Below are 54,130 nucleotides of genomic sequence, written 5' to 3' on the forward strand. Positions count from 1 at the left end.
GATGGGCTCCACGCTCCCGGCCGCCGCAAGTGACTGAGCTCACGCCTCCCGTGCGACCGGAACGGGGGGATTATGCGCCAGGTTTGGGGGGCGGGGATAACATCACCAAAATAACGTCATCCCGACGCCAGTCAGGACCTCGATAGACCGGGCTCCGCGCTTGTCATGTCGAGGTCCTGACTTGCGTCAGGATGACGTGGGATAATTGGTAGAGGGCGGGGATAGTTGGGCGAAATACTGCACCCGACATCCACAGCACGAACTTCCCCCGAAGGCGCCGGAATTGGTGACGGCCTCGCGAACGCTCTCGCCGGGAAGGTGACGCGAAGCTGTCCGGTCGAAAGGCAGGCTTCCCCCCGACCGCCGATCCGCGATAGCCTCGTCGTCAAACCGATGACGGAGCGAAATCCCATGACCGAACTGGCGCAGGCGAGAATTCAGGTGGTGCGCGATCATATGCGCCTGGAGTGTGAGCACGACTGGGACGGCGTCATCGCGACCTTCGAGCACCCGCGCTATGAAATGCAGGGCATGGAGACTGTGTTCGACGGCGAGGGGGCCGTGCGTGGCTATTTCGCGACCTCGCGGGCCGCTTTCCCGGACCAGGGCAATGAAATCATAGCCATCGCCGCCGATGGCGACAGCGTGCTGGTTGAGTTCTGGCTGACGGGCACGCATCTCGGGCCGCTCAAACTGCCCACTGGTGAATTGCCACCGACCGGCAAGGCTTTCCGGCTCAAGATGATGGCCAGTTTCGAATTCGCCCCCGGCTCCGACAAGATCGTCTGCGAGCGTCCCTATTTCGACCGGCTTGCCCTGCTGGCGGCGCTTGGTTTCAATCCGGCGTCCTAGAGCGCCTGGGCATTGAGCAGGGCACGGTATTCGCGCACTTTCTGGACATAGCGCACCGGTTCCTGGCCGCGGGCATAGCCATAGCGCAGGCCGCGATAATGCGCCGGGTCTGACAATAGCGGCAGGACCTGGGCGAGGTCCTCCCAGCTGTTCTTGTCGAGCCCCTGGCGTTCGGCCAGGGTGCGGGCGTCATACATGTGACCCATGCCGATATTGTAGGCGGCGAGGGCGAACCAGATGCGGTCTTCGCCGGTCACGCCGGCCGGGACGCGCTGGTACAGGTCTTCCAGATAGGCTGCGCCGCCCCGGATGCTCTGGCGCGGATCGGTGCGGTCCTCGATCCCGACCCTTTCGGCGGTCGAGAGGGTCAGCATCATCAGGCCGCGCACGCCGGTATCGCTGACGGCATCGGGGTCCCAGTGCGATTCCTGATAGGCCTGGGCAGCGAGCAGGTCCCAGTCGAAGGAGGTCTGCTCGGCGGCGGCTTCGAACCAGTGTTCGTAGCGCGGTAGCCGCGTCTCGACCCGGTCGACGAAGCTGGAAACATCGACATAGTTGAAATCGCCAAACTGGCCGAACCAGGTCTCGTCCAGCCGCTCCAGAAGATCGCCTTCATGGATCTGGCTGAACCAGGCCGTCAGTGCATCGCCGAGCCCTTCGATCTGGCCCGAATAGGCCCAGGCGAGTTGCTCCTCGCCGCTCAGATCCATCGCGACCACCAGGTCCGGGTGGCGGCGGCGGGCGAAATCCGCGAGATGCGAATCGGCGATGGTGCAGTCGAACTCACCGGCATCGACGGCCTCGAGCAGCGGCATGGCCGATCCGGCTTCGCGTTCGGTCCAGTGCAGCGGTTCGCGGCGGGCAGGCAGGGCTTGCAATGTCTCCAGATAGCTCGACCCGGCGAGCACAACCAGGCTTGCCCGGCCCAGCTGCGCCAGGGAGGTCGGGGCGGGGCCGCCATTATGGCAGACGAGTTGCTCGGTCACGGTCTTGTAGGCCGGGCCGAACGAGATGTGCGCCTCACGCGCCGCGGTCACGGTCAGCCCTGCGGCCGCGATATCGCCCTCGCCATTGGCCAGAGCGTCGGTGAGGGCGGTGATCGAGGGGCGCGTCTCGAATCGTGGCTCGACCCCGAGATGGGCGGCGAAGGCGCGTACAAGATCGACCTCATAGCCGCCGGGGCCGTCCTCGCCAGGCAGATAGCTGGTCGGACCTTCCAGGGTCAGCACGGTGAGGGTGCCGCGCGCCTGGATCGCCTCCACCGACCCGGGCCCGCCCGGGGCCGTTTGCGGGCTGCAGGCGGCCAGGACAAGGGCAATCGCGATGGCGCTCAGTCCGGCAACTGTTTTCATGGCCTCAAAGATAGGCACTCCCCCGGCACCCGCCAAGCCGCTTCCCCGCGGATCGCTTTTCGTTCCGTTTTGTTAACCATAAATGTTCCACTTGTGTTCCGGAACAAAACTGGTACGTTGTGTCTCGGTTGCCCGTGACCGAGGGGCGTGAAATAAGGGAATATCGATATGAGCAAGGGCGCGATTCGACTCGTGAACGATTCAGGCATGGACAAGAAAAAAGCGATCGAGGCTGCACTCAGCCAGATCGACAAGGCCTTCGGCAAGGGCTCGGTCATGAAGCTCGGCGCCAAGCCGGCGATGGAGATCGAGGCAATCTCATCCGGCTCGCTCGGGCTGGATATTGCACTTGGCATTGGCGGTCTGCCCAAGGGCCGGATCATCGAGATCTACGGTCCGGAAAGCTCGGGCAAGACGACGCTGGCGCTGCACACGATCGCCGAGGGGCAAAAGCTCGGCGGTGTCTGCGCCTTCATCGATGCCGAGCACGCGCTTGACCCGGTCTATGCCGGCAAGCTCGGCGTTGATGTCGCCGAACTCCTGGTCTCGCAGCCCGATACCGGTGAGCAGGCGCTCGAGATTGCCGATACGCTGGTGCGGTCCGGTGCCGTCGATGTGCTGGTGATCGATTCGGTCGCCGCCCTGACGCCGCGCGCCGAGCTTGAAGGCGAGATGGGCGACAGCCTGCCCGGTCTCCAGGCCCGACTGATGAGCCAGGCGCTGCGCAAGCTGACCGGTTCGATCTCGAAGTCGAAATGCATGGTGATCTTCATCAACCAGATCCGCATGAAGATCGGCGTCATGTTCGGCAGCCCGGAAACCACCACCGGCGGCAATGCGCTGAAATTCTATTCCTCGGTCCGTCTCGACATCCGCCGCATCGGCGCGATCAAGGATCGCGACGAGGTGATCGGCAACCAGACCCGCGTCAAGGTCGTCAAGAACAAGGTGGCGCCGCCCTTCCGCGAGGTCGAGTTCGACATTCTTTATGGCGAAGGCATCTCGAAAATGGGTGAGCTGATCGATCTTGGCGTCAAGGGCGACATTATCGAGAAGTCCGGCTCCTGGTATTCCTATAATTCGGAACGCATCGGCCAGGGCCGCGAGAATGCCCGCAAATTCATGCTCGACAATCCGGCCATGGCCAAGGAAATCGAGACCCGCGTCCGCGCCAATGCCGGCCTGATCGCCGATGTCCTGCTCGTGGGCAAGGATCTGGAAGACGAGAAGGCCGCTGCCAGCTAGGCAGGTCTGCCCGGCCGGTGCCTTGACGCAGCGGCCGGGTGCCTCCCAATAATCCTTAATCCTTTGATGGCAGGGTGTTTGTATCGGCGCCTGAATGGCTGGGTCCCTGAAGAGGGGCCGGGCCATTTTCGCGTCAGGGCATCTGTTTTGAGGGGATAGTCATGGCTGTTGGAATGTCGGTCGATCTGGATCGCGAAATCCGGATATTCGTCTTCAGCGATGTCGTGACTCCGACCGACTTCGACTTTGTCGCCCGGCTCTACTCTGACCGCGACCATTACCGTTTCAGCGACCGCGAGATCGTCTTCTTCACGCCCGATGTGTCGATGGCAAAGATAGACACCGAGGATATCGGGGGGCTGGCGGACAGCTATTTCGAGGCCCTGCGGGCGCGCAATGACACCAAGCCCGACCGCTCGATCTGGGTGCTGCCCGACCATGTGCGCAATGATGCGCGGCTCTGGAGGGAATTCACCCGCGAGCCGGAAAACCACCACAAGTCACGCGAATATGTGCAAACGCTTGAAGACGCCATGCAGGCCTATGGCCTGCCGGAGGCCTGGCTTGAGGATCTCAAACAGGGCCGCGGCTGCCGCAATTTCGGCCAGCTCGCCGTGCTTCGCAATCCAGGCCCGGCGGCCTGATCGAGGGCGTCGAAACGGCGCCATCTGAAGCGCGCGCCTTGCACAGGCTGGCGCGTTTCCATATCTCCTGAAAACTGGTAACGCAGCGGCTCCGGCCAGGCGCCGCAAATCGATACGATACAGGATGATATAATGGCCAGCTTGCGCGATATCCGGGCGACTTTTCTCGACTACTTCGGTCGCAATGGCCATGAGGTCGTCCCCTCCAGCCCGCTGGTGCCGCAGGACGACCCGACCCTGCTCTTCGTGAATGCGGGCATGGTGCCGTTCAAGAACGTCTTCACCGGCAAGGAAAAGCGCCCCTATACGCGCGCGACCTCATCGCAGAAATGCGTGCGGGCCGGTGGCAAGCACAATGATCTCGACAATGTCGGCTATACGGCGCGTCACCACACTTTCTTTGAAATGCTTGGGAATTTCTCCTTCGGCGACTATTTCAAGGAACAGGCCATCCATCACGCCTGGCAGCTGGTCACCCGGGAATACGGCCTGAGCGCCGACCGGCTTCTGGTCACGGTCTATTCGGAAGATGACGAGGCGCGTGCGCTGTGGCGCAAGATCGCCGGTCTTTCCGACGACCGCATCATCTCGATTTCCACCTCGGACAATTTCTGGTCGATGGGCGATACCGGCCCGTGCGGTCCGTGCTCGGAAATCTTCTTTGATCATGGTGCCGACATCCCCGGCGGCCCTCCCGGTTCGCCGGACGAGGACGGCGACCGGTTCATCGAGATCTGGAATCTCGTCTTCATGCAGTATGAGCAGCTCTCCCCGGAAGATCGCGTCAACCTGCCCAAGCCCTCGATCGATACCGGCATGGGCCTGGAACGCATCGCGGCGATCCTGCAGGGCAAGCACAATAATTACGAGATCGACCTGTTCGCCAATCTGATACGCGCCGGCGAGAGCGTGCTCGGCGTCAAGGCCGAGGGCACGGCGCTGGCCAGCCACCGGGTGATTGCCGACCATCTGCGCTCGACCTGTTTCCTGATGGCCGATGGCGTTACCCCGTCCAATGAGGGCCGCGGCTATGTGCTGCGCCGCATCATGCGCCGCGCCATGCGTCATGCGCACCTGCTCGGCGCGACCGAGCCGGTGATGTGGAAACTGGTGGAGGCGCTGAAGATCGAGATGGGCGAGGCCTATCCCGAGCTGGTGCGGGCCCAGCCCATGCTCGAGGACACGCTGCGCATCGAGGAGGAGCGTTTCCAGACCACGCTCGGCCGCGGTCTCGGCCTGCTCGAGGACGCCACGGCCGGTCTGCCGGCCGGTGCCGTTCTGCCGGGCGATACCGCTTTCAAGCTCTACGACACCTATGGCTTTCCGCTGGACCTGACCCAGGATGCCCTGCGCGCCAAGGGCATGACGGTCGACGAGGCCGGGTTCGAGACGGCGATGGACAAGCAGCGCAGCGATGCGCGCGCCAGCAAATTTTCCTCCGGCCAGGCGGCGCCCGCCGAGGTCTGGTTTGCCGTGCGCGACAAGGCCGGTGCCACGAACTTCCTCGGCTATGACGGGCTTGAGGCCCGCGGCAAGCTGGTCGCCATCATCGCCGATGCGCGCGAAGCCAAGGCCCTGGGCACCGGGCAGGGCGGCGAGCTGGTGTTTGACGCGACTTCCTTTTACGGCGAGTCCGGCGGTCAGGCGGGCGATAGCGGTCTGGTCGAGTTCGAGAATGGCGCCATCTTCCGCGTCACTGACACGCAAAAACGTGGCGGCGACATGCATGCGCATATCGGCGTGCTGGAGCGCGGCGAGATCACGCTCGGCGACCTGGGCGTGCTCCGGGTCGATGCCGCCCGCCGCAATACAACGCGGGCCAATCACTCCGCGACCCACCTCTTGCATGCCGCCCTGCGCGATGTGCTCGGGCCGCAGGTCTCCCAGAAGGGCTCCTATGTCGGCCCCGACCGGCTGCGTTTCGATTTCAGCCAGAACAAGCCGATCAGTGCCGCCGACCTTGCTGCGGTCGAGGCGCAGGTGAATGCGGTGATCCGCCAGAACCTCGCCGTGTCGACACGCGAGATGACGCCCGATACCGCCATCGAGGCCGGGGCTCTGGCCCTGTTCGGCGAGAAGTATGGCGACACGGTGCGTGTGCTGACGATGGGTCAGGCGCTGGACGGTGGCGACAAGCCCTATTCGGTCGAGCTGTGCGGCGGCACCCATGTGTCGCGCACCGGTGATATCGCCCTGTTCAAGATCGTGGCGGAAAGCTCGGTCGCGTCGGGCGTGCGCCGGATCGAGGCGTTGACGGGTGAGGCGGCACGTCTGTTCATGGAAGAGCAGATCGGTTTCGGCCGCGCCGCTGCCGATGCGCTCAAGACGCCGCCGGCGGAATTGCCGGCACGCGTTGCCAGCCTGATCGACGAGCGCAAGAAGCTCGAGCGCCAGCTCGCGGAAGCCAAGAAGCAGCTGGCGATGGGCGGCGGGGCTGCCGGTGCGCCGGCCGGACCGGAAGAGATCGCGGGCATCAAGTTTATTGGCCGCGTCGTCGAAGGCGTCGGTGGCAAGGACCTGCGCGGTCTGATCGATGAAGCCAAGACCCAGATGGGTTCCGGCATTGCTGCCTTTATCTCCAACAATGAGGGCAAGGCGGCCCTCGCTGTCGGCGTTACCGAAGACCTGGCCGATCGCTTCTCGGCGGTCGAACTGGTGCGCGCCGGTGCCGGCCCGGTGGGCGGCAAGGGCGGCGGTGGCCGCGCTGACTTCGCCCAAGCGGGCGGCCCCGATGGCGCCGCAGCCCAGGCCGGGCTGGACGCGATCCGCGCCGCGCTGGGCGCCTGATGGCCCGGGCTGCGCGTACGGCACCCGGTACCGAGGTGCAATTGCTCGGCGACAAGGCCGCAGCCCGTGCCGTCGCCACTGCACGGGCGCGGTTCAATACTGCCCTGGCCGACCGCGACATGGCGGTGATCGCGGAAACCCTGTCCGATGCCGTCACTCTGGTGCCCGGCGATGATGCGGTCTTGATCACCGGACGCGAGGCGCAGCTGGAGGCCTGGCAGTCCATCTTCACCAATATGCCCGATGTCAGCTATGTGCGCTCACCGGCGCGCATCGAGATCGGCGAGGACGGCGAGCTGGCCGGGGAGACCGGCCGCTGGCGCGGAGCCTGGTCGAGTGAAGGGTTTTCGATCCGCTATAGCGGCCGCTATTTCGCCAAATGGCGCTTTGACGGCGTGCGCTGGCTCATCGAGGCGGAAATTTTCGTGACGCTGAAACGCCAGGGCTGAGACGGCGCACTAGGCGCCGCGCGGGCTCGCCAGCCAGGCGCGCGCTTCACGTTCGGTGGGGAAATAGCGCTCGATGCTCGCGCGTTCGCTGTCCGATTTCATCTCGTAATAGGTCAGCAGGCCGGCAGCCATTTCATCGGTGCAGACGATCCCCGCACGCTTGCGCAGGCCGTCGGCACGGGGTGTGTCGAGCGTGGCGAAGCTCTCGATCAGGGCACTGGCGTCGTCGGGCGTGACGTCCGACAGGCTGGCGTCGACGAAAATGGTCAGGAAGTCATACTCGTTGGACCAGGCCGGATCGGCGCGTGCTGCGAGCACGGCCTCGAGCATGGCATCAACGGTCAGCCGGCCGCTCATCGTCCAGACGCAAAGCTGGTCAGCGGGGGAAAACTCGTACGAAACGGCCATCGGCGCTCCAGCCCGCCGAACCCGGCGGTAGTTTCCTGAATTTCATATGCTTTCCCGCGCCGGACGAACCCGCCTTGTGCAGGCGGTGCTCGTCCGGTGAGCGGTCAAGCGTCCTGTGGTCAGGCCATTGCCGCCTGGAAGCGTTCATCGACCTTGTCGAGGAAGCCCTGGGTGGTGAGCCAGCCCTGGTGATCGCCGACCAGCAGTGCCAGATCCTTGGTCATGAAGCCGGCTTCCACCGTCTTGATGATGGTGTCTTCCAGCTTGGCGGCAAAGTCCATCAGCGCCTGGTTGTCGTCCATGCGACCGCGATGCGACAGGCCCTGGGTCCAGGCGAAGATCGAGGCGATCGGATTGGTCGAGGTCTGCTCGCCGCGCTGATGCTGGCGATAGTGGCGCGTCACGGTGCCGTGGGCGGCCTCGGCCTCGACGACCGAGCCATCGGGCGACATCAGCACCGAGGTCATCAGACCCAGCGAGCCAAAGCCCTGGGCGACGGTGTCGGACTGGACATCACCATCGTAATTCTTGCACGCCCAGACGAAGCCGCCGGACCATTTCATCGCCGCGGCGACCATGTCGTCGATCAGGCGGTGCTCGTAGGAAATGCCCTTGGCCGCGAAGGCGTCCTTGAACTCGGCATCATAGATTTCCTGGAACAGGTCCTTGAAGCGGCCATCATAGGCTTTCAGGATCGTGTTCTTGGTCGACAGATAGACCGGCCAGCCGCGGCGCAGGCCATAATTCAGGCTGGCGCGGGCGAAATCACGGATCGAGTCGTCCAGATTGTACATGCCCATCGCAACGCCGGCGCTCGGGAAGTCGAACACTTCGCGCTGGATCGGCTCGGAGCCGTCCGAAGGCTGGAAGGTCATGGTCAGCTTGCCGGCGGAGGGGACCAGGAAATCGGTCGCCTTGTACTGGTCACCGAAGGCATGACGGCCGATGACGATGGGCTGGGTCCAGCCGGGTACCAGGCGCGGCACGTTGGAGATGACGATCGGCTCGCGGAAGACAACGCCGCCAAGGATGTTGCGGATCGTGCCATTGGGCGAACGCCACATTTTCTTGAGGCCGAATTCCTCGACGCGGGCTTCGTCCGGCGTGATCGTGGCGCACTTGATGCCAACGCCGTATTTCTTGATCGCCTCGGCCGAGTCGACGGTGATCTGGTCATTGGTCTCGTCGCGCTTTTCGATCGAGAGGTCGTAATATTTCAGATCAATGTCGAGATAGGGCAGGATCAGCTTGTCCTTGATCAGCTGCCAGATGATGCGGGTCATCTCATCGCCGTCGAGTTCGACGACAGGGGTATCGACTTTGATCTTCGCCATGGTGTGGTGCTTTCTTTTCGGACGGGTGGGTAAGGCGCTAGGTATGGCCCTGTACTCTGATTTGCGCGCTCTCTAGCATTGGCGCGCCGCTAGGTGAAGGCCCCGATCCATGACCCGACAGACCGCGACACCTTCCTTCGTACTCGTTCACCCGCAACTGGGCGAGAATATCGGTGCCGCCGCGCGCGTGATGGCGAATTTCGGCCTGTCCGATCTGGTGCTGGTGGCGCCGCGTGATGAGTGGCCCAATCCCAAGGCGGTCTCGATGGCGGTTGGCTCGCCGGTGCTGGACAGCGCCCGGCTGGCCGATGACCTGACGGCAGGCATTGGCGGTTTCACAAGGCTCTATGCCACGACGGCCCGGCCGCGCGGGATGGAGAAGCCGGTCATGACGGCGCGCGAGGGCATGGCCGATGCCCGCGCCGCCATCGCGGCAGGCGAGAAGGTGGGCATCCTGTTCGGCGGCGAAAAGGGCGGTCTGCTCAATGATGCCGTCGCGATGGCCGACGTCATCATCACCCTGCCGGTGGATCGCAGCTTCTCCTCGCTCAATCTCGGCCAGGCCGTCGGCATTCTTGCCTATGAGTGGATGGCCGAGGAGGGCGCACCGGCCGTGTTCGATCCGGTTTCCGATGTGGCCTCGCGCTTCGACCTCGAGGGCATGTTCGATCATTTCGAGAGCGAGCTGGAACGTGCCGGCTTCTTCTACCCGCCCGACAAGACGCCGCTGATGGTGCAGAACCTGCGCGCCGCCTTCGTGCGTGGCCGCTGGACCACCCAGGAAGTGCGCACCTTCCGCGGCTGTGTGAAGGCCCTGGCGCACGGGCGCGGCAAGGCGCGGACCATCCGTGACTCCTGAAACGCCGATTGCCCGGCTTCGCAATCTCGGGCCGAAAATGGCCCAATGGCTGGACGGTATCGGGATCCACACCCGTGCAGACCTCAGCCGGGCAGGGGCTGTCGATGCGTGGATCCGGTTGAAGGCCGTAGGGCAGGGACGGGTCTCCCTGCTGGCGCTCTACGCCATGCAGGCGGCCTTGATGGATGTGGACTGGCGTGAATTGCCCGACGAATTGAAGGCTGCGCTCCGCGAGGCGGTCGAAGACCCGGCCTAGCGGCCGCCGGATGGCCCGGTGCTCGAGGCCTGTTGCTCAATGCGCTGCACGGCCCGTTCCAGCTCGACATGATCGGTGCGGGTCAGGAAGACGCGCGGACCGGCCTCCGGTGCCGGCGGGTCCGCATCGAAGGCGTCGAAGGCTTGCGCTGCGTGCTCTTCCCAGGGCGTGTTCGATTGCAGCCAGCTTGCGCGACCCGTCTGCAAGGCGTCCAGATCAGCCTCCAGATTCTCTGGCGTGAGTGGTCGCCCGAAGCCTTCGCCGACCTGTGCCGGATCGCTGTGTCCGGCAAGCCGGTCCAGGATCGCCTGTCCCAGGGCCGGGCGGTAATGCGAGGGCACATAATACCAGGGATTGGGCGCCGAGCCGTCGGCGGCGGGCGGGGCGCTCTGTGCCGGAGCGGAGAAGCCGCCGAAATCCCAGGCCTGCAGGGCCGGGCCGTCGAAACAGGCCTGGCTGGCGGTGGCCATCTCGCCGCGGGAGGCGAGCTGGGCAACGATATCGCGGCGCAGGGCGATCTCGGCCGGGCCGGCGCCGGCGCGCTGGCGCGCTTCCTCATACCAGGCATGGACCGGGTGAATGAAGACCACGACCTGCTTGCCCGAAGCGAGCAGGGCATCAATGCCTCGGAACAGGAAGGCGAGGCGTTCCGGATCGTATTCATAGGAGGCGTAATAGCGATAGCGCTTGGCCAGCTCTTCCTCGAAACGCGCCGGCAGGCGGTCCTCGTCATAGGCGTGCTCCCAGCGCTCATCCGAGCCGCCGGTGCGATTGTCGTCGACGGTTTGCAGGGCGCGGGCAAAGGCGCTCGGCGACAGCGCCATCTTCGCCAGGGCAGCGATTTGCGAGCCGCCGGCCATGGGCGTGATCCAGTAGGTCGCCTGGGTATTGGTGTCGGTCGAGAATTCGCGCAGATCGACGCCGACCACGACGCAATTGATCGCCTCATTGCGCGCCGCCAGGGCGCTGGCACGGGCCAGTTCAAACGCCGAAGTGCCGGCCATGGCGAGGTTTTCATAGCCGCCGGGCCAGTCGGGCAGATCGCGCGGGAAGCCGTCCATCACCCGCGAACTGCCCAGGGTGATCGTGCCGGCCTCGCTGGTCAGCAGGCGATGGCCGACATGGACCCGGTAGCCATCCTCATGTGCCCGCGTGCGGCGCGCATTGACGCCCTCGATGGAAATCCAGGGCGCGATCTCATAGGGATCGACCACCAGGGTGAAGCCGCCAAAGCCGATCAGCCAGGCGACGAGCACCGCCGCGAAGAAGCGCGTATAGCGGGCCAGACGCTTGCCAGCATCGGCACTGGGGGCATCAGAAGCGGTAATAGATGAACTCCGCCACGGTCCAGGAGTTGATGATGGCGATGAAGAGCAGGCTGGCGATCAGGACCGCGCTGGTGGTGCTGGCTGACCAGCGCCAGCCCTTTTGCAGGCGGTTTTCCTGGCCGGCGAGGGTGCGCGGATCGAGATAGCGCGAGACCACCGAGATCGTGTCGGGCAGGGCCCAGATGATGGCCAGGCTGACGACAATCGCGATGAAGGGCTCGTCGCCGACATTCTCGCCCAGCCCGTTGAGCCCCGCCATGCCGGACAGCATGGCATTGGCGGCGTCAAAACTGTCGGCGCGGAAGAAGACCCAGGCAAAGGTGACGAAGGCGAAGGTGAACATCGGCGCGAGGAATTTCAGCGGTTTCGGGAAGAGCCCGTTCGGGAATTTGCTGTCGATCCAGTGACACCAGGCCAGACCCAGCCCGTGCAGCCCGCCCCAGACGACGAAGGTCCAGGCGGCGCCATGCCAGAGGCCGCCAAGCAGCATGACGATGAAGAGATTGGCCCAGCGCCGGTACTCGCCATGGCGATTGCCGCCGAGGGGAATGTAGAGATAGTCGCGCAGGAAACGCGACAGGGTGATGTGCCAGCGGCGCCAGAAATCGACGATGGAGGTGGCGCGATAGGGCGCGTTGAAATTGGCCGGGATGTGAAAGCCGAACATCCGTGCCAGGCCGAGGGCCATGTCGGAATAGCCGGAGAAATCGAAGAAGATCTGGAAGGCATAGCACAGCGCCGAGGTCCAGGCCGCCAGTGCGCCGACCTCGCCGCCATGGGCGGCAATGTCGAACCCGCTCGAGGCGAAGGGCTCCAGATTGTCGGCCAGCAGGACTTTCTTGGCCAGGCCGAGGGCGAAGATGGTGAAGCCGATGCCGAGATTGTCGGAGAGCACGTCCTTGCGCTTGGCATCGTCGAACTGGTCGGCGATCTCCTGGTGGCGGATGATCGGGCCGGCAATCAGTTGCGGGAAGAAGGAGACGAAGAGGGCATGCTTCACCAGCGTGCCCGGATTGGCGTGATTGCGCGCGACATCGACCAGATAGCTGATCTGCTGGAAGGTGAAGAAGGAAATCGCCAGCGGCAGCGCCAGATGCGCCAGCGGCAGGTCGAGCCCGGTGACGGCATTGGTGTTGGCGACGAAGAAGTCAGCGTATTTATAGACGCCGATCAGGGCGAGGTTGAACACGATGCCGATCGCCAGCCAGGGCTGGGAGCCGCGCTGGCGGATGGCCATGCCGAAAGCGTGGTTGATGATGATCGAGCTGAGCAGCAATGCCAGATAGCTCGCATTCCACCAGCCATAGAAGACCAGTGAGGCCAGCGTCAGCAGGGCCAGGGCTGCCTGGTGACCGGCATAGCGCCGGGCGGTGTAATAGATCACCAGCGTTACAGGCAGGAAGACAAACAGGAATTGGATCGAATTGAATAGCAAGGCCGGCTCCCCCACGGGCTGGTCATGGTGTGCCGCATTTGTGGCGATGGGGGAAGAGCGTTTGGCTGAAGACCGCCGTCAGGGGGTGATGGCGGCAATTTCGTCCATCAGGGCAAAGGCAAAGTCCGGCGCTTCAAAACTCTTCCCGTTCGCCTGGACCGCGATCGTGATGCCGCTCTGTGAGTCGTAGACAACGGCGGAGCGATAACCGCCGAAATCACCGCCGTGGGCGATGCGGAACGCGCCATCCTCATAGGTGCGCACGTAAAGGCCCAATCCATAGCTGGAGCCACGCTCCGCATCGACGACAAAGGCGTTGGCGCGCATCTGTGCGCCGGGCCCGGACAATTCACCCGAGCCGAGCGCTGAATAGAGCTGTGCGAGATCGCCCGGCGTGGTCACCAGTCCACCGGCCGCCCATTCATGGTCGAGATTGTGATTGAGGCGGTGATTGCGGGCGGTGGCGGAAAGCCCGAACACCCCCCTGACATGGCCGCTGGCCAGTCGATCATGATCGCGGCCGGAGAGCACTTGCGTATCGGTCAGGCCCAGCGGTTCGATCACGCGCTCGCGAACCAGTGAATGATAATCTTGCCCGGTCGCGGCTTCCAGGATCAGGCCGACGAGGATGTAGTGGGTGTCGGAATAGGAAAAGGCGGTTCCCGGCGTATTGATCGGCTCTTCATCGGCGACGAAGCCGACAAGTACCGCCGGGGTATAGCCGCGTTCACCGCGCATGAAACCGGAGAGAAAGAAGCCCGGATCCTCAAGATAATCCGGTACGCCAGCAGTGTGATTGAGCAGCATGCGCAGGGTGATCGCGTCGGCATTGCGCAAATCGGGCCAGAAGGTCTGGCCGGAAAGCCAGGTCGAGATCGGGGCGTCGAGATCGATCACGCCTTCACTGGCCAGTTCTGTGGCAATGAGACCCGTCACGGTCTTGCCAACACTGCCGGACAGGAAGCGGGTGTCACGTCCGATGGTTTCGCGTGAAATCCGGTCGGCGACCCCCACTGAAGCATCAATCTGATGTCCGCCGGGCAGCAGGACCGCAACGGATATTCCCGGAGCGGGGTCGCGGTTGATCGCGGTGGCAGCCCGGCTGAAGGTGGCTTCCGCGATCCGGGCGAGATAGGCGCTGTCCTGTGCGCCTGCGCCGCCAGGCCAGGCGAAAAACAGCGAGAACAGGGCAGCGGCGGCAAGCAGGGGTCTGGACATGCAATTTTCCTAGTCAAGGTTGCGCTTGCCGTCAAACGGCCTCCTGCACCGCTTGTCATTCCTCCCGCCGCCCACAGCCATTGACATTCGCCCCCACACGTCTAGAACCCCTTTTCCCTCGCCGGAGCCTTGCTCTGTGTGGATCAACCCCAACGGGACGATGCGTGGACCGCCGTTTAGATCGTGAGCCTTGAGGGAGGTTCACCGGGCCGCATCGAAAAGAGAGAACATGTCAAAACGTCATAGCCAGAAGTATAAAATTGACCGCCGTATGGGTGAAAACCTTTGGGGCCGTCCTAAATCTCCTGTCAATTCACGTTCTTACGGTCCTGGCCAGCATGGTCAGCGTCGCAAGAGCAAGGTCTCCGATTTCGGCCTCCAGCTGCGCGCCAAGCAGAAGCTGAAAGGCTATTACGGCAATATCACCGAGAAGCAGTTCCGCCGCACCTTTGACGAAGCTTCGCGTCGCAAGGGCAATGCTGCCGAGAACCTGATCGGTCTGCTGGAATCGCGTCTCGATGCGCTGGTCTATCGCGCCAAGTTCGTCCCGACCGTGTTCGCCGCGCGTCAGTTCGTCAATCACGGCCACGTCCTGGTCAATGGCAAGCGCGTCAATATCGCGTCTTACCGTTGCAAGGTTGGCGATGTGGTTGAAGTTCGCGAACGTTCGCGTTCGATGGCCCTGGTGCTCGAAGCACTGGAAAGTGCCGAACGCGATATTCCGGATTATATCGATCTCGACGCGAAAGCGATGAAGGTCACCTTCGTGCGCATCCCTGAATTCGCCGAAGTGCCGTATCCGGTACAGATGGAACCAAGCCTCGTGGTCGAGTTCTACTCCTCCTAAGCGACGCCAGTATCCAGATACGAAAAGGCCGTCCGGTTATGCCGGGCGGCCTTTTTGCTGTGCCATTGTCACGGGCCGTGCGGCCAGCATCATCGCGTTGATCTGGCCTTCATTTTGCGACTTATGAACAAAGTGTTTCAGTTTGGGTCTGGAGCCGCCGGCTGCTCGGTGCAGTGCCGGCACGTCCTTGGGGGGATAGACCATGCGTCTGCGTTTTCTGGCGGTTTTCGGTGCCGCGATGTCCTGTATTGCCTGTTCGACCACTCCGGCGCCCGAGCCGGATGCGCGCCCGGGCCTGCTCGCCTCGCTGCCATCAATGCCGTCGCTCCCGACCATTCACATGCCGGACGTCAATCTGGCCAATCTCCACCTGCCGGGCACCAATCGTCAGGCGCCGCAGGTCGATCCCGATCTTGAACCGGTGGTCTACTGGCGTGTGATTGATGACGACATCCTGGTGGTGCATGCCGATACTCATGGCTGTACCGTGCGCTCGGACTTCACGGTCGATGTCGAGCAGTATCACCGCGATATCTACACCGTGCGACTGGTGCGGACCCAGCCGGACCGTTGCGGGCAGACTCTGCCCTGGGGTGCCCAGCTCGGCTTCGGTTTCGAGGAATTGGGGGTGCCGATCGGCGGGCGCGTGATCGTGCTCAATCCGATCGATCAGCGGGCCTGGGACTGGAATGAGCCCGGGCGCCAGGATCTGGCTCAGCGCTAGGCCGACGCCGCCTGCAGCTGCTCGACCCGGACCTTGCCGGGATAGAAGGCCAGCCGGTCCTTGATCGCCGCGATATGGGCGAAGGGGCTTTCATAGCTCCACACCGCATTCTCGAGCAGGGATCCGTCCTTGAGTCGGATATGGAAATAGCTGGCCTTGCCCTTGTAGGGAGACCAGCTGGTCTGCTTGGAGCGTTGCAGGAAGCGCGGGGCGATATCGCTGCGCCGGACGTAGAGGACGGGCGGGTAAGTGTGTTCCCGCAACTCCAGAGCCTCCGCCCCGCCGGCAAGCTGCTCCTCGCCGACGCTGATGCGGACCTGATGATCGATCTCACGCAATTCCAGCGGATGGTCGATGCCGGGCTGCAGGATGGGGCGGTCCGGAGTTTCTGTCATGGCGGCCCTTTCCGGTCAGGCGCTTTCAAGCACACCCTTGTCCTTGAGATAGGTCTGGAGTTCACCCGTCTCGAACATTTCCTTGATGATGTCGCAACCGCCGACGAATTCGCCCTTCACATAGAGCTGGGGAATGGTCGGCCAGTTGGAGAAATCCTTGATGCCCTGACGGATGTCGGCATCCTCGAGCACATTGACGCTTTCGAAATCGACCTGGAGATGGTCGAGCACGCGTGCGACCACCGAGGAGAAACCGCACTGCGGGAAAACCGGCGTGCCCTTCATGAACAGCACGATGTCGTTATTCTCGACAGTGGCCTTGATGGCGTCGTGGGCATTGGTGGACATCATGGTGCTCCTGGTAAATCCGTACCGGAGAGCTGGGGGTTCCCGGCTCCCGCTGCAAGCCCCGCCTGCCGCGCATTGGCAGCGAGATTGGCGGATCGCGTTGTCAGGCATACTACCGCATCCACCCCGGTCTGAGCGAGTGCCCATTTCAGCGCACCCCCGGGTGGCGCAGTGGTGCGCTGGGTCTTTGTCCCGGTCAGGGCGTGTTTGGCGGCGCGGGCGAGATACCACAGGTCTGCGCGCGAGGCGGGAAGGCGCAGGCCCGGGGCCGTGGAGGCGCTGATTGCCTCGATACCGATCACGCGCAGCCCGGCCTCGGCGGCGCGTGCGAGACGGGCGAGGGCGGCGGCATCGAGACCGGCATGGACCGGCGCCATCATCACATCAAACACGCCCAGATCTATTGCCGCATCAAGCTCCGGCCCGCGGCCACAGACGCCAATCTGGCGGATCATGCCGCGATCGCGCAGGGCGTCGAGGCGGCGGATGAGCCGGTCCGACATGTCCGCGGCGGACGGGCCGTGCAGCAAGAGGAGGTCGACATAGGGTGTGCCGAGGCGTTCCAGCGAACCGCGCACCGACATTTCGACACCGCCGGCGGAGAAGTCGCGATGGCGGTCGATATCAATGCCGGCCTTGGTGGTGATGAACAGGCTGTCGCGCTTGCGTCCGCGCAGGGCCTCGCCAAGGCGCCGCTCGCCTTCGCCGCGCCCGTAGGCCGGGCCGGTATCGAACAGGGTAATTCCGAGATCGATCGCCTCGGCGATCAGGCGCTGCGTGCCGCGCCGCGAAACGGCGAGCGAGGCATGCGGCCCGGTGACACCGAAACCGAGGCGGGAGAATGGAGCCGGATCACTCATGCCTCAGGCGTCAGGGGTGCGGGTTTCCAGCGCCAGGGCGTGCAGCTCATTGCCCATTTTCGAGCCGAGCGTCGCATAGACCATCTGATGCTGGGCGACGCGCAGCTTGCCGCGAAAGGCCTCGCTGGTGACGGTGGCTTTCCAGTGATCATTGTCGCCGGCCAGATCCTCCAGCTCGATGACCGCGTCCGGCAGGCCGGCCTTGATGTGGGCGATGATCTCTTCAGCGGGCATCGGCATGGTCGGATATCCTGGTGTTGCGGTGATCACGAAATCTTGTGGGCCCTGGTGTCAAAGCGTGACCGTCCGGGGCGTGCGGAGCGGTGTTCAAAGCCCTGCATCCGGCTCATACAGGAGCGCACGCCATTCGTCACCTTTGCCAGGAGATGTCCATGACAGGATCGTCCGCACGCCGCCGCCCGGCCAGCATCATGCCGGCCCTGTTTGCATTCCTGTTGCTGGTACTGCCGGCCGGCGCCGCGCATGCCGGCGAACAATATACGGACCGCCAGGGGCGGGCCCTCAACGGCTATGATGCAGTCAGCTATTTCAGCGAGACCGGGCCCGTGCGCGGGCTCGAGACGATCACCACCGAATACAATGGCGCCAGCTGGTGGTTTGCAAGCGAGGCGAACCGGGCGGCCTTCATTGCGGAACCGGCGCGCTATGCCCCGGCCTATGACGGGCATTGCGCCTATGCGCTGGCCCATGGGCGCAAGGTGCGCAGCGATCCGCAGGCCTGGCAGATCGTGGACGGGCGGCTCTATCTGAATTTCTCCACCGCGATCCATCAACGCTGGCAGGCGGATATTCCCGGCTATCTGCAGCAATCGGAGGCGAACTGGCCCACGGTCGAGCCGGAAGCCGCGGCGCGTCCGAGCCGCTGGTTCTGAACGCGTGAAAAATCAGTGGGGTTGCCGGTTGGGGCGTGGCAAACTGCGTCACACGTCATTCGGGGAAATTCCATGCGTTATCTGTCCTTGCTGGCCACCGCGGCCTGCACTGTTTTCGCGATCGCCTGCCAGCAGCCTGCCGAGGTTTCCGGACCCGCAGCGCCAGCCACCACCGGCGATGCGCCGGCGATGGACCGGGCACAATTGCTTGAGGACCTTCGCATTCTCGCGGCCGATGACATGGAGGGCCGCCTGGTCTCCACGCCGGGCAGCGAACGTGCCCGCGCCTATATCATCTCGCGTTTCCAGGCGATCGGGCTGGAGCCGGTCGGTGACAGCTTCGTATCCGGTTTCGAGTTCGACCGCCCCAATGGCTGGTCGCCGACCACGACCGGCACCAATATCATCGGGCGCCTGCGCGGCACCGGCGATAGCGAGCGGGTGATGGTGATGAGCGCGCATTATGACCATATGGGCATGCGCGGCGGTCAGATCTGGAACGGCGCCGATGACAACGCGTCCGGTGTGGCGGCGCTGCTGGCAACGGCCGCGAACTTTGCCGCCAGTCCTCCCGAGCATGACATCATCTTCGCGGCCTTCGATGCCGAGGAAGAGGGGCTGCGCGGGGCTGCGGCCTTCGTCGCCAGCCCGCCCGTGCCGATCGAGACGATTGCCTTCAATCTCAATCTCGACATGCTTGCGATGTCGGAACCGCGCATTCTGTGGGCGGTCGGCACCTATCACTACCCCTTCCTGATGCCGATCGTGGAGGCGGTGCGCGAGCGCTCGGCGGTCAATCTTCCGACGGGTTTTGACGAGCCCACCGAGGACCATGGCGCAGACTGGACCAATGCGACCGATAGCGGCGCCTTCCATGCCGTGGGCATCCCCTTCATCTATCTCGGCGTCGACTATCATCCGCACTATCATGAGCCGACAGATGTCTATGAAAACATGACCCTGGATTTCTTCCAGGATGCCTCTGAGACGGTCATCGATTTCGCCCGGGAATCGGACCGGCAGCTGGACATGATCGGCGATGCCTCGGGCCGCTGACATTGCGGAATTTGGGGGCTTGAAGCTCTAGTCGCTAGAGAGATTAGGCTTGCGGAACATCGTTTCAACGAGTGTTCCGGGAGACCTCTTCATGTCTGGATTTACCGTCGCCCTGCTGGTGTGCATCGGGCTGATCGCCCTGGCCGCCATCCCCTTCATGCTGCTGGCCCGGCGCGATTTTGCCCGGATGGGCCGCTGGTCATGGCCGGTGGCGATCCTGTCGGGCGTGCTGATGCACGGGCTGGCCTTGTCGGTCCTCGGGCTGGCCCTGAGTGATCGGGGCAGTCTCTACGCCGTGTCGCCGCTCAGCCTGGCGGCCGGGCTGACCCTGGCCGGGGCGGGGTGGTGGATGATCCATCTCGGACGCCGGCAATATGGCTCCAGGGCGCGGGTCTATGGCCTGCGCGAGGATGAGCTGATCGAACAGGGCATCTACCGCCGCTCCCGCAACCCACAATATGTCGGCTATTTCGGACTGATGCTGGGCAGTGCGCTGGCGGCGGGCTCGATATTGGCTCTGGGCGGCGCAATCGTGTTCGCCGCCTTCATCCATGTCTTCATCACATGGGTGGAGGAGCCCCATCTGAGACGCGAATTCGCGAATGCATACCTAGCCTATTGCGGCCGGGTGCGCCGATATCTGTGAAGCCCTGCGCCGGACGGCCTATTCCGCCGCGACCGCGTCCTTGCTCATCAGGCCGGGCAGCCAGCCTTCCCAGGCACTGCGCAGACGGCTCAGTTCCAGGCTGTGGGCGCCATTGACGGTGATTGCCGTGCCGCCGCCCAGACCAACCACCTGGATCGGGATATCGTCGGCCTTGGCATCCTGCAGGATGGCAATGGCGTCTTCCTTCTTTGCGGCGATCAGATAGCGCGCCTGGTCTTCGCCAAACAGGAAGCCATGCATCGGTACATCGCCTTCATGGGCGAGCTTGATGCCGATATCCGAGGCCAGCGCCATGTCGGCGGCAGCGCAGGCGAGGCCGCCATCGGAGAGGTCGTGACAGGCGGTCAGGCGGCCGGAGCGGATCTGGCCGCGCACGAAATCGCCATTGGCCTTCTCGACCGCGAGATTGACATGCGGCGCGCCGCCTTCCTCGCGGCCCTCGATTTCCTTGAGATAGATCGAGGCGCCCATCGCGCCCTTGGTCTCGCCGACCAGTAGCAGGATATCGCCGGCTTGCAGGCCGCCAAACTGGCCGTACTTGTCGAGATCGGGGATCAGGCCGACTCCGCCGATGGCGGGCGTTGGCGGAATGGCTGCGCCATTGGTCTCGTTATAGAGGCTGACATTGCCGGACACGACCGGGAAGTCGAGGACGCGGCAGGCTTCAGCCATGCCATCGATACAGCCGACGAACTGGCCCATGATCTCGCGCCGTTCCGGATTGCCGAAATTGAGGCAATCGGTGATCGCGATCGGGTCGGCGCCGGCGGCGGTGAGATTGCGCCAGGCTTCGGCGACGGCCTGTTTGCCGCCCTCGAACGGATCCGCCTGGCAATAGCGCGGCGTGCAGTCGGTGGTGATGGCCAGGCCCTTATTGGTGCCGTGGATGCGCACGATGGCGGCGTCAGACGGGTTTTGCGAGCTGGCGACGGTGTCGGCCATGACGTGGCGGTCGTATTGCGACCAGATCCACGCCTTCGAGGCCATGTCGGAGGAGCCCATCAATTTGAGCAAGATCTCGCCCATATGTGCCGGTTTGGCGACGTCGCCGGCCGGGATCTGGGCCCGCACTTCAGGGGCAAACCAGGGCCGGTCATATTTGGGGGCGTCATCGGCGAGCGGTGCGATCGGGATATCGCAGACGGTCTCGCCCTTGTGGGTGAGGACCATACGCTTGGAATCCGTCGTCTGGCCGATGACGGCGACGTCGAGTTCCCATTTCTCGAAAATGCGCATCGCGACGTCTTCGCGGCCCGGCTTCATGATGACCAGCATGCGCTCCTGGCTTTCCGAGAGCATCATCTCATAGGTCGACATGTTGGTTTCGCGTTGCGGAACCTTGTCCATGTCGAGCTCGATACCGATCCCGCCCTTGTCGGCCATTTCGACCGATGAGGAGGTGAGGCCGGCGGCGCCCATGTCCTGAATGGCGGCGATGGCATCAGTCGCCATCAGTTCGAGGCAGGCCTCGATCAGCTTCTTTTCGGTGAAGGGATCGCCGACCTGGACGGTGGGGCGCTTTTCCGCGCTGTCATCATCGAATTCGGCCGAGGCCATGGTGGCGCCGTGAATGCCGTCGCGCCCGGTCTTGGAGCCGACATAGACAATCGGCTGGCCTGGCTGCGCGCCGCGGGCATAGAAAATCTTGTCGGCATCGGCGAGGCCAACGGCCATCGCATTGACGAGAATATTGCCATTATAGCCGGCGTGGAAATTGGTTTCGCCGCCCACAGTCGGCACGCCGACGCAATTGCCATAGCCGCCAATGCCGGCGACGACGCCGTCAACCAATTGCCGCGTCTTGGCATGGTCCGGCGCACCGAAGCGCAGCGCATTCATCAGCGCAATCGGACGCGCGCCCATGGTGAAGACATCGCGCAGGATGCCGCCGACACCGGTCGCGGCGCCCTGATAGGGCTCGATATAGGAGGGGTGGTTGTGGCTTTCCATCTTGAAGATGGCGGCCTGGCCATCGCCGATATCGACCACGCCGGCATTCTCGCCCGGCCCCTGGATCACCTTCTCGCCCTTGGTCGGCAGCTTGCCCAGATGCAGGCGCGAGGACTTGTAGGAGCAATGCTCCGACCACATCACCGAGAAAATCCCCAGCTCAACGAGATTCGGAGCCCGGCCCATCCGGTCCAGAATGACCTGGTACTCGTCCTCGGACAGCCCGTGTTCCTTGACGATTTCGGCGGTGATGTTTTCGGCGTATTGGGTCATGTGATCAGGCCGATCCAAGCAGAGATTCAAACAAAGCCAACCCGTCCGTGCCGCCATGCCTGGCGTCGACGGCGCGTTCCGGGTGGGGCATCATGCCGAGCACATTGCCTTGCTCGTTGATCAGGCCGGCAATGTCATTGGCGGAGCCATTGGGATTGGCGCCGTAGCGGAAGACGACCTGGCCTTCATTCTCGATGCGGACCAGGGTCTCGGCATCGGCGAAATAATTGCCGTCATGATGCGCGATCGGGATGATCAGCTTGGCATTGGCCGCATAGCGCGAGGTGAAGCGCGTATTGGCGTTGGCGACGGTGATGGGGGTGTCTTCGCAGACGAATTTGAGCTGCGCATTGCGCATCAGCGCGCCGGGCAGGAGGCCGCATTCAGTCAGGATCTGGAAGCCATTGCACACGCCCAGGATCGGCGCGCCGGTGGCAGCATGGGCGATGATGGCCGGCATGATGGCCGAATGCGAGGCCATGGCGCCGCAGCGCAGGTAATCGCCATAGGAAAACCCGCCGGGCACCATGACGAATTCCGTGCCTTCGGGCAGGGCGGTTTCCTGGTGCCAGACCATGGCGGGAGCGGTGCCGGTGACGCGTTCGATCGCATCATGGGCGTCGCGGTCGCAATTGGAGCCGGGAAAGACGATGACGGCGGATTTCATGACCACGCCGCCCCTATTCCAGCTCGATCGAGTAGCTCTCGATCACCGGATTGGAGAGCAGTTTGGCGCACATCTCGTCGACGCGGGCCCGGGCGATTTCGGGATCATCGCTGGTCAGGTCGAGCTCGATCAGCTTGCCCTGACGGACGGAAGCGACCTCGTCATAACCCATATTGTGCAGTGCACCGGCAACGGCGGCACCCTGCGGGTCGAGAACGCCAGGCTTGAGGTAGACGTGGATTTTCGCTTTCACGGGAACGACTCGCTTTTGAGGCCTGCTTCGGATGCGCCCTGCATAAAGCGCGCGGCCTGCCGATGCAATCAAGCAGCGCCAGTTGAGCGGCGTCTTCAGACATGAAAACGCCCCCGGCGATGCGGGGGCGCTCTCAGGCCGGATGGCTGGCGGGCTATTTGCCCGATTCGTCCGGCGCGTCGGGGACAGAGCGCGGCATGTCCTTCATGACACCCAGGCGCCGGGCGACTTCCGCATAGGCCTCGGTGACATTGCCGAGATCGCGGCGGAAGCGGTCCTTGTCCATTTTCTCATTGGTTTCCATGTCCCACAGCCGGCAGCTGTCGGGGCTGATTTCGTCGGCCAGCACGGTGCGGACCATATCGCCCTCATAGAGGCGGCCGAATTCGAGCTTGAAATCGACGAGGCGGATATTCACCGCGGCGAACAGGCCGCAGAGGAAATCATTGGTGCGCAGGGTCAGCGCCATCATGTCGTCGATCTCCTGGGGGCTGGCCCAGTTGAAGGAGGTGATGTGGTCTTCCGACACCATGGGGTCGTTCAGCTCGTCCTTCTTGTAATAGAATTCGACGATGGCGCGCGGCAATTGCTGGCCTTCCTCGATCCCCAGACGCTTGCTGATCGAGCCGGCAGCGACATTGCGGCAGACGACTTCCAGCGGCACGATCTCGACCTGGCGCACCAATTGCTCGCGCATGTTGAGGCGGCGGATGAAATGCGTCGGGATACCGATATGGGCCAGCTGGACCATGATGTATTCGCTGATGCGGTTATTGAGGACGCCCTTGCCTTCGAGCGTTGCCTTCTTCTCGCCGTTGAAGGCCGTAGCATCATCCTTGAAATACTGGACGAGCGTGCCTGGCTCAGGACCTTCATAAAGGATCTTGGCCTTGCCTTCGTAGAGTTTCTTGCGGCGGGACATGGGCGGCGCTCCAGTCGGGGTCCGGGTCATGTTCGGACCGAAAATGCGCGACGCGGCCCGAATCGGAGACCGGACCGCGCGTTGAGGGGCTAAATTATCCGGCCTTTGTATTATTCGCAATCCCTTGCTGCGGTGCGGCATGGCCTGTGCCACGGCGATTGATTTCACGCGGCGGGCAAGCTAACCAATCACCCAACGACCCATCCCCAAGGAGAGCCGCCATGTCTGGCATTGATGATCGCGAATCCGGTTTCGAAAACAAGTATGCCCACGACCAGGAACTGGACTTCAAGGCCAATGCCCGGCGCAACAAGCTGCTCGGCCTGTGGGCTGCCGGCCTGATGGGCCTCGATGGTGAAGAAGCCCTGGCCTATGCCAAGACGGTGATCGTGGCCGATTTCGAGGAAGCCGGTGACGAGGATGTGTTCCGCAAGATCCGCGCCGATCTCGACGCCAAGAAGGTCGAGCTCTCGGATCACCTCCTGCGCAAGCAGATGGACGAGCTGCTGGCCGAAGCCCGCCACCAGGTCCAGACCGAAAGCTAGGCGCGCAGTACTCTGCTATTGATTGACCGGACAGGCGCCCGGCCGCGAGCAGCGGTCGGGCGCTTCAGTTTGCGCCGGGCAGGGCCGCGGCTGCGGCTTTGAGGGATTTGCGGTATGCACTCAGTGTAGTGGCCGCTACCGACCATAGTCCAGCCAGGCTCACCGCCAGCACTATACCCACACCAAGGCCAATACTCATCAACAGATCCGTGCTGTTGAACAGGTCGCCAATCGCCGAGGCGATCGGTTGGGCGTGCAATGCCAGGAGTACCCATGCCGCGATGGCCGAACCCTGATAGGCGCCCATCATCAGCAGACCGGTGATCGCCGACACGATGGTCATGACGATCAACACGGTCCAGTAGCCCGGGCCGGGTTCCTCGGTCCAGAACCCGGCAACGCTGGCGAGCATTTGCAGTCCTATGACGATGGTGGTCGCCCAGATGGCGGGCTGCAGCGCGCGGCGGACACTGGAGATGTGCCGTGGGTCGGCCTTGTACCAGGGCCGGCTCAGGTCGAGCGGCGGGTCGAGGTCCTCGATCTTTGGTGGCTCCGGCGGTTCCGGCGCCTTCACGGGGGCTGCCAGGACGGGCGGCGGGGCGATGGTCTCGGCGGGTGAGGCCTGGCTTGCGGCGGGCTCGAGTGCTGCCCGGGCCGCCTTGGCTGCATTCTCAAGGGTGGCGCCGCGTTCCAGCGCGGCCAGATAATGCCGTTCAAATTCATCGGGGATGGCGGTGCCGTCGCGAAGCGCGGCGATCCGCTGGCCTGAGGGGACGCGATAGGGAGGCATGGCGGACTCTGCAGCGGCGAAAGATTGCGGCCAGCATGCAGTCAAACATCCGGGAATCAAGCCTGAATTCCGGCGATCGCTTGCGGGGCCGGCAGGCCTAGCCAGCCGCCTCTTCACCCGTCGTCACTGACAGCCAGCGGTCGATTGCTTCGCGGATATGCTCGCGGTCGTAATTGGTGGTGACAATCTCGAACACCGTGCCGGTCTCGCGGTCCATCAGGACCAGGAAACCGGTGCGGCCGACCATCTGGTCGTAGAGCCCGGTGATATCGGCCTCCACGGCCAGGTCGCGCACGCGCTCACGCTGGCCGAGCGTGAAGTCGAAGCGGATGAATTCAATCGCCGCGTCTTCATAATCCGGACGGACATCATCGATCCGCGGTTCCAGGATCCGGCACGCCCCGCACCAGGACGAGCGGAACATCGCCGCCACCAGCCGCGGCCGTTCCTCAACCGCTTCGGCCTGCGCCGCCCAGTCGCCGCGCAGAAAATTGGGACCGAGAAACACACCCAGCAGGGCGAGGACGATGAGGGCGGTGCGCATGCGGGAACTCCGTGTCGTTGCTGGGCGAAGGATAGGCGGCCGCCAGCAAATTGCCACCCGGGTCGCCATCACACTCGCGTTACGCCTCCTCCGCCTCCGGCCGCACCAGCCCCGGCAGGCCATCGATCGACAGCGCATTGCTGACATAGCGGCGCTCGCGCCATTCCTCCTCGGTGCGGTGTTCATTGGTGCGGATCAGCTGGTCGCGTTCGCCCTTGAACTCATAGAGCGGCACGCCCCAGCCGCAGCTGTCCTGGATGCGCGAGATGCGCGCCGTGATGACGGCGCGCGCCTTGGGATATTTCGGGAAGAGGGCGAGTTTCTCGTCAAAGCCCGGATCGTCGAAGCACACCGCATGGCCCTTGCCATAGAGGCGCAGGATATTGGCGGCCCCCTCCATGGCGCAGAACATGAAGGTGATGCGGCCATTCTGGCGCAGATGCGCCACGGTCTCGATGCCCGAACCGCCCAGATCGAGAAAGGCGACTTCATGGGGGCCGAGAATGCGGAATGTGTCATGGCCTTTCGGCGACATATTCACATGGCCATGGCCCGACGGCGCGGTGGCGACGAAGAACATTTTCTGGGCCTCGATAAAGCCCGTCACCCGCTCGTCAATGCTGTCGTAGACCTTGCTCATGGATGCCTCCTCCGCTTGCCCGGAGGATAGGCATAGTCGCGTCAGTCGGCAAACACTCGCGCAAAGATCGTGTCGACATGTTTGAGGTGATAGGCCTCGTCGAAACAGGCTTCGATCGCCGCATTGCTCATATGGGCGGTGACCTCGGGATCGGCCTTGAGGTGATCGACCAGCTGGCCGCCTTCATCCCAGGTTTTCATCGCATTGCGCTGGACGAGGCGATAGCTGTCCTCGCGGCTCACGCCAGCCTGGGTCAGGGCCAGAAGCAGGCGCTGGGAATTGTGGATACCGCCCTGGGCGTCGAGATTTTCCTGGCAGCGATCGGCGTGCACGATCAGGCCTTCAACCATGCCGGCACAGCGCTGCAGCGCAAAGTCGAGATGGCCATTGGCGTCCGGCCCGATACCGCGCTCGACGGAGGAGTGGGAGATATCGCGTTCATGCCAGAGCGCGACATTTTCCATCGCCGGGGTGACGGCCGAGCGCACCAGGCGCGCCAGCCCGGTCAGGTTTTCGGTCAGGATCGGATTGCGCTTGTGCGGCATGGCCGAGGAGCCCTTCTGCCCCTTGGAGAAATACTCCTGCGCCTCGCGCACTTCGGAACGCTGCAGATGACGCACCTCGATGGCGAGATTTTCAATCGCCGAGGCGATCAGGCCGAGCGTGGCGAAATAATTGGCATGACGGTCGCGCGGGATGACCTGGGTCGAGATCGGCTCGACGGAAAGGCCCATCGCGTTTGCGACATGCTCTTCGACGCGCGGATCGATATTGGCGAAGGTGCCGATGGCGCCGGAAATGGCGCAGGTGGCGATCTCATCGCGGGCGGAAACAAGCCGCGCGCGATTGCGTTTGAACTCGGCATAGAAGCGGGCAAATTTCAGCCCCATCGTCGTCGGCTCGGCATGGATGCCATGCGAACGGCCGATACAGACGGTGAATTTATGCTCCATCGCCCGGGTCTTCAGCGCCGCCAGCACCCGGTCCATGCCCTGCAGGAGAAGGTCCGCACTGTCGCGCAGCTGCACGGCCAGGCAGGTGTCGAGCACGTCCGACGAGGTCAGGCCCTGATGCACAAACCGGCTCTGCTCGCCGACATGTTCACCGAGATGGGTCAGGAAGGCGATGACATCATGTTTGACCTCGGCCTCGATCTCATTGATCCGCTCGACATCAAATTCGACATCCTTCGCTGACCACACCGCCGCCACCGCCGATTGCGGCACCACACCCAGCTCCGCCAGCTTCTCGGTCGCATGCGCCTCGATCAGATACCAGATCTTGTACTTGTTCTGGTCCGACCAGATGGCGGCCATTTGCGGGCGGGTATAGCGGGGGATCATGGGCGGCTCCGTCGGCGCGTTGTGAGCAAGCGCGGGAAATGCGTCACAGCGCGGGAAAGGTCAAGGGGAGGGGGCGGACCCGGACACTCAACGCCCCTCCTTCTCCCACGGGGAGAAGGTGCCCGAAGGGCGGATGAGGGGGGTAACACCGAGGTCGGCGATCAGCGGGCGGTATCAGTCCTGAGCCGTTCACATGGCCCGCCTCCCCCGCCCTGCCGGGCACCCTCTCCTCGCGGAGAGGGAAGGGGGCGAGCGAAGATGAACAGAATTATGCGAAATGGAGAGCCCTGTCTGCCAGCCTGCCATTGCGCCTGCGGGGGGGTGGAGCCGCATGCAGGCTTGTGATTTCGCGGATGGCAGGGCCGTGGCACCCTGTCACCGGCTGCCATTCACGGTCATGCTCAGCGGTCGCCCGGCAGCGAGAAATTTTGAAGCGCCAACAATGTCAAAGAGCGAGGTTGGCGCGACTATAGCGCAGGTGGCGCGGGGGCGGATTGGCTGCCCGGAACAAGTCTCACCCGCCCTTCGGGCACCCTCTCCTCGCGGAGAGGGAGGGGGTATAGAGAAGTCCGTCGAAAAATGTGCTAGCCGGGGCGGCGCGTCGCCCGGCTCCTCAACTTGCCAGAAACCGGATCTACGAATTCACCAAGCTCGTTCCAGCATTCGAGGTCCTTCATCAGAATTGACGGATCGACCTTCACGCCGAACAGGAAGTGATCTTGTCCTCTAAGAAAAATGGCTGGCTTGGCTACTCCCCGTGTGCCGAGAGATACCATTTGGATTGGGCCGCCTGAGAATGGGTCATCATTTTCATCGATTACATCCGCCAACGCTTTAAAGAACGTGTTGGAGTATCGGACGCCATTCGGTGAACCAGTGCGGCTCCATAATCGCTCTTCGAAGCTTTTTCCTCCGCTGCCGAATGCGCCAATCTCTAGAGCAGTATCGGATTCCAATCTGTCGACCAGTTTAAGCCGAACATGGGTCCAGATTGTCGTCGAAGAATCAAATTCCGAATGCCAGGCAACGAATCCGTGTTCCTCATCGTAGAAACAGTGGAGGATTTTCAGATCAAGATGAAGGTGCCGGAAGTAGCCTTGGGAGGCCGACTCCATAATTTTCTCACACACCTGCCTCTTCTGTGTGGCAGTCATCCGCCGAAGATTGGTGTAATCCACTGTGCTCGCGATTTGCGAGAGCAAGCTCGTGCCCAGGGTGCTGTCCCCGGCATATCCAAAAACGTCTGCTGTGTTCTGGCACGCGAAGATCTTACGACCGGAATCCCAAGTACCATGCTGTCCAAATGAAAGACGACTATCGCTTGCTATATTCATTGCCGAGGGGCTTTGGTTTTGCTTGGACAGCCAAATCGCCACAGTTGTCATTGTGCGAACCTATCTTGAGTGGCGTTTTGCAGCATTTGATCTCACTATGAGAGGGCGTGGAGAAGCGGTCTTCTACGGTAGCTCACTCGCCTGCGTGACTACACGATAAGAGACGTCCAAGGCGTCGGTGAAGTGTCGCTTCCCGCACAAGATCTTTCGCTTTTCGTCAGGGCGGAGGTCATCGAGGTTGTGCGTGCCTTTGGTTTCCCGGACAAAATACAACTTTTCGCCTTCACTATCCGGGTCATTCATGACGATGGCCCAATCAGGGTTGTATCGCCCAACAGGAGTATCGACGGTGAACCAGCTAGGCAATTTTATGTAGAGCTTGACGTCGGTGCGCTTTTCCAAGGCTTCGATGAATGGCCTCTCGACGCCCTCCGAATCCCATTGCACGCCGTTGTACAAATGCGTCCCGCCAACACCGCCTACTTCCGCACTCGGGACTATACAGTCTTCCCAAGTCTCGATTTCCTCCACGAATTGTGTCTGCTCATACCAAGTTCCGTCTCTCTCGTACTTGATGCCACGCACCATCTGCTCAGCTAATTTACTTTTGAGGATGCTCACAGCTTTGACGGCAAAGTCGTGCGGATTTTCGGTGGCTTCGTGCTTTTTTGTAGTCTTCTGAAAGACCTTCAAAAGCGTGCTCCGGGAGAGCCTCATCGACGGAGAGGTATTCTCCATGAGGCTCTCCATCACTTCAATGAGGTTCGGGAGTGGGTAGCGCCCTACCAGATCAACAGCGGTTTTGGCAGCGCTTAGTGCGATGGGCTCAAAAAAGTCTTCCACCGCATCTACGCGGACATTAGCCTTGGAGATGGTGATGCGGGGTTTGCTGATCGTCGCGCCGTCAAGCTCGGCAACGGTTTCTTTCACTAAAGTCGCGGTATCGATCTTCACGGAGTACCGTGTCTTGTGCTTGATCTTCTCCCAAAGTTTCTTGAACTCTGGTTTCAGCAAAAACTGTTTGCGCAGCCTAATGGTTTTTCGCTTCCGCTGATTTGACGGAGGTGGGGGCACACCTTCCTTACCATACTCCCGTTCGATCTCACTTTGCAGACCCGAAACGAATCGTTCGTAGGTTTCGCTCGCGATTACGGTCAAAACGTTGATTTGTTCATCTCGAATGCGGTCGCCATCCTGGTTGACCGGCAGGCGCACACCACGACCAACCTGTTGGCGCCGCTCGGTCTCGCTGCCAACCTCGCGCATGGTACAGATTTGGAAGACGTTGGGGTTATCCCAACCCTCTCGTAGTGCGGAGTGCGAGAATATGAAGGCCACCGGTTCGTCGAAGGAAAGCAACCTCTCTTTTTCGCGCATGATGAGATTGAAGGCTTCGTCGTCCTGTTTGGTCTTGCCGGTACTGTCCAAGATTTCCGCCTCGCCGGATTTCTTGGTCTTTGTGGCGAAATAGGCTTTTTGTACATCGGCGGCTTTGATGTCTTTCCATTCGTCGTACCGCTGCTTGATCTCGTCAAAAGCTTTGACGAACATCAGCTTCAACTTGCCATCGTCGGGGGCGTAGTTGTCCACCTTGTCGATGAAGAACAGGGACAAGACCTTGATGCCGTGTTCCTTCAAGCGCCTCTGGCGACGGAAATGCTCTTCGATGGTGAAGGCGATTTGCGCCTCGAAGATCGCATCGCGGTCGGAGCCTTGTTCGCCGCCAAGGGCCAGCTCCTGATTGTTTGCGAAGCGGATGAAACCCGATCCGGGGTTGATCTCGTCAACGACGAAACCTTCGTATTCAGCGCGCCCCGTCTTCTCGACCAAACTATCGCCGCTTCGAACTGTGATGGGTTTTTCTTGGATCTTCCCGGTCGCCATGAGCTTGTGAACGCTCAGCTTGGCGCCAACGGTTCGCTTGGTGGCGTTCAGCTCTTCGACGCGCACAAAGGGTAGGTTCTCATTGTCCTGCTGAACCACCGATGCAACCTCGATCCGCTTCACCAGCCCTTGGCGGTAGGCATCGAACGGGGTTAGCCGATAGACCACGTTGTAAGCGTTGCGGTGGGTCGCGCTGTAACGCAGGGCGCAGATCGGGTTGAGCGAGGCCAGAGCGGAAACCGACAGATCACTTTCCATGTTTTGCGGTTCGTCCAAGATCAACACAGGCCGTGTTTCTTGAAGCTGGTAGATCGGCGGGTCCAGCCCCTCACGCGATTGGCGAATGACGGTCTCGGCGCGTTTGAAGGCATCGATGGTCATCACCATGATCTCGATGCCGTCAGACAGCGCGAAACCGGATACCTGGCTCTTGCGGGCGGAATCGTAAACGGTGAAGTGATACGGTGGCTTGCCGAAAAGCTTGTCGAAGTGGGGCTTGGTGATTTCCAGCGTCTTCTTCACGCCTTCGCGCACGGCGACCGATGGCACGACGATGATGAACTTGCGCATCCCGTAGGTCTCGTACAGGCGCAGCGCCGTGCGGATGTAGACATAGGTCTTGCCGGTACCGGTCTCCATTTCGACCGAGAAGTTGGGGAAGGTGATATCTTCCTCGCCTCGCAGGGTTTCAACCTTCGCGGTCAGCGTTTCCAGCTTGTCGTCTTGGTCCAGTCCTCGATCACCCTGAACTTTTTGCAGGTTGGCGAGGAGCTGGTCGGGCGTCAGGTCCAGCCGGTTGGGGACAACCTGAAAGGTCGCGCCAGTAGGAATTGTGAGCTGATTGCTAACGAATGCCTGACCGTCGAACAGGCCCACGACGCTCTCGACGGCATCGACCTGATATTCCTGATCGCTATCGAACTTGAACTTCATGGATTCAGATCACCTTCAACCGGCATTGCAAGGCGAGGTTGGCGGCGAGCGTGTCGTCCAGCGCGGTATCGCGGCAGACGAACATGTCGTCCTTGGTCAGGCCCAAGGAGGCGACGGCATCGAGCGTCAGTGCCTCGTCCAGACAGATGGTGAAGCTGCGATCCTCGTCGGACACGCGCCAGAAGGTCGGGCCAGTGCCGATTTCCAGCTCTTCGACCTTGGCGGCCAGGCTGTAGCCTTCGCGCAGGGCGACTTCCCAGATCACGTTTTGCGGCTGCCAGCCGGAGGCGAGACTGTCGGTGAAGGCCTCAAGCTGCGCAGCATAGACATCGGGATCTTTGGCCTCGACGCCGGTCCAGCGTTTCATGTTTCCGTTAGCGAGTTTGAATGCGCGGAGGCCCGAACCATTGCTTGCTTCAATGGCCAGAGCCGCACGCTTTCGGGAAAGCTCCGCTATGCTCCTGAAGCCTTTCTTGAAGGCAAAATGCTTTTCCTCGATCCGCTCAGCCATTTGAATCGAAATGCTTTTTCGGTCGGAGCCTTCCTTGGCATTCAGTCTTGCGACAGCCTCGGCAAGAGTTCCCGAACCGGCGAACAGGTCTAGAACCAGATCGTCATCATCGGTTGCAAAAGACGTAAGGCTTGCCAGCAAATCAACCGGCTTTGGATTGTCGAACAGATTCTCTTTAACGCCAAAAAGCCTCTTCACGTCGTATGTTCCAAGGCGTCCGTCCATAACAAGGACGCTTCTCAAGCTGTCCTGATAGTCCTGAACATATTTTTTGATCTTTACGATGCGTTTGTGGTCAGGGCCATATAGGATGAGTTCGTCCCTTTCCATCTGGCGAAATGTATCTTCAGGAAACCGGTAGCCATTTGCAGGCATCCGCATTGGCTGTTCTGTGTCAGGATGAATGACTTTGAATTCGTAGCCGCCCGGCTTTGTGTTGTGAACACTCTCTGAGCCTGTATAGATACCGTCTTGATCCACCCACTTATAGCGGGTGAGATTGCCAAGGGACTCCCTATTGTCCTTGATGAACGCTGCAAGTTCTTTTTCTATTTCTTCGGGGGTTTTGCCTTCTCCCTTCCTCGTTTCAAAAAAGTCTACGAGGATTTCTTTGGCGTCCGACTCTGAACTCTTCCAGCTCTGCGGCAAGTTAGCCTTCGATTTTGCATAGCAAACGATGAATTCGTTGTCTTTATTGATGAGGGTCGGGTTGTTGTCTGTAACGTTCTTCCAAGAAATGACACCGACTCGATTTTCTTCCCCAAGGATTTCATCAAGAAGCCTCAGAAGGTTGCTAAGTTCCTTGTCATCTATGCTAACGAATATGACCCCGTCATCCGTCAGGAATTGACGCGCCAGCGACAGCCTTGGATACATCATCGACAGCCAGCCGGAATGCAGCCGCCCCGCCGTTTCCGTCTTACTGGTGGTGTCGTCCCCGTCTTCGGTGCGCTGGCCCGTCAGTTTCAGATAGTGGTCCAGCGGGTCCGCGAAGTTGTCGGGGTAGATGAAGTCGTTGCCCGTGTTGTAGGGCGGGTCAATGTAGATGAGCTTTACCCGGCCAAAGTAAGACCGATACAGCACCTTGAGCACTTCAAGGTTCTCGCCCTCGATGAAGACGTGCTGAGCGTGATCAAAATTGATGCTGTTTTCCGGGTCCGGTGCCAGCGTGGCGGCAGACGGTGCCTGTAGCATCGCCATCGCACCCCGTTTGCCCGCCCAAGTGAAGGTGAATCGCTCCGGCCCCTCCTCCACTTTGTCGCCGAGCAAGACTTGCAGTGCCACAACGTCCAGCTTTCCATCCGAGAAGGCTTCAGGCACCGACGATCTCAAGCGGTCCAATAGCTCTTCACGTTGGTTTGGGGTGCTGCTGTCTATGAATTGCTTGTCGGTCATTCGCTGCAAACTTCTTTTCGCATTTCAAAACATTGGTGGGCGCGTGTCCTGTACGAAACACATGCGTCACATTTTCTTACTTCGGTCAAATCGCCAGGGTGGAACCCGGCAGACATTCCTCTTATGCTTTTTGGACTGAGATTTCGAGTAGCGCTGTGACCGTAGGGTCTGTCTTTTCCCCAAATTCTCCAACCCCGTTAGCTTCCTTCCCGATCAACACCACTCGCCTCGCTACCACATGCCGCCTTCGCGTCTCCCCTCGGTCATAAAAGTCCGCATTCTCGAATTTTGATTCCGGGCTGAGATGATAGCGCACAAGGGAGTCCTGATAGCTCTGCAGTAGGTTTGACGGCACCGGCTCCCCTGTTTCCCGGTCAAACGCCTGGGCGGCCGCCTTGGCCGGGTGTCGTTCAAATGGCGCGATTGGTTTGGGTGTGACCTGTTTGATCGGACGGCCGCGCCTGTTGGGATCGGCGGTGAGATCTTCGCGCATAGGCCGCTGCGTAGATGGAAGCGCGGAGAAGCTGGTCATGAAGCCGAACGGTTTGACCTGGTCCAAATAGTCTCGGCCTTCATTGTGGTGACGCATCCAGGCGAGCAAATCGGGGCTGGTTGCGCCGTACCGGCTTGCGGCTGGTTGAGCGAGCGCTGGGTGATAGTTGAGCGGTACGTAGTCCGGCTCCCCCTCAAGAGCGGCGCGAATGATGTGATACCAAAGATCATACTGCCAGCGCGACACGCCCATCTGGTCGAGGGGGGCGACGGGATCGGGCACGCCGGACGCGGGATCGTTCTCACCATAAGGGGCCACAAGATGGCCGAGGCCGTGCGCCGACGCCTTGCGTATTACCGGGCGGCCCTCTGCATCGGTATTGAAGAGTGCATAACGTTTGGACGAAACGGCATAGGCGTAGAGCGGTTCCAGCCTCCCCGTTTCATCGGCTGCATAGTTCACGTCTTCCATTTGCAGGATCGAGCCTGATTTGCGGTATGGGTTGAGCGGGTTGAACCACTCACTCACCCGATCAGCACGCAAACGGAATTCCGCACGGCTCATCCCATCCGGTCGGGCCATGGCAAGGCTGTCAGTGTCGCAGAACACCCAGCCCAGGCCTTGAGCCGACGCCTCGCTTTCCGCGAGCGCTAGCATGAGGCGGGCCGCACCAGTGATCAACGTGCCCAATAGCGGATGAAAGTATTTGCCCGGCTCCTCCAAGGCGGTGCTTTGCATATCTCCGATAAAGCCCGCCGGACCAAAGATGTTTAGGGGCTCCGGCTTTGGCGCGTTATCGCGCAAGATTTCGATAAAAATTCCATACGATGTTGAGTTAGCCAGAATTTTAATTGCCAACTGAATCGGGTCTTTATTGGCTTTGGCTTCGTCACGCAGATCAACCCAACGGGTAAAGGCATCATCCTTGTTGGGGTCAATGCGATAATCGGGATTTCCGAATAGTTCGATTGGTTGAAGCTCGCTTTGCGGCTTTCCCGGCGAAAAGCGAATAGCCTCCAAGATTTCAGGCGATTTTCCGCCAATGAACTTCGCGGCAACAACATCCGCAAGCGTGTACCAGATACCGCCGTCATAACTCAGGTAATTGAGCCCGATTGTGTTGACCTTGCCGTCATAGGCAGCCCGAACGGGTAGAACCTCCTTGTCCGGTCGCACTTTCACCAGGGTGATCAATTCTGACCAGGTCTCCCGGTGCTGAAAATCCGCTCGCGTCACCCGGTCAAGAAAGGCGCGTGTCTCGACCGTGGCGTCCGTCCAACTAAAGCCGTCCGCTATGACAAAGCTCCAGAGCCCCATAAGCGCATTGACGGTGGGATACATGGACTTGAAGTCGGTATAAATGACTTCCGTGACCGTCCGGCGAATTCGCACTTCTGCGCGGCCGCCATAAAAGGTGCTCATGATGCATCCGAATAACTCGCGCGGAACGTCCTGAGAGGCGAGAAGCGGGTCAATGCCCATTTCTTTGAGGTAGGCCTTACCGATACTCGCCTCACTGATGATCCGGTGGGCGGGGGTGGAAAGTCGGTGCTGACTGTATTGTTCAACCAGGGCCGCATAGCATTCCCAAGTCGCTTGGACATCGTCACGGGCGTAGTCGAGATACGTCTCTGTGAGCGGCCCTCCATGACTTTCGCTCGCGGCTTTGCGTGTCGGCACGTCGAGGGCTTCGCAAAGGCTTTCAAGCGTATGGCCTCTCGAAAGCAAAGCTGCGGCTAGGGTTTTCACATCGACAAAATAGCCTGTGTGGCGCGGCGTTTTCAGGCCGTGCTTGCGCATGCCGCGCGGGGTTTCCTGTTTCCATGGCGCTGAAAACTGGATGAGGCTCGCCCGTCTTGAGAGGTGCTTGACCTGAACGCGCGGTAGATGCCGGCTCTCGCATAGTTGGAAGGAAAACCCGCCGCGCATGCTCCCGCGAGCCGGGCCGTGGTGGATTGCGATGCGGGACAGGTCGAAGGGTAGATTAAACCCGGCAATCGACGCATTGAGCTCATAGCCATAGGCGACAAACACGTTCGCATTAAAATCCATCAGCGTGCGCAGGCGAAGGTTGCGGGACTCGCAGTAGGCCTTCAGGTCACTCTTTTCCGCGTCGCTAAGAGAACTCGCATCGAAGAAAGCGCCTTCCTCGAAGAGCTCCCCTTCATGGCGCAGCTGATAAAAGCCCACGCGCAAGGCTTGTGACGGATCGGTGCGGGTCTCGGTGTCGAATATGAGCACCCAGGGCGATGGTTCGTCCAAGCCCTTGCGGCCGCGGCGTTGCGCAACAGGTTTTCCATTCGGCTTTTCCGTATAGGCGCGAAGCGCAATCGTATCAGGTGTGGTGATACTCATTGGCCTACCTCCAGCTCGGAGGGCAGGACGTGCTCAGCCTGTTCGAGCAGCCATTCACCGAAAATAGTGAATGTTTCAGCGATCCGCTTGAACCATTCGGCGACCGCTAGCAGATAGCGCCCTATGGTCTCCATCGTCGGATTGTTGGTGATCGGCGCGTAGGAATAATCCTTTTCCTTGTCGCTTTCTTCCCGATGGCAGTTGGCGCACAGCACCCCGCCATCATCATGAAATCTACGCGGAGCAATGTGAGCAAATTCCATTGCAGCCGGGTGATCGGAATACCCGCAGGATAGGCAGATTGGATTGCGGGTCCGAAGCCGCTTGTAGTCGGCCTCACGGCGCTTGTTTATGTTGGTTGAACTCGTCATAGGTTTTTTCCTCTAACTGACGATTTGATAGATTTCGTGGAACGCAACTTCCTCCACGGCCGCGATGCGGTGGAGCGCGTTCGGATTGGTTTCAAAGGGATAGAAGCGGCCGTGAATATCGGTGAGGCCCTGGCCGCGAAGTTCGGCCAGAAGGGTGGTGTCATTGTTGCGCGTGAACCGGCCCTGCCGGTCCCAGGCCTGACCAGCTCTTGAGGCGGGCTTGAAGCCGTTCACGAAGATTTCTTGGACGCGTCCGTCGGTCTGAACAGGTACACGCCGCACGCGCGGATCGTGGACCGTCCAAACCTTGCCTTTTCGAAGGGCGAGGTTGCGCAAGCGGACGAACTTGCGAAGACGCTTTTCCGGAACACCGGCCTCACGAGCGGCCGCCCCGATGCCGTGCCCATCGCGCATGAGACGGATTGCGGCTTCAATTTCGGATGTGCTGTTCGGGAGCCGGGAAGCGTTGGACGCCAATGGCTCACCCTGACGGGGATGCCCACGTGCCTGGGCGTTGCTCAGCCCGCGCTCTTGCCCTCGCTCCAGGCGGCGACGGTATTCGTCTTTGTAGTCTCGGCACTTGGAGGCCATCGGGTCTAACCCTCGTTTGAAGGTTTGACTCTTAGCCTCATGAGGAATCCGGTATTGCCCGGATAAATGTCACTTGTATTTGGTGCACCCCAATGACCCCCGAAGAACTGCAGCGCGCCTTGGAGGCCAAGGGACGGACAATTTCGGACCGAGTCCTGCGAGATTGGAGGCAGAAAGGGCTGCTACCGCCCCTGATCGCAAAAAGCCTTGGACGCGGACGGGGTATAAGGCGTGAGTGGCGCCAGTCGGGACTGCTTGAGCGCACCGAAGTGACTGACGAACTCATGCGCCGTGAGGCAATCGCCAGCGAAGCCATTTTCCACCTCGCTGCGGGTGGATATCGGATCGATTGGCAGGTGCTGAAGCGCGCTTGGATCAGCCACATCGAGCGTAGAGACCGAAAAATCGAACGTCTTGCAAAGCGTAAACGTGGTGGTGTGGGAGATATCGTTCCGGTTCTTCCAACAGCAAAAATGTTGGGAGAGTTTGAACGCGAATTCGATCAACGGCCACTCGCGCAAGCAATTCTTGAGCTATTCAGAAAGCATTTCGACCCGAATTTGGAGATTGAATCTGATGAGGCCTACGTCCTAATCGAAGGGGTTGCTGAAAGCTTTGGTGTTTCTCCAGGCGAGGATCGAATTCAGGAGATCGCCAACTTCATCAATATGCCCTTGCAGAACCTGTTTGATAGGGAGTTTGAGGCCGATTGCATTCGGACTGCCGACAAACGTCAATTGGTGACAACTCAAGTTCTGACTATCCGCGCTTACCGGACTGTTCGAAACTTTGTCGAGCGCACGGGGATCGGCGACCATCAAGCCCCAGACACGATTGCTCTAATCGCGGTTACATTCGGTCCGATATTTCTCAGGCTGGCGTTTGCGGCCGCTGAGTTTGATGAAGACACCACAGTGCGTCGCGCGGCCCGACGGTTTGAGAGCTGGTCACGTACGATTGAGCCTTCGACTGTGAGCAAAGCCGGTGACGTTTCAGCCCCATCCCTACGGACAACAGCCAGACTTCGCCGTGTTTGCCGCGATGTTTTTGGCTGATAGCAGTTCCCTTGGGCCCATAGCCTGCTAAGATTCCTTATGTCGAACCCGGAGGGCGCGATGCACCAGTCCCTAGTGCGCGAAGTCGAAACGCCAGGAAACGACGACCACTACGAATGGGCGGAACGTTGTCGCTATTGGCTAGCTGAATACCAAGCGTCCATTCCGAAGCGAAAGCGGCGCGAACGCCAAGCACATCCGCTCATCCTCACTGGAAACGGCATGTCGATGCGCGTCAATCGCGGCGCGCTCGTAATCCGCGATGGACTCACGCACTATCCTCAGGACGTGGACGAACATCGTCTCTTTCCTGGCGGATTGGAAAACCCGCCCCGCATTGTATTGGTAGACGGCTCCGGTGAGATTTCGCTCGACGCCATCGACTGGCTGGCCGAACAGGATATTTCCCTTATTCGCCTTCGCTGGGATGGCCGCGTCGTGTCTGTCGTGGGGCAGAGTGGCTACTCCGCTGATCCGGATAAGGTCGCCTGGCAGATCGCGACACGACGGGGCGACGCGGCCCGCGTAGCGTTCGGAATTCCGCTTATCCGGAAGAAGCTCGAAGGCACGTTGTCAAACTTAGCCGCCTTTTTCCCAACCTCCGCAGCGAAAGACCGCGCGGTTCGAACAGCCGAAACCGTATTGGCCGAGCTGGAATTAGCACCGGTCGCCACCGTCGACGCACTATTGGGCTTGGAGGGCAAAGCGGCCAACGCCTACTTCGCGGCTTGGTCGACCATTCCTATTCGCTGGAAGAGCCTCGAGAAGCTGCCCGTGCCGGAAGATTGGCTGACATATAAATCTCGCTCTGCCTTACGGGCGAAAAGAGTGCCCACCAATCGGCGCGCCACGCATCCCGTGAACGCGATGCTCAACTACGTCTATGGAATGCTGGAAATTCGCACCCGCATCCGAGCCATCGCTGATGGTTATGATCCGACGAGAGGGGTTGTGCATGGGGAGGGTTCGAGCGGGCGTGACGGATATGTATTTGATTTGATGGAGGCAGGTAGGTCGGAAGCGGAGCGGCGGGTATTGCGGCTTCTGGTGCAGCAGGAGTTCAGCAAGGCTGACTTTGCGACTACGACAACAGGAACGTGTAGGGTGCAACCTCATTTGGCGAGCCTAATCGCCAGCCCTTCGGCTCGTAGATGGTAGCATAGGTGAAAGTATGAAACGTGGTTTTTTAATTGGTGAGATCATCGATGATATTTCTGAAATTCAGCGTGATTTAGAAAATAGATCCTCGCTGGGGATATATGATCTAAACAAATATATAGAGGACTTTTTTCGGGAATTTTTTAACAAACTATATGGATTTAACCTCACAAACCTTAACGCTATAAGGTCCAATGAACCAGGTATTGACCTAGGTGATAAGTCTAAAGGTATAGCCTACCAAATTACATCCACAAAAACCCTCCAGAAAATAAAGGGTACTCTGTCAAAAATTACAGATGAACAAACGAAAACGTATAGTACCATATATATTTTTATTGCTGGCAAGAAGCAAAATTCTTATTCACTGAAAGAAAGTGATAATTTGAAAGATATGGTAATCATGGATTTCGTAAATCTTGTTGCTCTACATGAGTATAGTAGAATTTCTACGTCAAAAGTTCGAATTGAACTTGAGATACCCACAAAAAATGGTGAGTACGCTACGTCAATAAAGAAACTCTTTGAAGCCATTCCCAGCCCAAAAATTGGCTCCGGCAAGAAAATATCAGATTTTTGGAATAAGCAAGGGCACGGCGATCAGATAACAAATAGTGAATTCATCGATAATATTGCTTATTGCTCAAATGAACTTGCATGCCTTCCAAGAATTACAAGAGACTTTTTGTCAACCGTGATTGATAGGATTATGCAGACGGATGGAATCAGCGATTCGGGCGATTTTTCAATTCTAACGTCTACTTTGGAAAGGTTGTCTAAGGGGTATGATTTTCAAGGAGATTTTCATATACTTCAGGAAAGGAATATGTGTTTTTATGACGAGCCTGAATACACAGGTGGTCCAAGTTATTTTAAGTTTTCCATTCCGTTCAAAAACGACACTTTATCGTTTGCACTGATCGATTATTACAAACATATAGATATACCTTTGCAAAAGCCCCTGGTGACGTTGGATTTTTCGGACGTTTGATAGTCAACAATAGAATATCTGCCGGATATCTCTATACCCCCCTCGCGGAGAGGGAGGGGGGCTGCGTTGGCCGGGTACCGGTGGTCCCTGCTTGGCGGTTTGGTCAAATCAGGTGGAGCCAGCGTCCGCTACAGACTCTCGGTGCCGATTGAGGGACTCGTTGAGACCATTCCAGACGCGCTCAACGCTGAGGGCTCCCCCAAGCTGGTCAGGGTGCACCGGTTGTCCGTGGAGCTTCCCCAGGTCAATCCGCGCAAACTCGACATTGAGTTCTCGGCGGAGATTCGGATCCTTCACGTTCCAGACCGGAGTGCCTATCTTGTGAGAAAATGCGTTGCGCACGGCTGAGATTAGAATCGAAATGTCGTTCAGTTGCGGTGGAACGCTCTTGGGGACCGCGCCATCGCCGAAGCGCGCTTCTAGGAAGTCAAACATCGCGATGAAGCAGAGCCCAAATTGGTTTCCGGCAATTTGCTCCGCCGTTATCCTGCGTTCTTCTAGATCATCGAATTGGTCGGCGCGCATTCGTTTGAATGGCATACTATCGCCAGCCAAGATGTCATCTTCGAACGCAAAGCGCATTCTGTCGTCGCTGGCGTAAGTCCACATTCGGTGGGCAAAGTGGTAATTCTTGAGTGCCAAGTAGAAGGCGTCAACTCGAGTGTCGGCATCTCGGGCATGTTGCAGGTAATCAAAACTCACATCGCCCCCCAATCCACATCCCCATGCCGATCCAGCGTCTTCGACCCATCCGGCATCGCATACTTCAAACCGGACCCGCAATTAAACAACACGCAATCGGCATCGCGCTCGATCAACCCATCATTCATGGCCTTCTCCATCGCGGCCAGGGTGGCGGCACCCTCCGGGCAGAGCAGGAGGCCGTCCTCGCGGGCGCAGCGCACGCGGGCGGCTTCGATGGATGCCTCGGAGACGGCGATGGCAAAGCCCTCGCTTTCCTTGCAGGCATCAATGATCAGGAAATCACCGATCGCCTTGGGCACGCGGATGCCCATCGCCGCGGTGGTGGCGTCGAGCCATTCCTCGGCATGGCGTTCGCCCTTGTCCCAGGCGCGCACGATGGGCGCGCAGCCCTCGGCCTGGACGGCGATCATTTTCGGGCGGCGTTTGCCGATCCAGCCGAGCTGTTCCATCTCGTCGAAGGCTTTCCACATGCCGATCAGGCCGGTGCCGCCGCCGGTGGGGTAGAAGATGGCGTCGGGCATGCGCCAGCCGAGCTGGTGGGCAAGTTCCAGGCCCATCGTTTTCTTGCCCTCGATCCGGTAGGGCTCTTTCAGGGTCGAGAGATCGAACCAGCCCATCTTGTCCTTGCCGGCCGCGACCAGGGCGCCGCAATGATGGATCAGCCCGTTGACGCGGAAGACATGGGCGCCCTGCAGCGCCATCTCGCGGATATTGACCTCGGGCGTATCGTCGGGCGCGAAGACATAGCTCTCCATGCCCAGCCGGCTGGCATAGGCGGACATGGCGGCACCGGCATTGCCATTGGTCGGCATGGCCAGGCGCTTGATGCCGAAATGATGGGCCATGGCGACGGCGAGGGCGAGGCCGCGGGCCTTGAAACTGCCCGTCGGCAAACGGCCCTCATCCTTGATGCGCACGCGTCCGGTGGCGCCGGAGGCCTTCGCGGTGGCGGGGACATCGATCAGCGGCGTTGTGATCTCGCCGAGCCGGCAGACATCCTTGTCATCGGCGACGGGCAGAAGCTCGCGCCATTTCCAGAACCCGCCCCGGCGCGCCGAGATGGCGCCGCGATCAATCTCGCGCTTCGCCTTGGCGAGGTCATAGCGCACCAGCAGCGGCTTGCCGGCGTCGGAGAGATTGTGCGGCTTGTCCTTGGGATAGTGTTTGCCGGTCTCGGAGCATTCCAGATGGGTGACATAGTCGTGGTGCATGGGGGCGCTCCAGGGCTGGGGGTCAGGCGGTGAGACTGGACCAGATTGCCTTCAGGACCAATCCGGCATGGCGCAGGGTGATTGTGCGGGTATCGACCGGACGGCCGGCAATCCAGGTGCCGCGGACCTCGAGTGTGCGCAATTCGCCGGCATCGAGGCTCAGCGGGTCGCGCGCCAGCCAGGTGAAATCGGCGCGCTTGCCCGGCTCGATCGTGCCGATCTCCGCCTCCAGACCGAGCTGGCGGGCGGCATTGATCGTCATCGCTTCGAGCGCCCGTTGCGGGCTGAGACGCTGGTCTGGTCCGATCGGATCGCCGCCACCGCGTGGCTGGCGCTCGATGGCGGTGGCCAGGGTGCGCATCGGATCGATCGGGGTGGCGGGATGGTCGCCATGCAGGGTGACGACGGCGCCGCTGGCAAAGGCCGCGCCGACGGGCATGTAGCGCGCCGTGCGCTCCGGACCGACCAGCTCGGGCAGGATATGGCCGTAAAACCAGACATGATCGACGAAGAAGCCAAGGCTGACGCCGAGCCGGGCGGCGCGCTCGATCTGGGCCGGGGTGATCAGGGCGAGATGTTCCAGCCGGTGATGCAGCGTGGGATCCGGCGCGGCGAGCCGGGCGGCCTCGATGGCGTTGAGCGCGGTTTCGATGGCCGGTTCGCCCTGGGCGTGGATGGCGATTTGATAGCCGCCGCGCTGGGCCGCGAGCACCAGGGCATCGGCATCCGCCTGGCTGTAATTGACCGCGCCGCGCCAGCCGGGCGCCAGGTCCAGCACGTCTTCGGTGAAGTGTGAGCGCTGATAGGGCTCGGCCAGCGCCGCGCCGCCAATGAAGGGCGAGCCATCCATCCAGATCTTGACCCCGGCGAGCGAGGTGTTCGGATTGGGTGTGGCCCAGAGATCGAGCGCATGGGCGCGGCGCACCGGGGCGGTGTAGAGCACGGTATTGACCGGCGCGCGCGGTTGGCTGGCGACGTCATGCAGCAGGGCCAGCGGATCGCGTGCATTGCCGACAATACTGGCCGCCCCGATCGTGGTGTAGCCGGCGCGGGCATAGGCGTCGTATTGCAGGTTGAGCAGCAGGTTCATCGCCGCATCGCCGGCCTGCGGCATGGCCGCCATCACCTGGCCGATGGCACTGATCTCGATCAGACGGCCGGTGAGGTTGCCATCGGCGTCACGTTCAAACTGGCCGTTTTCCGGATCGGGCGTGGTGCTGCCCAGACCGGCGGCGGCCAGGGCGGCGGAGTTGGCGAAGGCCTCGTGCATCATCTGTGTGAGAATGATCATCGGCCGCTCCGGCGCAATGGCGTCGAGTTCGGCCAGGCTCGGCGGTGGCAGCGGGTCGAGCATGGCCGGATCCCAGCCAAAGGCGATGATCCAGGGCGTCAGCCCACGCTGGCCGGCGGCCCGGCGCAGGGTGTCCATGATCTCATCGCGGCTGGCATGGCTCACCCCGCTGACATCGACCGCCGCGCCCAGCTGCGCCGAGGCGAGGGGATGGGTGTGCGGCTCGATCAGGCCGGGTACCAGCGTGCCGCCGAGCAGGTTGACGCGTTTGGCATTCCACGGCGCGGCCGCATCGATCTCGGCCCGGCTGCCGGCGGCGATGATCACACCGTCGCGGACATAGACCGCCTCGACGGTCGCATCGCCCGCCATGGTGCGGATGGTGCCGCCATGGAAAATCTGGTGCTGCGGCGCTGAAGGGGCCCGAAGGGATATACCCCAGGCCAGCAGCAGAAAGGCGAGGGCGGTGACGATCAGTCGTTTCATGGCGAGGCGCTCTTGCTGCGGTGTCAGGCGCCCATGCTAGGGCAATGATCCGCCATGGCCAGAGCTTTCACATCAGACCCAGCGTCTTGAAACTGGCGGTGTTCTCGCGGCCGATCACGAGATGGTCGTGGACGACGATCTCGAAGGGTTTGCAGACCTCGATCAGGGTGCGCGTCATCTCGATATCGGCCCGGCTGGGGGTGGCATCGCCTGAGGGGTGGTTGTGGACGAGTATGATCGCCGAGGCCTCATTGGCCAGGGCCCGCTTGACCACTTCGCGCGGATAGACCGGGGCGTGATCGATCGTTCCGGTGCCGAGGACCTCGTCGCCGATCACCTTGTTCTTGCGATCGAGGAAGAGGACGCGGAACTGTTCGGTGGTGGCGTGTTGCATCGCCGTGCGGCAATAGGCGACCAGCGCCGCCCAGGATGAGATGACGGGCCGGCCGATCACCTGTTCGCGGGCGAGGCGGGCGGACAGCGCCTGAATCAGCTTGAGTTCGGCGGCGCAGCGATCCGAGACGCCATCAATGGTGACGAGTTGTTCGACCGGTGCCGCTGCGACACCGCCGAGATCGCCGAAGCGGGCGATCAGCGCCTTGGCGATCGGTTTGACATCGCGGCGCGGGATGGAGCGGAAGAGGTAGAGTTCCAGCAGCTCATAATCGTGCAGGGCGTCGCCACCCGCCAAGGTTAGTTTCTGGCGCAAGCGCTCGCGGTGACCATCGTTTCGCGCTGCTGGGGCCATGGCGTCAGATGTTGTAGGGGGGCTTGTCGAGGCCCTTGGGCGATTTGGTGAAAATCTCATAGCCGTCGGCGGTGACGCCGAGAGAGTGCTCGAACTGGGCCGAGAGGGATTTGTCACGGGTGACGGCGGTCCAGCCATCATTGAGGACTTTTACATCGGGCCGGCCGAGATTGAGCATGGGCTCGATGGTGAAGAACATGCCTTCCTTGAGCACGATGCCTTCGCCGCGGGTGCCGAAATGCAGCACATTGGGGCTGTCATGGAAGAGCTGTCCGAGGCCGTGGCCGCAGAAATCGCGCACCACCGAGCAGCGGCGTTCCTCGGCATATTCCTGGATGATCGCACCGATCGTGCCCAGGGTGACGCCCGGTTTCACGGCTTCGATTCCCGCCATCAAGGCTTCATAGGTGATGTCGATCAGGCGCTCGGCCTTACGCTTGGGCTCGCCGGCCGTGTACATGCGGCTGGTATCGCCATGCCAACCATCAACGATGACGGTGACGTCGATATTGAGGATGTCGTCATCGCGCAGCGCCTTCGGCCCGGGAATGCCGTGGCAGACGACATGGTTGAGCGAGGTGCACAGCGAATGGCGGTAGCCGCGATAGTGCAGCGTTGCCGGGGTGGCGCCATGGTCGAGGATGAATTCGCGGGTCAACCGGTCGAGATGCTCGGTGGTGACGCCGGCTTTCACTTCCGGCACCAGCATGTCCAGCACCTCGGCGCCCAGCCGTCCGGCCTTGCGCATGCCTTCAAAACCTTCCGCACCGTGCAGCTTGATACGCCCGTCGCGCGGCGACGGGGCGTCATAATCGGCAATGCTGTCATAGGCAGTCGTCAAGGGGCAATCCTCCGGTATTCCCCCCATATAGCCAAAGCGCGCGCCGTTTGAAACGGCGCGCGCTGGGATTACTGGTATTTTATTGCTGGTTATTCGCCGGCGTGGCCGTAGAGATCGCCGAAGAAATCGCCCTCATTCCAGACCGGGCGCTCGTCGCTATCGGCGATTTCGCGCGCGATCAGATAATTGACATTGGCGAATTTGGCGCCCTGGTCGAACAGGACCTCCAGATCACCGTCGAGCTGATCGGTTTGGCGGTGATAGTGGGTGCTCAGGAAGCCCATGAAGCCTTCGCCCTCATCCCAACGGGGATCCGGCGAGGAGAAGCCGGTCATCAGGAAGAGGGACGGCACGCCCTGGCGCACGAAATTATAGTGGTCCGAACGCACGAAGATGGATTGCTCGGGGATCGGATCCGGGCTGACCTCGATATTCATCCGGGCCGCTGCGCGTTCCGCGATCCCGCCGAGACTGGAGTGCTCGCCGCCGAAGGCGAGGACGTCGTTGAACTCATAGACAATGACCGGCATGTCGAGATTGACATTGGCGACGATGGCTTCGGCCGGCACCGTCGGGTTCTTGGCAAAATGCTCCGAACCGAGCAGCCCCTTTTCCTCGCCTGCCAGGGCGACGAACAGGACCGAACGCCGCGGCGTGCCCTCCTGCATGAAGGCGCGCGCGGTCTCCAGCATGATCGAGACGCCGGAGGCATTGTCGACCGCGCCATTGCAGATCGAATCCTCACCGTCATTGGAGCGGCAGCCACCGCGGCCGCGCATATGGTCGTGGACCGTGCCGATATGGTCGAGATGCGCCGAAAGCACGACGATCTCGTCGGCCAGGACCGGATCACTGCCGCGCAGCATGCCGACCACATTGGGTGCGGTGAAGGGTTCGGAGATCGTGCGCTGCTGCATGCTCACAGTGTGTGGCAGCTCGAACCGCGGGAAGGAGGGATCCTCTTCGGCGGACATGGCCGCCCGGACCTCCTCAAGGCTCATCTCAGCGCCCTCGAACAGGCGTGCGCTGAGGGTTGAGCCGACATCGGCTGTCACCTGGATCTGCTCACGGGAGGAGGGGCCGGTGGCTGGCGTCAGGCTGGTGACCGGGAGGCTCGCACTGCCATCCGCGTATTCGCGCATCTGTTCGTCGGACCGGCTGGTCAGAGTGATCATGCCGACGGCGCCATGGGCGGCGGCGACATCGCGCTTGGTATTGGGCGAGAGGTGATGGGCCCGCTCTTCGCTGGGCAGGCCGCCAGGGCCACCATTCACGATGACCACGATCTTGCCGGTGACGTCGAGGCCGGCATAGTCGTCATGATCGCGATTGGGGGCCGACACGCCATAACCGACAAACACCAGCGGTGCGGTGACGGCCGACTCGAGCAGGGCCGGGTTGGTCGAGACATAGACCCCGTCGCCCTGGGCGAAAGTCTCGCCGTCGAGGGTGAAGCTGTTATAGGCCGCGTCGGCGGTGACGTCCTGCAGCGGCACCTGGGCGAAATAGCCGCCATTCTCGCCGGCCGGCTCGAGGCCGAGCAATTGCATTTGTGCCGCGACATAATTGGCGGCGATCTCATAGCCATCCGTGCCGACATCGCGGCCCTGCAGATAGTCGGAGGCGAGGAAGCGGATATGCGCCTCGATATTCTCGGAGCGCACGTCAGGCATGAATGCGGCCGGGGCCTCGGCGGTGTTGTCGGTATTCGGTCCGCAGGCGACGAGCGCGAGACAGGCCAATGCAGGTGCCAGAAACTTCATGAAAGCCTCCCCCAAAAGCGGTGTTGATGTTGGCGCGGACTATAGCGGGCGCGGGTGCGCGCACAATGTGAGCGGATGTTAATTATCCGTGAGACGCAGGCGCGGCCCGGGCGGGCTGGTCGCGTCCGGGGTGGCGGAGCCGTGCATGACAGATGTCACCGGCGATGGGTGACGCCTGTGTCTGCCGGTCGACCGCGGTGCACGGCAAGGTGGGGACATAATCAGCACAGGAACGGACCTCACCATGACCGATTTGAAGCAAGTCATCGATCACGAACGCAAACGCTTCTGCGTGGCTGCGGGCGGCGGTATCTCCCTGCCGGTCGCCGGCGCCCTCTGCTGGATTGCCGGCGGCATTGCCGGCTTCTTTCTGGAGGCGCCCGACTGGGCCTTCGCCGCGGCGGCGGGCTCGGGTTTGATCTTCCCGCTCGGTATCCTGTTGCAGGGCCCCTTGCGCTCGCCCTTCATGAAAGCGAAATCACCGCTCGGGGGCGTCACCATGGCGGCGATCATTGCCATCAACCTGCTCTGGCCGATCCACTTCCTGCTGATCGGCGGCTTCCCGGAGGCGGCACCGCTCAGCCTCGCCATCGGGATGAGCCTGCACTGGCCAATCATCGGCTGGTCCTATGCCAGCCGGGTCAGCCTGGTGCATGCCCTGGTCCGGGTTGCGGCGGTGACGGCGATCTGGATCGCTTTCCCCGAGCTGCGGCTGACAGCCATTCCGTTTGTGGTCGCGGGCCTCTATCTATTGGCCGCTGCAGGCCTGCGCTGGGAAGTGGTACGTTTTCGCGGACAATTGGCGAGCGCGGCCTGAGTGGCAGCCGGGACGAGCGGACAGGTGAGGAGAGATGCCATGATCGAGCGGATGCGCACCTTGCTGTCGCCAAACCGGCCCTGGCTGCATCTGGTCTATCTGGGCTTTTTCTTCTTCGCCTGGCTCTACCAGCCGCCGACCATCGAGCAGGCCCTGGTCGCACTGGCGGCGATGGCGGGCTTTGTCGCTCTCTACATTTTCAGCCTGCGCCGCCGCGACTGGACCGTCTATCTCGGGGCGCTGGCGGCGGGCGTGCTCGGTTACGCCTTCATGCCGGTGACGATTGGCGGCGCGGTCTATCTCGTCTTTGCCGCCGCCATGCTGGGCTGGCTGCCGCACTCCCGGCTTCGCACAGCCGGTCTGGTCACCGTCGCGCTCGCCATCCTCTCCACCGCCTGGCTGATGCAGCAACCGCTTTTCTATGTGATCGCGCTGCTGATCCTGGCCGCAATCGCTGCGGCCGGTGCGGCCATGGGCGCGCGGCGCCAGCGCCAGGAGGCCGAGAGCGAAGCGCGCCAACGCCAGGCTTCGACCCTCGCCGCCGAGGCCGAGCGCCAGCGGATCGCCCGCGATCTGCACGATCTGCTGGGTCATACCCTCTCCGTGGTGACGTTGAAGGCCGATCTGGCCTCACGCCTGTTCGATGCCGACCCGGAGCGGGCTCGCAGCGAGTTGGCGGAAATCCAGTCGATCTCGCGCACGGCCCTGGCCGAGGTGCGCGAAGCGGTCGCCGGTCTGCGTGATCGCAGCCTCGATACCGCCGCCCATGAAGCCCGCCAGCATCTGGAAGCCGCAGGCCTGATGGTCTCGCTGCAGCTGGACGCCGAGGATCTGACGCGGGCGCAGTCGACGGCGCTGGCCATGGTGGTGCGCGAGGCGGCGACCAATATCCTGCGCCATGCCGGCGCCCGTCACGCCACGATCCGGACGGGGCGTGATGCCGATGGTGTCGAACTTGCCATCAGCGATGACGGACGCGGCGGTGCCCGGATCGGCGAAGGCGGGCTGGGCGGGCTGGCGGCGCGTATTGAAGGTCTGTCGGGCCGGTTCTCGGTTGAGGCGACCGCGGCAGGGGCAGGAACCGTGGTCAGCGTCTGGCTGCCTGCTGGCGAAGGAGAGAACCATGCCTAGTCTCGTCCTGGCCGAAGACCAGACCATGCTGCGCGAGGCCCTGGCCGCGCTACTGGGGCTGGAGAGCGATATCGAGATTGTCGGCACGGCCTCCAATGGCCGCGAGGCGCATGATCTGGTTCGCCGTCATGATCCCGATGTCGTGCTCACCGATATCGAAATGCCGGACATGACCGGTCTGGAACTGGCGGCCTTGCTCAAGCGGGAAACTTCGCGAGCGCGGGTCCTGATCGTGACGACCTTCGACCGGCCCGGTTATCTGCGCCGTGCGCTCGAGGCGGGCGTGGCGGGCTTCATCCTCAAGGACGGGCCTTCGACCAATCTCGCCGATGCCGTACGGCGCGTCGCAGCGGGGGAGCGTGTCATTGCGCCGGAACTGGCCGAACGCGCCTGGAGCGAGAACGATCCGCTGAATGATGCCGAGCGGCGTCTGCTGCGCCTGGCTGAAGCCGGGCTGGAAAGCCCGGCCATGGCCGACGCCACGGGTCTGGCACGCGGCACCGTGCGCAATTATCTGCACAGCGCCATCTCCAAGCTCGGAGCGGGCAACCGCATCGAGGCGGCGCGTCTGGCGCGGGAGAAGGGCTGGCTCTAGGGCGCGCTCAGTCCTGCGCCGCCAGTGCCGCGGCGACCGAGGGCAGCACCGAATAGTGCGACTTGAAGATCTCTGTCATCCGCGCCGGCTTGCCGGTGGAGAGCTGGAAGCAGACGGCCTTGGTCAGGGCGCGAAACACCGTCACGCCATCGCTGGGGCGGACGAACTGATAGCGCCGCTCGGCGCGCAGGCGGCCATCGGATTTCGAGATCCAGACCGCACAATCCAGCTCATCGCCCTCGCGGACATGGCCGAGATAATCGGCCTCGGTGCGGATGATGGCGATGCCGCGATCATCGGCTTCGCAGACCTCGCGGGAGAAGCCCTTCGAGGCCCAGTGCGTCCAGGCGGCAGCATCGGCCCATTCCAGATAACGCGCATTATTGGCATGGCCGAAATCATCGATATCGGCAGCCACGACCTTGATACGGTGCACATAAGGCTCGGGCAGGTCCCACTGGAAATCGCTCATCAACTCAGCTCCACACTCATCGGATGGGTAATCGCGATGCCCGCCGGTGTCACCTCGCAGCGATAGGCGAGGATCTCGACCCCGGCCGCATGGGCCGCGCGCAGGGCCTCGCCATAGACCGGGTCGGTATCGTCGGCGGGGCGCAGGCGGGTGCAATCGCTGCGCTGGACGATGAAGAGCTGGACGGCGCGCTCGCCGGCGAGCGCCTTGGCCGAGAGTTCGCCGAGGTGCTTGGTGCCGCGACTGGTGACGCCGTCGGGAAATTCGGCCAGGCCCGTCTGGCGCATCCAGTGGACATTCTTGACCTCGACCCAGCAGGGCGGACGATCCTCGCTCTCGAGCAGGAGATCGATGCGGGAATTCTCACCATATTTCACTTCGCGCCGCAGCGAGGCATAGCCGCCAAGCTCGGTGAGAATGCCGGAATGCACCGCCTCTTCGGCCAGTTCATTGGCGCGGCCGGGCAGGGTCCCGATCAGCGTGTCCTGGGCTTCGACGAGCTCCCAGGTGAATTTCAGTTTGCGCTTGGGATTGTCGGCCCGCGACAACCAGACGCGCAAGCCGGCATCCTTGATCCCCGCCATGGCGCCGGTATTGGCGCAATGTGCCGTCACCACCTCACCATCCGGCAGTTCGACATCGGCGAAGAAGCGCTTGTAGCGCGAGACCAGCCGGCCCTCGATCAGCGGTGTGGCGAATTTCATGGCTTGGCATTCTCCCTTTGCGCCACCTATACCCGAGGCGAACAGGGAAACGAGGTTGAATCTCATGGGCAAGACATCGGGTGTGACGGCGGCCGTGGTGCTGATTGGCGATGAGGTCCTCTCCGGGCGGACCCAGGACAAGAACCTGCAGCAGATCGCGCAATTCCTGGCGCCGCTGGGGATCAATGTCGTGGAATGCCGCACCATTCCCGACGATGCCGAGGTGATCGCCGATACCGTCAACACGCTGCGGGCACGGGTGGATTATGTCTTCACCACCGGCGGCATTGGCCCCACCCATGACGATATCACCGCCGACAGCATTGCCGCCGCCTTCGGCGTGCCGATTGATGTCCGTGCCGATGCGCTTGAAGTGATCGAGCACTGGTATGCCAAGACCAAGACACCGCTGACCGAGAGCCGCAAACGCATGGCGCGCATTCCCGAGAGCGCTTCGCTGATCGTCAATCCGGTCACCGGCGCGCCCGGCTTCCAGATCGGGAATGTCTTCGTGATGGCCGGCGTGCCCTCCATCACCCGCGGCATGCTGGAAGACGTCGCCCATCGCCTGCATGGCGGCGCGGTGACCCGCTCGCGCTCGGTCAAGGCTGACAATCTGCGCGAGGGCGATATCGCCATTCCTCTGGGCGAGATGCAGGCGCGGTATCCGAACGTCTCGATCGGCAGCTATCCGTATTTCCTTGAGGTCAAGGATGGCGAAGTGAAGCGCGGCACCCATCTCGTCGCCCGCGCCACCGATGATGCAGCGCTGGACGCCGTGATCGGCGAGATCGCGGCGCTGGTCGCCGGGCTGGGCTTTGACGGGCGGATCGATCCTCAGGATTGAGGCGCGGCATGCTTCTGCCTTCTGGCGCCAGGATGAACGAAAGCGCCTTGAGATCGCCCCGATCTCGCCTTTCCTCCGATCAATTCATGCGTGCAAATGCTACAGCTGGGAACGGGAAGGGGAGACTGACATGACACGGAATCTGAAGATGGGCAGCGCGCTCGCGGTGCTGGTGGCCGCCACCTCGATACAGTCGGCGCCGATGGCGCTGGCGCAGGACGAGGGTGCCAAGCAGGAAATGCTCGACGCGATCCCGGCCGCCTGCCGCAATCGCGCGCGCGGCCAGGGCGATGAGGATGACATGATCGTCGTGACCGGTACGCGCATTCCGACTGGCGCGGTTCAGGCGGAAGCACCGCAACCGGCACCTCCACCACCACCGCCCCCGCCGCCTCCGCACTCGACGGTGGCACGGGCAGACATGGCCGCGGCGCCGATGGAGCAGAACATGCGCGGCTATGCGCCGCTGCCCATGACCCCGCGCCCGGGCACGGTTGATCGCGAACGCTATGAGCATGTCGAGCTCAACACCGTGCACGCCACCAGCGAAGAGCCGGTCTCGACCTTCTCGATCGATGTCGACACCGCCAGCTATGCTGTCGTGCGCGACTATCTCAATGACTGCACCCTGCCGCCCCAGGATGCGGTGCGGGTTGAGGAGATGGTGAATTATTTTGATTACGACTACGCGCTGCCCGAAAGCATGGACGAGCCGTTTGCGACCCAGGTGCAGGTGACACCCAATCCATGGAATCCGGCGACGCAACTGATGCATGTCTCGGTGCAGGGCTATGAACTGGTGCCGGAAGAGCGTCCGCGCGCCAATCTGGTATTCCTGATCGATGTCTCCGGCTCGATGAATTCGCCCGACAAGCTGCCACTGGCGGTGCAGGCGATGCATTTGCTGGTCGACGAGCTGGATCCCGAGGATACCGTCGCCATCGTCGTCTATGCCGGCGCCGCGGGCGCCGTGCTCGAGCCGACCCAGGCACGCGATGCACGGCAGATCCACGAGGCCCTGGACCGGATGCGGGCCGGTGGTTCCACCGCCGGCGGTGCCGGTCTGGCGCTCGCCTATGATCTCGCTGAACGCAATTTCGATGCGGACGCCGTCAATCGTGTCATGCTTCTGACTGATGGCGATTTCAATGTCGGCGTCACCCAGAATGAGCGTCTGGAAGACTTCGTCGCCCGCAAGCGCGAGAGTGGCATCTATCTCTCTGTCATGGGCTTTGGCCGCGGCAATTATAACGACGCCATGATGCAGACCATCGCCCAGGCCGGTAACGGCACGGCGGCCTATATCGACAGCCGCGCCGAGGCCCGGCGCATGCTGGTCGAGGAAAGTTTCAGTGCGCTCTTCCCGATCGCCAATGACGTCAAGATCCAGGTCGAGTTCAATCCGGCCCGGATCGCTGAGTATCGTCTGATCGGCTATGAGACCCGCATGCTCGAACGGGCCGATTTCAACAATGATGCGGTTGATGCCGGCGAGGTCGGGTCCGGCCATGCCGTGACCGCCATCTACGAGATCGCGGCCCCGGGTTCGGAAGGCGCTCTGCTC

Annotated in this window: 54 protein-coding genes; 21 read left to right on the top strand and 33 right to left on the bottom strand. The window is 61.7% G+C overall.

Annotated elements, in window-relative coordinates; genetic code table 11:
• The first annotated feature begins 411 nt into the window (after positions 1-411).
• A complete protein-coding gene (locus tag ACN0YF_RS11190; protein WP_417494442.1) occupies positions 412-852 on the top strand; it encodes an ester cyclase in 441 nt (146 codons plus the stop codon).
• Here ACN0YF_RS11190 and mltF read toward each other — a convergent pair.
• Complete coding sequence (mltF, locus tag ACN0YF_RS11195; RefSeq protein WP_417494443.1) at positions 849-2,204, bottom strand: membrane-bound lytic murein transglycosylase MltF; 1,356 nt, start codon at positions 2,202-2,204, stop codon at positions 849-851. The two genes, ACN0YF_RS11190 and mltF, sit on opposite strands and share 4 nt — an antisense overlap.
• Before the next feature lie 168 nt (positions 2,205-2,372).
• On the opposite strand from mltF, the gene recA reads away from it, so the two are divergent.
• The 4 genes from recA (at position 2,373) to ACN0YF_RS11215 (ending at position 7,329) form a co-directional block, all read left to right on the top strand.
• Entirely contained in the window at positions 2,373-3,449 is a 1,077-nt protein-coding gene (gene recA, locus ACN0YF_RS11200) for a recombinase RecA (protein WP_417480828.1), read from the top strand.
• 161 nt (positions 3,450-3,610) lie between these two features.
• Positions 3,611-4,093: a hypothetical protein gene (locus ACN0YF_RS11205; RefSeq protein ID WP_417494444.1), complete on the top strand. Its 483-nt coding sequence runs from the start codon at positions 3,611-3,613 to the stop codon at positions 4,091-4,093.
• Positions 4,094-4,225: 132 nt separating this feature from the next.
• The gene (alaS, locus tag ACN0YF_RS11210; RefSeq protein WP_417494445.1) at positions 4,226-6,880 is read left to right on the top strand and encodes an alanine--tRNA ligase; all 2,655 of its coding nucleotides are present in this window, start codon (positions 4,226-4,228) and stop codon (positions 6,878-6,880) included.
• Positions 6,880-7,329, top strand: coding sequence for a nuclear transport factor 2 family protein (locus tag ACN0YF_RS11215; RefSeq protein WP_417494446.1), 450 nt, complete (start codon positions 6,880-6,882; stop codon positions 7,327-7,329). Before alaS ends, ACN0YF_RS11215 begins: the two co-directional genes overlap by 1 nt.
• 9 nt (positions 7,330-7,338) lie before the next feature.
• On the opposite strand, the gene ACN0YF_RS11220 is transcribed toward ACN0YF_RS11215, so the two are convergent.
• Entirely contained in the window at positions 7,339-7,737 is a 399-nt protein-coding gene (locus ACN0YF_RS11220; RefSeq protein ID WP_417494448.1) for a hypothetical protein, read from the bottom strand.
• A 119-nt stretch (positions 7,738-7,856) separates the two neighbouring features.
• A complete protein-coding gene (locus ACN0YF_RS11225) occupies positions 7,857-9,071 on the bottom strand; it encodes an NADP-dependent isocitrate dehydrogenase (RefSeq protein ID WP_417494449.1) in 1,215 nt (404 codons plus the stop codon).
• A 109-nt stretch (positions 9,072-9,180) separates the two neighbouring features.
• On the opposite strand from ACN0YF_RS11225, the gene ACN0YF_RS11230 reads away from it, so the two are divergent.
• Both ACN0YF_RS11230 and ACN0YF_RS11235 read left to right on the top strand, forming a co-directional pair.
• Positions 9,181-9,930: an RNA methyltransferase gene (locus ACN0YF_RS11230; protein ID WP_417480834.1), complete on the top strand. Its 750-nt coding sequence runs from the start codon at positions 9,181-9,183 to the stop codon at positions 9,928-9,930.
• On the top strand, positions 9,920-10,186 hold the full coding sequence (locus tag ACN0YF_RS11235) for a TfoX/Sxy family protein (protein ID WP_417494450.1): 267 nt from the start codon (positions 9,920-9,922) through the stop codon (positions 10,184-10,186). The genes ACN0YF_RS11230 and ACN0YF_RS11235 overlap by 11 nt, the downstream gene beginning before the upstream one ends.
• On the opposite strand, the gene ACN0YF_RS11240 is transcribed toward ACN0YF_RS11235, so the two are convergent.
• The 3 genes from ACN0YF_RS11240 to ACN0YF_RS11250 all read right to left on the bottom strand — a co-directional run bounded on the left by ACN0YF_RS11240 (position 10,183) and on the right by ACN0YF_RS11250 (position 14,167).
• Complete coding sequence (locus ACN0YF_RS11240) at positions 10,183-11,442, bottom strand: hypothetical protein (protein WP_417494451.1); 1,260 nt, start codon at positions 11,440-11,442, stop codon at positions 10,183-10,185. The genes ACN0YF_RS11235 and ACN0YF_RS11240 overlap by 4 nt on opposite strands.
• Before the next feature lie 58 nt (positions 11,443-11,500).
• Positions 11,501-12,949 carry an MBOAT family O-acyltransferase gene (locus tag ACN0YF_RS11245; protein ID WP_417494452.1) on the bottom strand — a complete coding sequence of 483 codons (1,449 nt, stop codon included), beginning with the start codon at positions 12,947-12,949 and terminating at the stop codon, positions 11,501-11,503.
• Positions 12,950-13,027: 78 nt separating this feature from the next.
• Entirely contained in the window at positions 13,028-14,167 is a 1,140-nt protein-coding gene (locus ACN0YF_RS11250; protein ID WP_417494453.1) for a serine hydrolase domain-containing protein, read from the bottom strand.
• Between the two features lie 229 nt (positions 14,168-14,396).
• Between ACN0YF_RS11250 and rpsD the strand changes: the two genes are divergently transcribed.
• Complete coding sequence (rpsD, locus tag ACN0YF_RS11255) at positions 14,397-15,014, top strand: 30S ribosomal protein S4 (RefSeq protein WP_417480839.1); 618 nt, start codon at positions 14,397-14,399, stop codon at positions 15,012-15,014.
• Between the two features lie 36 nt (positions 15,015-15,050).
• On the opposite strand, the gene ACN0YF_RS11260 is transcribed toward rpsD, so the two are convergent.
• Positions 15,051-15,218, bottom strand: coding sequence for a hypothetical protein (locus tag ACN0YF_RS11260; RefSeq protein ID WP_417480840.1), 168 nt, complete (start codon positions 15,216-15,218; stop codon positions 15,051-15,053).
• Between ACN0YF_RS11260 and ACN0YF_RS11265 the strand changes: the two genes are divergently transcribed.
• The gene (locus ACN0YF_RS11265; RefSeq protein WP_417494454.1) at positions 15,217-15,738 is read left to right on the top strand and encodes a hypothetical protein; all 522 of its coding nucleotides are present in this window, start codon (positions 15,217-15,219) and stop codon (positions 15,736-15,738) included. The genes ACN0YF_RS11260 and ACN0YF_RS11265 overlap by 2 nt on opposite strands.
• On the opposite strand, the gene ACN0YF_RS11270 is transcribed toward ACN0YF_RS11265, so the two are convergent.
• Genes ACN0YF_RS11270 through ACN0YF_RS11285 form a run of 4 tightly spaced genes read right to left on the bottom strand, consistent with a single transcriptional unit; the run spans position 15,735 to position 17,581 of the window.
• Positions 15,735-16,133, bottom strand: coding sequence for a DUF427 domain-containing protein (locus ACN0YF_RS11270; protein WP_417494455.1), 399 nt, complete (start codon positions 16,131-16,133; stop codon positions 15,735-15,737). The two genes, ACN0YF_RS11265 and ACN0YF_RS11270, sit on opposite strands and share 4 nt — an antisense overlap.
• Positions 16,134-16,148: 15 nt before the next feature.
• Positions 16,149-16,481, bottom strand: a complete 333-nt coding sequence (gene grxD / locus ACN0YF_RS11275; protein WP_417480843.1) for a Grx4 family monothiol glutaredoxin — start codon at positions 16,479-16,481, stop codon at positions 16,149-16,151.
• Entirely contained in the window at positions 16,481-17,341 is an 861-nt protein-coding gene (locus ACN0YF_RS11280; RefSeq protein ID WP_417494456.1) for an aldo/keto reductase, read from the bottom strand. The genes grxD and ACN0YF_RS11280 overlap by 1 nt, the downstream gene beginning before the upstream one ends.
• 3 nt (positions 17,342-17,344) lie before the next feature.
• Complete coding sequence (locus ACN0YF_RS11285) at positions 17,345-17,581, bottom strand: BolA family protein (protein ID WP_417480845.1); 237 nt, start codon at positions 17,579-17,581, stop codon at positions 17,345-17,347.
• 152 nt (positions 17,582-17,733) lie between these two features.
• Here ACN0YF_RS11285 and ACN0YF_RS11290 point away from each other — a divergent pair, with 152 nt between their 5' ends.
• The 3 genes from ACN0YF_RS11290 to ACN0YF_RS11300 all read left to right on the top strand — a co-directional run bounded on the left by ACN0YF_RS11290 (position 17,734) and on the right by ACN0YF_RS11300 (position 19,936).
• Positions 17,734-18,234 (top strand): YHS domain-containing (seleno)protein, encoded by a 501-nt coding sequence (locus ACN0YF_RS11290; protein ID WP_417494457.1) that lies wholly within the window; start codon positions 17,734-17,736, stop codon positions 18,232-18,234.
• 72 nt (positions 18,235-18,306) lie between these two features.
• On the top strand, positions 18,307-19,290 hold the full coding sequence (locus tag ACN0YF_RS11295; RefSeq protein ID WP_417494458.1) for a M28 family peptidase: 984 nt from the start codon (positions 18,307-18,309) through the stop codon (positions 19,288-19,290).
• Between the two features lie 91 nt (positions 19,291-19,381).
• Positions 19,382-19,936: a methyltransferase gene (locus ACN0YF_RS11300; protein ID WP_417494459.1), complete on the top strand. Its 555-nt coding sequence runs from the start codon at positions 19,382-19,384 to the stop codon at positions 19,934-19,936.
• Between the two features lie 18 nt (positions 19,937-19,954).
• Here ACN0YF_RS11300 and purL read toward each other — a convergent pair whose 3' ends face one another.
• The 4 genes from purL to purC form a co-directional block, all read right to left on the bottom strand.
• Positions 19,955-22,180 carry a phosphoribosylformylglycinamidine synthase subunit PurL gene (gene purL, locus ACN0YF_RS11305; RefSeq protein WP_417494460.1) on the bottom strand — a complete coding sequence of 742 codons (2,226 nt, stop codon included), beginning with the start codon at positions 22,178-22,180 and terminating at the stop codon, positions 19,955-19,957.
• A gap of 4 nt (positions 22,181-22,184) precedes the next feature.
• Positions 22,185-22,847, bottom strand: a complete 663-nt coding sequence (gene purQ, locus ACN0YF_RS11310) for a phosphoribosylformylglycinamidine synthase subunit PurQ (protein ID WP_417494461.1) — start codon at positions 22,845-22,847, stop codon at positions 22,185-22,187.
• A gap of 13 nt (positions 22,848-22,860) precedes the next feature.
• Positions 22,861-23,100 (bottom strand): phosphoribosylformylglycinamidine synthase subunit PurS, encoded by a 240-nt coding sequence (purS, locus tag ACN0YF_RS11315; RefSeq protein ID WP_417494462.1) that lies wholly within the window; start codon positions 23,098-23,100, stop codon positions 22,861-22,863.
• Positions 23,101-23,254: 154 nt separating this feature from the next.
• Positions 23,255-24,022: a phosphoribosylaminoimidazolesuccinocarboxamide synthase gene (gene purC / locus ACN0YF_RS11320; RefSeq protein WP_417480853.1), complete on the bottom strand. Its 768-nt coding sequence runs from the start codon at positions 24,020-24,022 to the stop codon at positions 23,255-23,257.
• Positions 24,023-24,243: 221 nt separating this feature from the next.
• Here purC and ACN0YF_RS11325 point away from each other — a divergent pair, with 221 nt between their 5' ends.
• Entirely contained in the window at positions 24,244-24,567 is a 324-nt protein-coding gene (locus ACN0YF_RS11325) for a DUF1476 domain-containing protein (protein ID WP_417480854.1), read from the top strand.
• Positions 24,568-24,631: 64 nt separating this feature from the next.
• On the opposite strand, the gene ACN0YF_RS11330 is transcribed toward ACN0YF_RS11325, so the two are convergent.
• The 10 genes from ACN0YF_RS11330 to ACN0YF_RS11375 form a co-directional block, all read right to left on the bottom strand.
• Positions 24,632-25,357 carry a hypothetical protein gene (locus ACN0YF_RS11330; protein ID WP_417494463.1) on the bottom strand — a complete coding sequence of 242 codons (726 nt, stop codon included), beginning with the start codon at positions 25,355-25,357 and terminating at the stop codon, positions 24,632-24,634.
• Between the two features lie 97 nt (positions 25,358-25,454).
• Complete coding sequence (locus ACN0YF_RS11335; RefSeq protein WP_417494464.1) at positions 25,455-25,901, bottom strand: thioredoxin domain-containing protein; 447 nt, start codon at positions 25,899-25,901, stop codon at positions 25,455-25,457.
• A gap of 79 nt (positions 25,902-25,980) precedes the next feature.
• A complete protein-coding gene (locus ACN0YF_RS11340; RefSeq protein ID WP_417494465.1) occupies positions 25,981-26,541 on the bottom strand; it encodes a pyridoxamine 5'-phosphate oxidase family protein in 561 nt (186 codons plus the stop codon).
• Between the two features lie 41 nt (positions 26,542-26,582).
• Positions 26,583-27,884 (bottom strand): adenylosuccinate lyase, encoded by a 1,302-nt coding sequence (gene purB, locus ACN0YF_RS11345; protein ID WP_417494466.1) that lies wholly within the window; start codon positions 27,882-27,884, stop codon positions 26,583-26,585.
• 584 nt (positions 27,885-28,468) lie between these two features.
• Positions 28,469-29,269, bottom strand: coding sequence for a hypothetical protein (locus ACN0YF_RS11350; protein WP_417494467.1), 801 nt, complete (start codon positions 29,267-29,269; stop codon positions 28,469-28,471).
• Positions 29,270-29,341: 72 nt separating this feature from the next.
• Positions 29,342-32,035, bottom strand: a complete 2,694-nt coding sequence (locus ACN0YF_RS11355; protein ID WP_417494468.1) for a DEAD/DEAH box helicase family protein — start codon at positions 32,033-32,035, stop codon at positions 29,342-29,344.
• A 4-nt stretch (positions 32,036-32,039) separates the two neighbouring features.
• Positions 32,040-33,941 (bottom strand): site-specific DNA-methyltransferase, encoded by a 1,902-nt coding sequence (locus ACN0YF_RS11360; RefSeq protein WP_417494469.1) that lies wholly within the window; start codon positions 33,939-33,941, stop codon positions 32,040-32,042.
• A gap of 121 nt (positions 33,942-34,062) precedes the next feature.
• Positions 34,063-36,789 carry a hypothetical protein gene (locus ACN0YF_RS11365; RefSeq protein ID WP_417494470.1) on the bottom strand — a complete coding sequence of 909 codons (2,727 nt, stop codon included), beginning with the start codon at positions 36,787-36,789 and terminating at the stop codon, positions 34,063-34,065.
• The gene (locus ACN0YF_RS11370; RefSeq protein WP_417494471.1) at positions 36,786-37,160 is read right to left on the bottom strand and encodes a hypothetical protein; all 375 of its coding nucleotides are present in this window, start codon (positions 37,158-37,160) and stop codon (positions 36,786-36,788) included. Before ACN0YF_RS11370 ends, ACN0YF_RS11365 begins: the two co-directional genes overlap by 4 nt.
• Positions 37,161-37,172: 12 nt before the next feature.
• Positions 37,173-37,574, bottom strand: coding sequence for a hypothetical protein (locus tag ACN0YF_RS11375; protein WP_417494472.1), 402 nt, complete (start codon positions 37,572-37,574; stop codon positions 37,173-37,175).
• 446 nt (positions 37,575-38,020) lie between these two features.
• Between ACN0YF_RS11375 and ACN0YF_RS11380 the strand changes: the two genes are divergently transcribed.
• The 3 genes from ACN0YF_RS11380 to ACN0YF_RS11390 are packed head-to-tail and all read left to right on the top strand — an operon-like array spanning position 38,021 to position 40,955.
• On the top strand, positions 38,021-38,806 hold the full coding sequence (locus ACN0YF_RS11380) for a hypothetical protein (protein ID WP_417494473.1): 786 nt from the start codon (positions 38,021-38,023) through the stop codon (positions 38,804-38,806).
• 60 nt (positions 38,807-38,866) lie between these two features.
• On the top strand, positions 38,867-39,964 hold the full coding sequence (gene cas1 / locus ACN0YF_RS11385; RefSeq protein WP_417494474.1) for a CRISPR-associated endonuclease Cas1: 1,098 nt from the start codon (positions 38,867-38,869) through the stop codon (positions 39,962-39,964).
• 13 nt (positions 39,965-39,977) lie between these two features.
• On the top strand, positions 39,978-40,955 hold the full coding sequence (locus ACN0YF_RS11390) for an SMEK domain-containing protein (RefSeq protein ID WP_417494475.1): 978 nt from the start codon (positions 39,978-39,980) through the stop codon (positions 40,953-40,955).
• A 108-nt stretch (positions 40,956-41,063) separates the two neighbouring features.
• On the opposite strand, the gene ACN0YF_RS11395 is transcribed toward ACN0YF_RS11390, so the two are convergent.
• The 6 genes from ACN0YF_RS11395 to ACN0YF_RS11420 all read right to left on the bottom strand — a co-directional run bounded on the left by ACN0YF_RS11395 (position 41,064) and on the right by ACN0YF_RS11420 (position 48,000).
• Positions 41,064-41,657 (bottom strand): hypothetical protein, encoded by a 594-nt coding sequence (locus ACN0YF_RS11395; RefSeq protein WP_417494477.1) that lies wholly within the window; start codon positions 41,655-41,657, stop codon positions 41,064-41,066.
• Positions 41,654-42,871, bottom strand: coding sequence for a threonine synthase (locus ACN0YF_RS11400; RefSeq protein ID WP_417494478.1), 1,218 nt, complete (start codon positions 42,869-42,871; stop codon positions 41,654-41,656). Before ACN0YF_RS11400 ends, ACN0YF_RS11395 begins: the two co-directional genes overlap by 4 nt.
• A 22-nt stretch (positions 42,872-42,893) precedes the next feature.
• On the bottom strand, positions 42,894-44,648 hold the full coding sequence (locus tag ACN0YF_RS11405) for an amidohydrolase (protein ID WP_417494479.1): 1,755 nt from the start codon (positions 44,646-44,648) through the stop codon (positions 42,894-42,896).
• 67 nt (positions 44,649-44,715) lie between these two features.
• Positions 44,716-45,396 (bottom strand): RadC family protein, encoded by a 681-nt coding sequence (radC, locus tag ACN0YF_RS11410; protein WP_417494480.1) that lies wholly within the window; start codon positions 45,394-45,396, stop codon positions 44,716-44,718.
• Positions 45,397-45,400: 4 nt separating this feature from the next.
• Positions 45,401-46,237: a type I methionyl aminopeptidase gene (gene map, locus ACN0YF_RS11415; protein WP_417494481.1), complete on the bottom strand. Its 837-nt coding sequence runs from the start codon at positions 46,235-46,237 to the stop codon at positions 45,401-45,403.
• 89 nt (positions 46,238-46,326) lie between these two features.
• Positions 46,327-48,000, bottom strand: a complete 1,674-nt coding sequence (locus ACN0YF_RS11420; protein WP_417494482.1) for a M28 family metallopeptidase — start codon at positions 47,998-48,000, stop codon at positions 46,327-46,329.
• Between the two features lie 244 nt (positions 48,001-48,244).
• On the opposite strand from ACN0YF_RS11420, the gene ACN0YF_RS11425 reads away from it, so the two are divergent.
• Genes ACN0YF_RS11425 through ACN0YF_RS11435 form a run of 3 tightly spaced genes read left to right on the top strand, consistent with a single transcriptional unit; the run spans position 48,245 to position 50,543 of the window.
• Positions 48,245-48,817: a DUF7010 family protein gene (locus tag ACN0YF_RS11425; protein WP_417494483.1), complete on the top strand. Its 573-nt coding sequence runs from the start codon at positions 48,245-48,247 to the stop codon at positions 48,815-48,817.
• A gap of 39 nt (positions 48,818-48,856) precedes the next feature.
• Positions 48,857-49,948 carry a sensor histidine kinase gene (locus ACN0YF_RS11430; RefSeq protein ID WP_417494484.1) on the top strand — a complete coding sequence of 364 codons (1,092 nt, stop codon included), beginning with the start codon at positions 48,857-48,859 and terminating at the stop codon, positions 49,946-49,948.
• On the top strand, positions 49,941-50,543 hold the full coding sequence (locus tag ACN0YF_RS11435) for a response regulator transcription factor (protein ID WP_417494485.1): 603 nt from the start codon (positions 49,941-49,943) through the stop codon (positions 50,541-50,543). The genes ACN0YF_RS11430 and ACN0YF_RS11435 overlap by 8 nt, the downstream gene beginning before the upstream one ends.
• Before the next feature lie 7 nt (positions 50,544-50,550).
• On the opposite strand, the gene ACN0YF_RS11440 is transcribed toward ACN0YF_RS11435, so the two are convergent.
• Together ACN0YF_RS11440 and sfsA are read right to left on the bottom strand one after the other, a co-directional pair.
• Positions 50,551-51,015: an acyl-CoA thioesterase gene (locus ACN0YF_RS11440; RefSeq protein WP_417494486.1), complete on the bottom strand. Its 465-nt coding sequence runs from the start codon at positions 51,013-51,015 to the stop codon at positions 50,551-50,553.
• Positions 51,015-51,719 (bottom strand): DNA/RNA nuclease SfsA, encoded by a 705-nt coding sequence (gene sfsA / locus ACN0YF_RS11445; protein ID WP_417494487.1) that lies wholly within the window; start codon positions 51,717-51,719, stop codon positions 51,015-51,017. Before sfsA ends, ACN0YF_RS11440 begins: the two co-directional genes overlap by 1 nt.
• A gap of 64 nt (positions 51,720-51,783) precedes the next feature.
• Here sfsA and ACN0YF_RS11450 point away from each other — a divergent pair, with 64 nt between their 5' ends.
• Positions 51,784-52,566 (top strand): competence/damage-inducible protein A, encoded by a 783-nt coding sequence (locus ACN0YF_RS11450; protein ID WP_417494488.1) that lies wholly within the window; start codon positions 51,784-51,786, stop codon positions 52,564-52,566.
• A gap of 130 nt (positions 52,567-52,696) precedes the next feature.
• A partial coding sequence (locus ACN0YF_RS11455; protein WP_417494489.1) for a vWA domain-containing protein occupies positions 52,697-54,130 on the top strand: 1,434 nt, incomplete at its 3' end.

Source organism: Maricaulis sp., from assembly GCF_048270265.1.
Classification (GTDB): Bacteria; Pseudomonadota; Alphaproteobacteria; order Caulobacterales; family Maricaulaceae; genus Maricaulis.

Bases quoted from the DNA above. Each gene is read 5' to 3' on its own strand.
- ACN0YF_RS11335 (WP_417494464.1), bottom strand. From the start codon at position 25,901: ATGCGCACCGCCCTCATCGTCCTCGCCCTGCTGGGTGTGTTTCTCGGT.
- ACN0YF_RS11260 (WP_417480840.1), bottom strand. From the start codon at position 15,218: ATGGTCTATCCCCCCAAGGACGTGCCGGCACTGCACCGAGCAGCCGGC.
- ACN0YF_RS11440 (WP_417494486.1), bottom strand. From the start codon at position 51,015: ATGAGCGATTTCCAGTGGGACCTGCCCGAGCCTTATGTGCACCGTATC.
- ACN0YF_RS11220 (WP_417494448.1), bottom strand. From the start codon at position 7,737: ATGGCCGTTTCGTACGAGTTTTCCCCCGCTGACCAGCTTTGCGTCTGG.
- ACN0YF_RS11230 (WP_417480834.1), top strand. From the start codon at position 9,181: ATGACCCGACAGACCGCGACACCTTCCTTCGTACTCGTTCACCCGCAA.
- ACN0YF_RS11400 (WP_417494478.1), bottom strand. From the start codon at position 42,871: ATGCACCACGACTATGTCACCCATCTGGAATGCTCCGAGACCGGCAAA.
- ACN0YF_RS11205 (WP_417494444.1), top strand. From the start codon at position 3,611: ATGGCTGTTGGAATGTCGGTCGATCTGGATCGCGAAATCCGGATATTC.
- ACN0YF_RS11215 (WP_417494446.1), top strand. From the start codon at position 6,880: ATGGCCCGGGCTGCGCGTACGGCACCCGGTACCGAGGTGCAATTGCTC.
- ACN0YF_RS11250 (WP_417494453.1), bottom strand. From the start codon at position 14,167: ATGTCCAGACCCCTGCTTGCCGCCGCTGCCCTGTTCTCGCTGTTTTTC.
- ACN0YF_RS11355 (WP_417494468.1), bottom strand. From the start codon at position 32,035: ATGAAGTTCAAGTTCGATAGCGATCAGGAATATCAGGTCGATGCCGTC.
- mltF (WP_417494443.1), bottom strand. From the start codon at position 2,204: ATGAAAACAGTTGCCGGACTGAGCGCCATCGCGATTGCCCTTGTCCTG.
- ACN0YF_RS11420 (WP_417494482.1), bottom strand. From the start codon at position 48,000: ATGAAGTTTCTGGCACCTGCATTGGCCTGTCTCGCGCTCGTCGCCTGC.
- ACN0YF_RS11390 (WP_417494475.1), top strand. From the start codon at position 39,978: ATGAAACGTGGTTTTTTAATTGGTGAGATCATCGATGATATTTCTGAA.
- ACN0YF_RS11450 (WP_417494488.1), top strand. From the start codon at position 51,784: ATGGGCAAGACATCGGGTGTGACGGCGGCCGTGGTGCTGATTGGCGAT.
- ACN0YF_RS11350 (WP_417494467.1), bottom strand. From the start codon at position 29,269: ATGACAACTGTGGCGATTTGGCTGTCCAAGCAAAACCAAAGCCCCTCG.
- ACN0YF_RS11285 (WP_417480845.1), bottom strand. From the start codon at position 17,581: ATGCCGATGCCCGCTGAAGAGATCATCGCCCACATCAAGGCCGGCCTG.
- rpsD (WP_417480839.1), top strand. From the start codon at position 14,397: ATGTCAAAACGTCATAGCCAGAAGTATAAAATTGACCGCCGTATGGGT.
- ACN0YF_RS11405 (WP_417494479.1), bottom strand. From the start codon at position 44,648: ATGAAACGACTGATCGTCACCGCCCTCGCCTTTCTGCTGCTGGCCTGG.
- radC (WP_417494480.1), bottom strand. From the start codon at position 45,396: ATGGCCCCAGCAGCGCGAAACGATGGTCACCGCGAGCGCTTGCGCCAG.
- ACN0YF_RS11280 (WP_417494456.1), bottom strand. From the start codon at position 17,341: ATGAGTGATCCGGCTCCATTCTCCCGCCTCGGTTTCGGTGTCACCGGG.
- ACN0YF_RS11340 (WP_417494465.1), bottom strand. From the start codon at position 26,541: ATGAGCAAGGTCTACGACAGCATTGACGAGCGGGTGACGGGCTTTATC.
- ACN0YF_RS11425 (WP_417494483.1), top strand. From the start codon at position 48,245: ATGACCGATTTGAAGCAAGTCATCGATCACGAACGCAAACGCTTCTGC.
- ACN0YF_RS11375 (WP_417494472.1), bottom strand. From the start codon at position 37,574: ATGCGCGATGGGCACGGCATCGGGGCGGCCGCTCGTGAGGCCGGTGTT.
- ACN0YF_RS11290 (WP_417494457.1), top strand. From the start codon at position 17,734: ATGACAGGATCGTCCGCACGCCGCCGCCCGGCCAGCATCATGCCGGCC.
- purQ (WP_417494461.1), bottom strand. From the start codon at position 22,847: ATGAAATCCGCCGTCATCGTCTTTCCCGGCTCCAATTGCGACCGCGAC.
- ACN0YF_RS11330 (WP_417494463.1), bottom strand. From the start codon at position 25,357: ATGCCTCCCTATCGCGTCCCCTCAGGCCAGCGGATCGCCGCGCTTCGC.
- ACN0YF_RS11365 (WP_417494470.1), bottom strand. From the start codon at position 36,789: ATGAGTATCACCACACCTGATACGATTGCGCTTCGCGCCTATACGGAA.
- ACN0YF_RS11225 (WP_417494449.1), bottom strand. From the start codon at position 9,071: ATGGCGAAGATCAAAGTCGATACCCCTGTCGTCGAACTCGACGGCGAT.
- ACN0YF_RS11300 (WP_417494459.1), top strand. From the start codon at position 19,382: ATGTCTGGATTTACCGTCGCCCTGCTGGTGTGCATCGGGCTGATCGCC.
- ACN0YF_RS11370 (WP_417494471.1), bottom strand. From the start codon at position 37,160: ATGACGAGTTCAACCAACATAAACAAGCGCCGTGAGGCCGACTACAAG.
- alaS (WP_417494445.1), top strand. From the start codon at position 4,226: ATGGCCAGCTTGCGCGATATCCGGGCGACTTTTCTCGACTACTTCGGT.
- ACN0YF_RS11295 (WP_417494458.1), top strand. From the start codon at position 18,307: ATGCGTTATCTGTCCTTGCTGGCCACCGCGGCCTGCACTGTTTTCGCG.
- cas1 (WP_417494474.1), top strand. From the start codon at position 38,867: ATGCACCAGTCCCTAGTGCGCGAAGTCGAAACGCCAGGAAACGACGAC.
- recA (WP_417480828.1), top strand. From the start codon at position 2,373: ATGAGCAAGGGCGCGATTCGACTCGTGAACGATTCAGGCATGGACAAG.
- purC (WP_417480853.1), bottom strand. From the start codon at position 24,022: ATGTCCCGCCGCAAGAAACTCTACGAAGGCAAGGCCAAGATCCTTTAT.
- ACN0YF_RS11190 (WP_417494442.1), top strand. From the start codon at position 412: ATGACCGAACTGGCGCAGGCGAGAATTCAGGTGGTGCGCGATCATATG.
- ACN0YF_RS11265 (WP_417494454.1), top strand. From the start codon at position 15,217: ATGCGTCTGCGTTTTCTGGCGGTTTTCGGTGCCGCGATGTCCTGTATT.
- ACN0YF_RS11270 (WP_417494455.1), bottom strand. From the start codon at position 16,133: ATGACAGAAACTCCGGACCGCCCCATCCTGCAGCCCGGCATCGACCAT.
- purL (WP_417494460.1), bottom strand. From the start codon at position 22,180: ATGACCCAATACGCCGAAAACATCACCGCCGAAATCGTCAAGGAACAC.
- ACN0YF_RS11360 (WP_417494469.1), bottom strand. From the start codon at position 33,941: ATGACCGACAAGCAATTCATAGACAGCAGCACCCCAAACCAACGTGAA.
- ACN0YF_RS11435 (WP_417494485.1), top strand. From the start codon at position 49,941: ATGCCTAGTCTCGTCCTGGCCGAAGACCAGACCATGCTGCGCGAGGCC.
- sfsA (WP_417494487.1), bottom strand. From the start codon at position 51,719: ATGAAATTCGCCACACCGCTGATCGAGGGCCGGCTGGTCTCGCGCTAC.
- purB (WP_417494466.1), bottom strand. From the start codon at position 27,884: ATGATCCCCCGCTATACCCGCCCGCAAATGGCCGCCATCTGGTCGGAC.
- ACN0YF_RS11325 (WP_417480854.1), top strand. From the start codon at position 24,244: ATGTCTGGCATTGATGATCGCGAATCCGGTTTCGAAAACAAGTATGCC.
- ACN0YF_RS11430 (WP_417494484.1), top strand. From the start codon at position 48,857: ATGATCGAGCGGATGCGCACCTTGCTGTCGCCAAACCGGCCCTGGCTG.
- grxD (WP_417480843.1), bottom strand. From the start codon at position 16,481: ATGTCCACCAATGCCCACGACGCCATCAAGGCCACTGTCGAGAATAAC.